The sequence below is a fragment of the Methylobacterium sp. WL9 genome, from assembly GCF_008040035.1.
Lineage (GTDB): Bacteria > Pseudomonadota > Alphaproteobacteria > Rhizobiales > Beijerinckiaceae > Methylobacterium > Methylobacterium thuringiense.
On the sequence record NZ_VRVE01000020.1, the window covers coordinates 1 to 49,205 of the forward strand.

39 protein-coding genes, 1 tRNA gene and 2 pseudogenes are annotated in these 49,205 nt (G+C 64.8%); 20 read left to right on the forward strand and 22 right to left on the reverse strand.

All coding sequences use genetic code 11. From position 1 onward, the window contains the following. Positions 1-155 precede the first annotated feature (155 nt). Positions 156-1,028, reverse strand: a pseudogene (locus tag FV217_RS08995) (IS110 family transposase); the annotation flags it as partial. Between the two features lie 591 nt (positions 1,029-1,619). Here FV217_RS08995 and FV217_RS09000 point away from each other — a divergent pair. After that, positions 1,620-2,324: a hypothetical protein gene (locus FV217_RS09000; RefSeq protein ID WP_147816857.1), complete on the forward strand. Its 705-nt coding sequence runs from the start codon at positions 1,620-1,622 to the stop codon at positions 2,322-2,324. Positions 2,325-2,714: 390 nt separating this feature from the next. Here the strand turns inward: FV217_RS09000 and FV217_RS09005 are convergent, their stop codons facing one another. The 3 genes from FV217_RS09005 to FV217_RS09015 form a co-directional block, all read right to left on the reverse strand. Continuing rightward, positions 2,715-4,328, reverse strand: a complete 1,614-nt coding sequence (locus tag FV217_RS09005) for a hypothetical protein (RefSeq protein WP_147816858.1) — start codon at positions 4,326-4,328, stop codon at positions 2,715-2,717. Positions 4,329-4,513: 185 nt separating this feature from the next. After that, the gene (locus tag FV217_RS09010) at positions 4,514-4,807 is read right to left on the reverse strand and encodes a hypothetical protein (RefSeq protein ID WP_147816859.1); all 294 of its coding nucleotides are present in this window, start codon (positions 4,805-4,807) and stop codon (positions 4,514-4,516) included. A 144-nt stretch (positions 4,808-4,951) separates the two neighbouring features. Continuing rightward, positions 4,952-5,284, reverse strand: a complete 333-nt coding sequence (locus FV217_RS09015; RefSeq protein ID WP_147816860.1) for a hypothetical protein — start codon at positions 5,282-5,284, stop codon at positions 4,952-4,954. Positions 5,285-5,723: 439 nt separating this feature from the next. Between FV217_RS09015 and FV217_RS09020 the strand changes: the two genes are divergently transcribed. From FV217_RS09020 to FV217_RS23755, 8 genes and pseudogenes are all read left to right on the forward strand, one after another. After that, positions 5,724-8,996, forward strand: a complete 3,273-nt coding sequence (locus tag FV217_RS09020; RefSeq protein WP_147816861.1) for an efflux RND transporter permease subunit — start codon at positions 5,724-5,726, stop codon at positions 8,994-8,996. Beyond that, complete coding sequence (locus tag FV217_RS09025; RefSeq protein WP_147816862.1) at positions 8,993-10,363, forward strand: efflux RND transporter periplasmic adaptor subunit; 1,371 nt, start codon at positions 8,993-8,995, stop codon at positions 10,361-10,363. Before FV217_RS09020 ends, FV217_RS09025 begins: the two co-directional genes overlap by 4 nt. Before the next feature lie 133 nt (positions 10,364-10,496). Next, the gene (locus tag FV217_RS09030; protein ID WP_147816863.1) at positions 10,497-11,177 is read left to right on the forward strand and encodes a response regulator transcription factor; all 681 of its coding nucleotides are present in this window, start codon (positions 10,497-10,499) and stop codon (positions 11,175-11,177) included. Next, positions 11,164-12,525 carry a HAMP domain-containing sensor histidine kinase gene (locus FV217_RS09035; RefSeq protein WP_147816864.1) on the forward strand — a complete coding sequence of 454 codons (1,362 nt, stop codon included), beginning with the start codon at positions 11,164-11,166 and terminating at the stop codon, positions 12,523-12,525. The genes FV217_RS09030 and FV217_RS09035 overlap by 14 nt, the downstream gene beginning before the upstream one ends. Before the next feature lie 773 nt (positions 12,526-13,298). Then, on the forward strand, positions 13,299-13,736 hold the full coding sequence (locus FV217_RS09040; protein ID WP_147816865.1) for a hypothetical protein: 438 nt from the start codon (positions 13,299-13,301) through the stop codon (positions 13,734-13,736). Positions 13,737-13,926: 190 nt separating this feature from the next. Next, positions 13,927-14,658: pseudogene (locus FV217_RS09045) on the forward strand (efflux RND transporter permease subunit); the annotation flags it as partial. A 316-nt stretch (positions 14,659-14,974) separates the two neighbouring features. Next, a complete protein-coding gene (locus FV217_RS09050; protein WP_147816866.1) occupies positions 14,975-15,448 on the forward strand; it encodes a hypothetical protein in 474 nt (157 codons plus the stop codon). A 165-nt stretch (positions 15,449-15,613) separates the two neighbouring features. Further along, positions 15,614-15,766: a hypothetical protein gene (locus FV217_RS23755; protein ID WP_348641957.1), complete on the forward strand. Its 153-nt coding sequence runs from the start codon at positions 15,614-15,616 to the stop codon at positions 15,764-15,766. A 483-nt stretch (positions 15,767-16,249) separates the two neighbouring features. On the opposite strand, the gene FV217_RS09060 is transcribed toward FV217_RS23755, so the two are convergent. The 11 genes from FV217_RS09060 to FV217_RS09110 all read right to left on the reverse strand — a co-directional run bounded on the left by FV217_RS09060 (position 16,250) and on the right by FV217_RS09110 (position 27,743). Continuing rightward, positions 16,250-16,747: a hypothetical protein gene (locus FV217_RS09060; protein ID WP_187272494.1), complete on the reverse strand. Its 498-nt coding sequence runs from the start codon at positions 16,745-16,747 to the stop codon at positions 16,250-16,252. Between the two features lie 256 nt (positions 16,748-17,003). Further along, positions 17,004-17,756 carry a hypothetical protein gene (locus FV217_RS09065; protein WP_147816868.1) on the reverse strand — a complete coding sequence of 251 codons (753 nt, stop codon included), beginning with the start codon at positions 17,754-17,756 and terminating at the stop codon, positions 17,004-17,006. Between the two features lie 110 nt (positions 17,757-17,866). Beyond that, positions 17,867-18,607, reverse strand: coding sequence for a helix-turn-helix domain-containing protein (locus FV217_RS09070; protein ID WP_187272495.1), 741 nt, complete (start codon positions 18,605-18,607; stop codon positions 17,867-17,869). 94 nt (positions 18,608-18,701) lie between these two features. After that, complete coding sequence (locus FV217_RS09075) at positions 18,702-19,256, reverse strand: metallophosphoesterase family protein (RefSeq protein ID WP_147816870.1); 555 nt, start codon at positions 19,254-19,256, stop codon at positions 18,702-18,704. A 111-nt stretch (positions 19,257-19,367) separates the two neighbouring features. Further along, a complete protein-coding gene (locus FV217_RS09080; RefSeq protein WP_187272496.1) occupies positions 19,368-20,138 on the reverse strand; it encodes a 3'-5' exonuclease in 771 nt (256 codons plus the stop codon). A gap of 140 nt (positions 20,139-20,278) precedes the next feature. Then, positions 20,279-20,596, reverse strand: a complete 318-nt coding sequence (locus FV217_RS09085) for a DUF6634 family protein (protein ID WP_147816872.1) — start codon at positions 20,594-20,596, stop codon at positions 20,279-20,281. A 72-nt stretch (positions 20,597-20,668) separates the two neighbouring features. Next, on the reverse strand, positions 20,669-22,357 hold the full coding sequence (locus FV217_RS09090) for an AAA family ATPase (RefSeq protein WP_187272497.1): 1,689 nt from the start codon (positions 22,355-22,357) through the stop codon (positions 20,669-20,671). Positions 22,358-22,842: 485 nt separating this feature from the next. Next, a complete protein-coding gene (locus FV217_RS09095) occupies positions 22,843-23,766 on the reverse strand; it encodes a metallophosphoesterase (protein ID WP_246682744.1) in 924 nt (307 codons plus the stop codon). Positions 23,767-23,877: 111 nt separating this feature from the next. After that, positions 23,878-24,978, reverse strand: a complete 1,101-nt coding sequence (locus tag FV217_RS09100; protein ID WP_147816874.1) for a hypothetical protein — start codon at positions 24,976-24,978, stop codon at positions 23,878-23,880. Positions 24,979-25,183: 205 nt separating this feature from the next. After that, positions 25,184-25,498: a hypothetical protein gene (locus FV217_RS09105; RefSeq protein WP_147816875.1), complete on the reverse strand. Its 315-nt coding sequence runs from the start codon at positions 25,496-25,498 to the stop codon at positions 25,184-25,186. A gap of 640 nt (positions 25,499-26,138) precedes the next feature. After that, positions 26,139-27,743 carry a DUF3987 domain-containing protein gene (locus FV217_RS09110; protein ID WP_187272498.1) on the reverse strand — a complete coding sequence of 535 codons (1,605 nt, stop codon included), beginning with the start codon at positions 27,741-27,743 and terminating at the stop codon, positions 26,139-26,141. A 639-nt stretch (positions 27,744-28,382) separates the two neighbouring features. Here FV217_RS09110 and FV217_RS09115 point away from each other — a divergent pair. Continuing rightward, positions 28,383-29,471 (forward strand): putative sulfate exporter family transporter, encoded by a 1,089-nt coding sequence (locus tag FV217_RS09115; protein ID WP_246682745.1) that lies wholly within the window; start codon positions 28,383-28,385, stop codon positions 29,469-29,471. Between the two features lie 25 nt (positions 29,472-29,496). On the opposite strand, the gene FV217_RS09120 is transcribed toward FV217_RS09115, so the two are convergent. Continuing rightward, positions 29,497-30,648: a TDT family transporter gene (locus tag FV217_RS09120; RefSeq protein WP_147816877.1), complete on the reverse strand. Its 1,152-nt coding sequence runs from the start codon at positions 30,646-30,648 to the stop codon at positions 29,497-29,499. A 214-nt stretch (positions 30,649-30,862) separates the two neighbouring features. On the opposite strand from FV217_RS09120, the gene FV217_RS09125 reads away from it, so the two are divergent. From FV217_RS09125 to FV217_RS09140, 5 genes are all read left to right on the forward strand, one after another. Next, positions 30,863-31,096, forward strand: coding sequence for a hypothetical protein (locus tag FV217_RS09125; RefSeq protein ID WP_147816878.1), 234 nt, complete (start codon positions 30,863-30,865; stop codon positions 31,094-31,096). 76 nt (positions 31,097-31,172) lie between these two features. Next, the gene (locus tag FV217_RS23660) at positions 31,173-31,307 is read left to right on the forward strand and encodes a hypothetical protein (protein WP_281407161.1); all 135 of its coding nucleotides are present in this window, start codon (positions 31,173-31,175) and stop codon (positions 31,305-31,307) included. Positions 31,308-31,581: 274 nt separating this feature from the next. Beyond that, the gene (locus tag FV217_RS09130) at positions 31,582-32,805 is read left to right on the forward strand and encodes a molybdopterin-dependent oxidoreductase (RefSeq protein WP_147816879.1); all 1,224 of its coding nucleotides are present in this window, start codon (positions 31,582-31,584) and stop codon (positions 32,803-32,805) included. Between the two features lie 11 nt (positions 32,806-32,816). Beyond that, positions 32,817-33,155 (forward strand): cytochrome c, encoded by a 339-nt coding sequence (locus FV217_RS09135; RefSeq protein ID WP_147816880.1) that lies wholly within the window; start codon positions 32,817-32,819, stop codon positions 33,153-33,155. A gap of 97 nt (positions 33,156-33,252) precedes the next feature. Continuing rightward, a complete protein-coding gene (locus FV217_RS09140) occupies positions 33,253-34,338 on the forward strand; it encodes a molybdopterin-dependent oxidoreductase (protein WP_147816881.1) in 1,086 nt (361 codons plus the stop codon). Between the two features lie 16 nt (positions 34,339-34,354). Here the strand turns inward: FV217_RS09140 and FV217_RS09145 are convergent, their stop codons facing one another. From FV217_RS09145 to FV217_RS09160, 4 genes are read right to left on the reverse strand one after another with little or no spacing between them, the layout of a single operon-like run. Beyond that, entirely contained in the window at positions 34,355-34,714 is a 360-nt protein-coding gene (locus FV217_RS09145) for a DUF202 domain-containing protein (protein ID WP_147816882.1), read from the reverse strand. Continuing rightward, entirely contained in the window at positions 34,711-35,598 is an 888-nt protein-coding gene (locus FV217_RS09150) for a LysR family transcriptional regulator (RefSeq protein ID WP_147816883.1), read from the reverse strand. Before FV217_RS09150 ends, FV217_RS09145 begins: the two co-directional genes overlap by 4 nt. Then, entirely contained in the window at positions 35,595-36,419 is an 825-nt protein-coding gene (locus FV217_RS09155) for an anti-sigma factor (protein ID WP_147816884.1), read from the reverse strand. Before FV217_RS09155 ends, FV217_RS09150 begins: the two co-directional genes overlap by 4 nt. Further along, entirely contained in the window at positions 36,416-36,925 is a 510-nt protein-coding gene (locus FV217_RS09160) for a sigma-70 family RNA polymerase sigma factor (protein ID WP_147816885.1), read from the reverse strand. Before FV217_RS09160 ends, FV217_RS09155 begins: the two co-directional genes overlap by 4 nt. A gap of 183 nt (positions 36,926-37,108) precedes the next feature. Between FV217_RS09160 and FV217_RS09165 the strand changes: the two genes are divergently transcribed. Both FV217_RS09165 and FV217_RS09170 read left to right on the forward strand, forming a co-directional pair. Next, entirely contained in the window at positions 37,109-37,519 is a 411-nt protein-coding gene (locus FV217_RS09165; protein ID WP_147816886.1) for a DUF305 domain-containing protein, read from the forward strand. 40 nt (positions 37,520-37,559) lie between these two features. Next, positions 37,560-38,999: a YncE family protein gene (locus FV217_RS09170; RefSeq protein WP_147816887.1), complete on the forward strand. Its 1,440-nt coding sequence runs from the start codon at positions 37,560-37,562 to the stop codon at positions 38,997-38,999. Positions 39,000-39,491: 492 nt separating this feature from the next. Here the strand turns inward: FV217_RS09170 and FV217_RS09175 are convergent, their stop codons facing one another. Then, on the reverse strand, positions 39,492-40,433 hold the full coding sequence (locus FV217_RS09175) for a hypothetical protein (RefSeq protein ID WP_147816888.1): 942 nt from the start codon (positions 40,431-40,433) through the stop codon (positions 39,492-39,494). Positions 40,434-40,968: 535 nt separating this feature from the next. On the opposite strand from FV217_RS09175, the gene FV217_RS09180 reads away from it, so the two are divergent. Further along, the gene (locus tag FV217_RS09180; protein ID WP_147816889.1) at positions 40,969-41,343 is read left to right on the forward strand and encodes a hypothetical protein; all 375 of its coding nucleotides are present in this window, start codon (positions 40,969-40,971) and stop codon (positions 41,341-41,343) included. A gap of 854 nt (positions 41,344-42,197) precedes the next feature. Then, positions 42,198-43,985, forward strand: coding sequence for a recombinase family protein (locus FV217_RS09190; protein ID WP_246682746.1), 1,788 nt, complete (start codon positions 42,198-42,200; stop codon positions 43,983-43,985). Here the strand turns inward: FV217_RS09190 and FV217_RS09195 are convergent. Further along, positions 43,956-44,032, reverse strand: a tRNA-Arg gene (locus tag FV217_RS09195). The two genes, FV217_RS09190 and FV217_RS09195, sit on opposite strands and share 30 nt — an antisense overlap. A gap of 151 nt (positions 44,033-44,183) precedes the next feature. Here FV217_RS09195 and FV217_RS09200 point away from each other — a divergent pair. Next, entirely contained in the window at positions 44,184-49,025 is a 4,842-nt protein-coding gene (locus FV217_RS09200) for an NAD-glutamate dehydrogenase (RefSeq protein WP_147816891.1), read from the forward strand. Positions 49,026-49,205: the final 180 nt, after the last annotated feature.

The following is a 49,205-nucleotide window of genomic DNA, read 5'->3' on the forward strand; positions in this document are numbered from 1 at the left end:
GCTTGACTATGCTGGATCGCTCGACGGACCGCCTCCGTCGTTGTGGCGCTGCCGTGAAGAACTTGGCCCATAGCGCGTCCCTCCACTCCGGCGTGAAGAGTGCCCCATCAAACCCTGGGATCAAACAGCAACCACGGTGAAGCTTTCCCGCCATTGCGCGCGTGACGCAGTACCGTCGTCGCGCCCAGGATCAGCAAGGTTCGCAAGGTCGGATTGCCCATCTTCGAGATCCGGCCCAGACGCTCTTTACCTCCGCTGGAATGAGCGCGCGGTGTCAGGCCAAGCCAGGCTGCGAAGTGCCGTCCGGAGATGAACCTACTCGGATCGGGGACGAGGGCTTTCAGCGACGCTGCCGAGATGGGTCCAATACCAGGGACCGCCGTCAGCCTCCGGAGGTCCGCGTCCTCCCGTGACCGGGCCACGATCTCGCGGTCCAAGCGGTGAAGGCGTTCGGTCAACGCTTCGATGTGATCGGACAGATCCACAAGGACTTGCCGCGCGATGACCGGAAGCCGCGCATCGTCAGGGTCTCGGACAATGCCGATCAGACCCGCCACTCGGCTGACCCCCGTGCCGCTCACGATGCCCAACTCCGATAGGTGAGCCCGCAACGCGTTAATCGCTTGGTTCCGCTGGCGTACGAGCAGGTCGCGTGTCTTCAACACCATGGCGGCGGCCTGCTGCTCGGCTGTCTTGACTGGCACGAAGCGCATCGTTGGACGGCTCACCGCCTCACAGATCGCTTCTGCATCGCCCGCATCTGTCTTGCCGCGCTTCACGTAAGGCTTGACGTAGTTCGGCGGCATAAGGCGCACCTGATGGCCAAGCCTCGCAATCTCACGCGCCCAGAAGTGAGCACCGCCGCATGCCTCCATCCCGACGAGGCAGGATGGCAACTTGGAGAAGAATGTCAGCACCTGCGAGCGGCGCAATTGCCGTCTCACCACCACGGCGCCCTCCGAGGTGATCGCGTGCACCTGAAAGATCTGCTTAGCTAGATCGAGGCCGACAACGTGAATCTCAGACATTTCGGTTCCTCCGCGTTCGAGAACTGATCCGGATTTAAAAAACCAGATCAGCACTGCCGCAAGCAGGGCCGTTCCACACCATCATACCAAAGGGCAGACCACTTCAATGGGGGAGGGCCACAGGCGGAGAAGGCCAAGATGATAACTCCGAACGGTCGAAGCGCATGTCTTCAAGCGATTTAGTGAAATCAAGACTGAATGCCTAGTGGCATGAATTTCAAAAATTTAAATTTTTTAATATTTCAATTTTTATTATATAAAAATAATGTTGATTAGCCGAATTTATGGTAGTAATTTGAGATCGTAAAAATTCACGATTGCACATTCCTGCTTCTAAAGGATGCAACTTTGGCGAAATTCGTTCTCTTGGTTGTCTTCCTTGCCGCCAGCACCTTCAGCTCAGTCGCGTTTGCCAGCGGCGAAGGCGACTCTGGCTTACGGGCAGAGCTGCAAAACCCTTCTCTGATACAGCCGGGATACGACGCATCGAGGATAGAGCGCCCCTACGGTCCTAGAGGGCCTGGACGGTACACCGTCTATGTGCATCCTAGCACGCACTGGCGCCGCGGTTATTCCCGACGGTAAGCACCTATGAATGGCCTCTCGATGTTCTTAAAAAATACATGCCTGTTTTTTTGTCTCACATACAGTCAGTCTGTGTTTTCTCAAAATATCGACTGTCAGACTCTAAAAAAAGGCCTCGATCCTTTCGAGGTCAATCAAGAATTCGTACGTAGATCTGTGAAGGCTCCAGGAGAAAGTTTGGGCGAACCTACGAGGGATTTGGCGAAGCGCCAAATTTTTCGGGAGAAAGATGGGATTGTAAAATCATATGAAGATCGCGCAGGTACATTAACGAAGCAGATTTTCGCGTACGGCAAGCCTCAATCCATGCAAGTCTATGGCAGGATCGATAAACCATTTCAGGTTACCTACAAGCAGGATTTGCCACTAGATTTCGATTATATGGGCAATCGAAAAAATCACCAATTTAAAGTATCAATGCAAATGACGACGTCACCGGGGAATTCGTCGTTGTCTGAGTCTAGCTTCAAGTACATACGCGAAGACCAGATGATGATATCGGGCTGCCTGTTCGGCGTCGCGCTTTTCGATGTCACATCCCAGGCTCATAATTCACCTCTCCAAACAAAGGGGCAAGTATACTATTCGCCGGATCTTCAGCTTGCATTACAAACAGAATTCAAAACTCAGAGAGATGGGCGAGATGTAATGGAAATTTTACTCAGAACCACGGATATCAAGCCAATCTCTCAAAAGATCCCCGAACCATAACGCGGCCAAAGAAGGTATACCAATCAATCATGGGTATTATATGAGTTGTTTTTCATAATTCTCCATCGTGGGCAATATTAAATGATGGACTAGAACTGAGTTCATGAATAATACTTTTAAATCAATAGATGTGTTTTTAACGGAAGAATAAACGTGGGGTTTAAAAGGGCCCATCCAATAAATTGATGCGCCTCCGATTTGTGAAATAATCCAGCTGCGCACTGATTTAGCTTCTTGAAAATCGCCTCTATACTATGGAAATCTGCGCGATCTACGTCTGGTAGACAACCGGAAATTACGGCATCCTGTTTTGCCGGACCTACTCCAACGGCGGAGAACCAGTGACCGCCATCTGTTTGTCCATGGACTGTGGGCGTCAGTGCCTGCGATCTAGAATGGATAGTACCGCAGCGAGGCCAACCCAACGACCATATGCGTGGATGGTGCAACGCCCGCCGCGCCGCGGAATGCGTCCCGGGTGGTGTACGACGCCTGCGCACCTGCGACGAGGCGGCCATAGCTTCCTTTGTAGAGGTCGTGCCAGAAGCCGCCGGTGACTTGGCGAATGTCGCGGCTCTCGGCCTGGCAGAGTGCGGCTGCCGAGCCCTCCACGTCGCAACCCGTCACAACGAGATTGGGCGAACCATAACCGGCGAGGCTGAGCGAACCAGTGCGTTCGGCATGTTCCCAGCCAGCATAGGCGTAGACGTCGGTTCCCGGTTGGACGTGACCGACGAGGCCGGCAAGCAGCTGGAACATCGGCACCGCTGCTACTGAGCCGTCGGCCCGGAGCGCGAAGTCCGGAAGCTGGGCGGAGCCGTAACGGCCAATGCCACGCCCGGCGAGGCCGGAGAGTTGTAGGTCGGCGTAGTCCTTGACGATCGGCAGTGTTGCCGCACCGCCGATTCCGTATCCGGCCTCGGTGTCGGTTTTGCCGACCAGCCTGTCGCTGAACAGACGTCCCACGCCCTTCAACTCGTAATGGCCCCAGCCCGGCTCCCAAGCGAGTTTTGCGAGGATGTCGGGCGCCTCGCTGTTGCTGTAGGTCGTCGTCGAGTTGTTGAGGCCACCTGCGTCGCCACTGTTGTTGAGGTTGATCCCGGCGGGAACCGTGAAGGGGCTCGGCGGCAAAACGGATTGCGGACTTTCGAGCGAGGCCGCCGCCCAGAGGCCCTGGCCGAGGTCCTTGCTGACACGGATCTGTGGCGTGCGGGCCCAGTTGAAGCCCGGCACATACTGCGCGTCGATGGTCAACGGAATCTGCTCCTTCAGCGGCGTGATCCCGCTGAGGTTGGTCGTCGCGAGACTGAAGGCCTGGCCCGCGAGGACGTGCACGCCCCACTCCGATTGGTCGAGGGCGGCCCAGACCTGCCGGATGCGTGGAACGTAACTGTTGCTCTCGCGGCTGTTGGAGGTGACCCCGGCGCCCAGGAAGTCGAATTCGGCATAGCCGGAAGCTTTCAAGCTCGGGTCGATCATCGCGGTGACGAGGCCGGAGAGCCGGCTCTGGCGGGCGCTGAACCGAAACTCTCCCTCGCGCGCCTGGAAGGAATTGCGGAAGGGGATGCCGGCGAAATCGCTGGCGATGTCGGCCGCCTGGTTCGGCGTGCGGTAGAAGCCGGCGAGTTCGACGAAACCGCCGGGCGTGAAGCAGACATGGCCGAGGGGCATGGCGTTGCCCTCGCAGACCGTCTCGGCCTGGACGAAGGCCGGCGTCCGCGGCTCGGAGCCGGGGATGCCCTGCAGAGCCTGCGTGCGCCGGGTCAGGCGGCTGCCGCCGGGACCCGTGGCGGAGCGCGCCTCGGCAACGGCAGTCGGGGCGGGGCGTCGCCGGAGGGTCTGCAACTCGCGCTGCATCGCCGCCATCTGCTTCTGCAGCGCCGCGAGACGCGCTTCCGTCGCCGCCTCGTCCATCGCGGAGGCAGGATTTGGAAAGGCGGCGAGCAATGTCAGAACCAGTGCCGTTGCGACACGTTCTTTCAGCCTCGAGGAGAGACGATCCATGGCTATGGCCGACTAAGTTGGAGATCACGATGCGGCCGCCGCTCGGCAGCGCGCAACGTCTACTGCCAAGATAGCCGTGTAAGTTTGATGACGCGGAAATTGAACAATCTTTTTGTTTTTGAAATCTTGATAAATCTTGCTTCGGCCAGAGGAATGTCGACCCAGGCGGTTGTCGGACGCATGCCTCAGCGTGATCCGTGCCGCATGTGTCGCAGCCATGCGCCACGACGGGCGGCACAAGCCGGGTCGAAGATCGAACAGGCCGGCGGATAGCCGGGGGGCTCGGCGAGCATGATCTGCCCACCGATATCGCCGGTGGAGTGCTGCTGGGACCAGGCCGATTTCGGATCGAAATACGGGTCCGAGGTGTAGCTGTTCATGAAGGCGCCCCCGGCCGGGATCCGGCTCTCTGCGCATGCCGTTCCGGCGCAGGTTAGGAGCGCCGCCGCGCCGAGTGCGACCGGCAGTGCGAAGCGCATCACTGAAGATCCCGGATCGAGAGAGGTGTGATTGCCGTCGAGACCAGCTCGGGGCCGCTGGCTCGACAGCTGGTTGCCCATCTAACGACGACGGCCTCGCCCACGCGCGGCGCGGACGAGGCCGTGAATGATCGAGAGTGGCGATTACTCGCCGATTTCCATCCGGTCTGGACCGCCGGTCTCCTGGCCGCGGCCGCGGGCGTACCAGGGGAGAGCGGGGTTCTTGGCATTCGCGCTGTCGTCGTCGCGCGGGGCGTGGATCCAGGACCGGCGCGATGCCTCCGCCATCATCGGGGCCGGCTCGGCAAAGCCGGTGCTAATGTACTGGCCGGACTGTGCTTCGCGGGTGGCCTGGGCATGATGGGCGACGTGGTGGGCCGCATGGTGCAGCGGATGAGCCTCGGCAGCGGCCGAAAGGGCGCCGAGAGCGCCGAATGCAGCAAGGGCCGTCAGGGCGGAGCGCATGGACGTCGACATACAGATAGTCTCCGATATTTGAGCAGTACTCGTTCCGGCGGTTGCTTCGGCTTGTGCCGCTGCCGTCCGCTTGGCCATACAATGCGGCTGTCTTTCCTTTGGATCAAATGAACATCGCTTTATTTTATTCAAACAATTTTGAACCTTGAAATCGGTTTTAGTTTTGCGATTGTATTCAAAATGCGGTGCATGCAGAGCGCCTTGCATCGCAACGGCAAGCAGAACGAAGATCTTTGGCAAATCCCGTCCGGACGCCAAAACCAAAATGAAATTTCAAGATTGAAATCGAATTCATTGGTGGCCGCCGAGCCTTCGACTTACCCGGACGTTGTGGCCAGGATCGATCAGCAGGCGGGCGAAGGCCTCTGCTGCCGGCCGGTCGCCCCCGGCGGGAGGCCTCGTTCCCCGCATTCCTCCGCAGCAAGGTCCGCGTATCGCGATGGGTGTCGTTCGGTTTGCCCTGAAGTTCCGCAACAGCTTCTTCGTGCTGGCCGTGCTGATGATGCTCGCGGGTGCGGGCTCGATCATCGTCGCCCCCAAGGACGTGCTCCCGGCGGTCGACATCCCCGTGGTGGTGGTGGTCTGGACCTATAACGGCCTCGACACGACCGACATCGTCCAGCGCATCACGAATTACAGCGAGTTCTCGCTGTCCTCGAACGTCAACAACATCAAGCGCATCGACTCGACCTCGATCCAGGGCACGGTGACGGAGCGGATCTACTTCGATCCGAGCGTCAGCATCGATCTCGCGATCACGCAGGTAGATTCCGCCATGAACGCCGTGCGCTCGCGCATGCCGCCCGGCGTGCAGCCGCCTGTGATCATGCGCTTCTCAGCCTCCTCCGTGCCAGTGATCCAGCTCGCGCTGTCCTCGACGAAGGACACGCTCACCAAGGTATTCGACTACGCGCAGTACCGCACCCGCCAGCGCCTCGCCGAGGTGCCGGGCTCGACGCTGCCCTCGCCCTATGGCGGAGCCCCGCGCCAGGTCATGGTCGATCTCGACCTGGCGGCCCTGCGTGCCGTCGGCATGACGCCCCTCGACGTCACCAATGCCGTGCTGAAGCAGAACCTCGCGGTTCCCTCGGGCCTCGCCAAGATCGGCGAGCAGCAATACGCGATCCGCCTCAACGCCTCGCCGGAACTCGTTGACCAGCTCAACCGCATCCCGGTCAAGGTCGTCGACGGACAGCCGGTGCTGCTGCGGGACGTCGCGCATGTCCGCGACGGGGCGCCGCCGCAGCTCAACATCGTGCGCGCCGACGGGCACCATTCGGTGCTGCTGCAGATCCTCAAGAACGGTGCCGCCTCGACCCTCGACGTCGTCAACAATGTCAAGAAATCGCTGCCGGACATTCGCGCCGCAGCCCCGGCGGGCATGACGATCACGCCACTCTTCGACCAGTCGGTCTTCGTGTCGGACGCGATCCGGGACGTGGTGCGCGAAGCGGTGATCGCGGCGGGCCTCACCGGGCTCACCATCCTGCTCTTCCTCGGTTCGTGGCGCTCAACCGTCGTCGTGCTGATCACGATCCCGCTGGCGATCCTGACCTCGCTCAGCGTGCTCACCGCTATGGGCGAGACCATCAACATCATGACCCTCGGCGGCCTTGCGCTCTCGGTGGGCATCCTCGTCGACCACGCGACGGTGGCCATCGAGAACACCTACCGAATGTTCGAGGAGGGCCAGCCCTTCCGTAAATCCGTGGTGATGGGCGTGTCGGGGATCGCCAAGCCGGCGCTGATCTCGACGCTGGCGATCTGCGCCGCCTTCGTCGCGGTGTTCTTCCTCACCGATGCGCCGAAGTACCTGTTCACGCCGCAGGCCGAGGCGGTCGTGTTCGCGATGCTGGCCTCCTACGTGCTGTCGCTGACGCTGGTGCCGATCCTGATCGACGTGTTCGTGGCGCGCGAATACGCGCAAAACCACGCGCCGAAACAGGCCGGTGCGGACCCGGAGCCGATCGCGCTCCGGCGCTCCGTTCTCGGCCGCACGATGTCGCTGGTCGGGCGCGGCCTCGCGATGCCGTTCCGGCCGATCGGGCGGGCAGCAACGGCGTTCCGCGCCGCCTTCGAGCGCGGCTTCACGCGCTTCCATCGTGGCTATGTCGGCCTGCTGCGGGTGGTGATCGGCCACCGCATCGCGACGGTCGCCGGCGTGCTGCTCATCTTCGCTGTCGCCGGCACGCTCTTCCCCTTCGTCGGGCAGGATTACTTCCCACAGATCGAATCGAGCCAGATGACGCTCCACATCCGCACCCGCCCGGGCATGCGGATCGAAACGACGGAGACGGTCTTCGCCAAGGTCGAGGATGCGGTGCGGCGCACTGTGCCGAAGGACGAACTCGGGCTGATCCTCGACAACATCGGCCTGCCGGCTTCGAACTACAACTTCGCCTTCATCGACGCGTCCTTCGTCGCCTACAACGACGGCCAGATGCTCATCAGCCTGAAGGGCGAGCACAAGCCGATCTCGTTCTACGAGAAGCAGCTCCGGAAATCCCTGCGCAAGGACTTTCCGGACGTGGTCTTCTACTTCCAACCCTCCGACATCATCACCCAAATCCTGAACTTCGGCACGATCGCGCAGATCGACGTCCAGGTGACGGGCCGGCACGATGTGAAAGACCTCGCTACGGCGCAGGACCTCGTGCGGCGGATCTCCAAGGTGCGCGGGGCGGTGGACGTCCACCTGCACCAGATCGTCGACGCGCCGCAGTTCTACGTGAACGTCGACCGCAAGCTCGCCTCCGAGATGGGCCTGTCCGAGCAGGAGATCGCGCAGAACCTGAACGTCTCGCTGTCCGGCTCCTTCCAGGTCAGCCCGAACTTCTGGGCCGATCCGAAAACCGGAACGCCCTACCAGCTCTGGGTGCAGACGCCGGAATACCGCAACGCCAGCATGACCAGCCTGATGAACACGCCGCTAGCCGTGCGTGATGCCGACCATGGCGACCCCGGCATCCCGATCCTGCTGTCGAGCGTCGCCTCGATGGAGCGCAAGCCCGAGCAGACGGTAGTCAGTCACGTCAACACGCAGCCGACCTACGACGTGCTGGCGAGCGTCCAGAACTCCGATCTCGGCTCCGTCCGCAACGCCATCGACCAGATCGTCGACGAGGAGCAGGCCGGCCTTCCGGCGCCCGACAAGATCCGCATCCGCGGCCAGATAGAGAGCATGGAGAGCGCCTTCTTCCACCTTGAGGTCGGCCTCGGCATCGCGCTGGTGGCGGTCTACCTGCTCCTCGTCCTGAACTACCAGACCTGGGGCGATCCCTTCGTGGTGCTGGCGGCCCTGCCGCTCGCGTTCTGCGGCATCGTCATGAGCCTGTTCATCACCGGGACCACGTTCTCGATCCCCGCCCTGTTCGGCGCGATCATGTCCGTGGGCGTGGCCTCGGCGAACTCGATCCTCCTTGTCACCTTCGCCAAAGAGCACCGCGAGGCGACCGGCTGCTCGGCAATCGAGGCCGCCATGGTCGCCGGCCAGACCCGCCTGCGCCCGGTGCTGATGACGGCCGCGGCTATGTTCCTCGGTCTGATCCCGATGGCGATCGGCTCGGGCGAGGGCTCTGAGCAGAACGCGGCACTCGCCCGCGCCGTGCTCGGCGGCATCGCCATGGGTACCTGCTCGACCCTGATCTTCGTCCCCTTCCTCTACACCCTGCTGCGCCGCGGCACGGTCAAGCCCCTCGAGGACTACGCATGAGCGCCGAGACCGTTGATCGACACCACGACGCGATCGAGATCGACCCGCTGGCCGCCGACCGTGCCGACACCGCTCTCGCCCATGAGGATGCCCCGCCACCACGCAAGCTGCCGTTCGTGATCGCACTGGTCGTCCTCTCCGGCGGGCTCGGCCTCGGAGGCTGGCATCACTGGGGAGAGGTCGCGGCAGCGCAGGAGACCCAGCAGGAGACCATCGACTATGTGCCGGAGGTCCGCACGATGCCGGCCGGCCGCGACGACAAGCCGATGCGGCTGACGCTGCCGGGCCAGACCGAAGCTTTCGACAAAGCCGACGTCTTCGCCCGCGCCACCGGCTACGTCGCCGAACGCAAGGTCGATATCGGCTCGCGGGTGAAGAAGGGCGATCTGCTCGTGCGCATCGCCGCCCCCGATCTCGACGAGCAACTCAGCCAAGCCCAGGCCCAGCTCGGCCAGATGCGGGCGCAGCTCGTCGAGGCCAAGGCGAACGTCGACCAGGCCAAGGCCGATGTCACCCTCGCCAACGTCACCGACGGCCGCACCGCGACGCTCGCCGGCCAGGGCTGGGCCTCCAAGCAGACCGCCGATACCAGCCGCGCCAAGGTGCAGACCGCCGCCGCGACCCTGAACGCCGCGGATGCGCGTGTGAAGGTTGCCGAGGCCAACCTCGCTGCGCAGCAGGCGACCGCCGACCGGCTTTCGGCGCTGACGGGCTTCGAGAACGTGACCGCGCCATTCGACGGCATCATCACCGACCGCAAAGTCGATGTCGGCGATCTCGTCCATGCCGATTCCGGGTCGGGCTCGCCGATGTTCTCGATTGAGAGCGACGACGTCCTCCGCGTCTCGGTGCAGATCCCGCAATATGCGGCCATCGACATCCACGACGGCGTCTCGGCCACGGTCTCGGTGCCCCAGATGCCACAAAAGGCGTTCTCCGGCAGTGTCTCCCGCAGCTCGATCGCGCTCCGCTCCTCCGCACGCACGCTGACGACCCAGGTAGACGTCGCCAATCTCGACGGCATCCTGAGGCCGGGCCTGTACGTCACCGTGACCTTCTCAGTGCCGCGTTCGCAGCCGAGCGTCGCGATACCGTCCGAGGCCCTGATCTTTGACGCCAAGGGAACGCAGGTCGCCGTGGTCGAGCCCAACGACACCGTGAAGCTCGCACCGGTCACGATCGCGCGCGATCTCGGGACGACCTTGGAGCTGCGCGACGGCCTGAACGGAGGCGAACGTGTCGTCCTCAGCCCGCCTGCCGACCTTCAGGATGGAGCCAAGGTCACAGTGGCCAAGACCGGCGACGACGCGGCTGCTCCCAAGACGGTCGCGGCTGCATCGCCCCCCATCCAGGTCAAGGCGGAATGAGTGTCCTGCCGACGACACCGGGCCGGGCTGCGCCCTGCACACGGCGGACCCGTATTTTCCCCTCATGGCTTCGTTAGGCGGCTGCCTATCTATGGCTATGCGTAACAAGCCTGACGGCACGAGGAAGCGTCCCATGGCACGCGTGTTGATCATCGAAGACGACAACCGCGTCGCGGCCGAGATCGGCTCGGCCCTGTCCGATCACGGATTCCGCGTCGATGACGCTTTCACCGGATCGACCGGGCTAAAGAAGGCGATGGAGGGCGATTTCGACGTGATCGTTCTCGACCGCATGTTGCCGGAGATCGACGGGCTCTCGCTGCTTGGGCAATTACGGGAGGCGAAGGTCTCGACGCCGGTACTGATCCTGAGCGCGCTCTCCGCTGTGAACGATCGGGTCGACGGCCTGCGGGCCGGCGGCGACGACTATCTCGCAAAACCCTTCGAGTTCATCGAGCTAACCGCGCGGGTCGATGCGCTGGCCCGCCGTCGCATCGCCGCCGAAGCCATCAGCGAGCTCGTCGTCGGGGACCTGCGCCTCGACCTGATCGACCGGGTCCTTTTCCGTGGAGAGAGGGAGGTCGACCTTCTGCCGAAGGAGTTCGCGATCGTCGAGTTCCTGATGCGCAACGCCAACACGCTCGTCAGCCGGAAGATGATCTTCGAATCCGTGTGGGGCTACAGCTTCAACCACCAGTCGAGCGTTATCGACGTGCATATCGGCAAGATCCGCAAGAAGATCGATCCGGACGGGTTGAACCCGTGCATCCATACGGTGCGTAACACGGGCTTCATTCTCCGTGCGTCTGCGTGACCTTCATCGCACCAGCGGGTTCAATGTCGCGCTGCTGTTCTTCGCCACCTTCGGGGCGGCCTCGCTCGCCCTGTTCGGGTTCCTCTATCTCGAGACGCGCAGCTACGGCCGCACGGCGGCCTACGAGTGGGTCCGATGGGAATCGTCGCGCCTGACCCGGCTCTCGACCGCACAGCTGCACGAGCGAACCGATGCCTGGGAGGATTTCGAGCAGGGCGGTCGACCGCTCGTGGTGTTCGACCCAAAGGGCCACCGGATCGCGGGCGCCGACCTGCCTTTCCCCAAATCGGCTCCGATCGATAGGCCATTCGAGCTGAAACAGACGGTCGGCGGTCGGCCACTCGCATTCTACAGCATGCTGAGCCGTCTGCCGGACGACAATCTGCTGCTCGTCAGCCGCTCGGCCAAGGTGCTGGAAGCCCTGGAGACCGCGCTCGTCGACACCTTCGCCTGGGGCATCGCTGCCACCATCGGCATCGGCTTCGTCGGCGCGATCGTGTTCGGCGTCGGCTCGCTACGCCAGATCGAGGCGATCACGTCGTCTGCCGAGAAGATCATGCGGGGCGATCTCTCGGGCCGGCTCCCGAGCCGCGGCCTCTCCGCCGATTTCGGTCACCTTACCAGCGTCGTGAACGACATGCTGGAGCAGCTCGAACGCCTGATGAGCGAGGTGAAGGGTGTCAACGAGAACATCGCCCACGACCTGCGCACACCGCTGACCCGGGTGATGGCGAGCCTCGAGCGTTCGCTACGCAACGCGCGGACCATGGATGACTTCCGCGCCGCGAACGAGGACGTTCTCACCGAACTACGCCAGATCGTCGTGCGCTTCTCGGCACTCCTGAGAATTTCGGAGCTCGAGGACCGGGTCCGGCGTGCAGGGTTCTTGCATGTCGATCTCGTCCGCATCCTCGACGACGCCTTCGAATATTACGAGCCCCTCGCCGCGGACAAGGGACTCGTGCTCATCTGGGAGAAGCCGGAGGCGGAGATCGTGATCGACGGGGATGCCAGCCTGTTGTTCGAGGCCGCAAGCAACCTCATCGACAACGCCATCAAGTTCACCCCGGAAGGTGGCCGGGTGCTGGTTGCGGCAACCGCGGAACCCGTCGGTTTCGTGGTCGCGGATTCGGGTTGCGGCATACCAGAAACGGAACTCGCACGCGTGAAACAGCGGTTCCACAGGAGCAGCGGAGCACGGGTCTATTCCGGGTTTGGGATCGGGTTAAGCCTGGTCGAGTCGATCGCCAGGTTGCACAACCTCGACTTTGTGCTCGTGAACGACCTACCGGGCTGTCGCGCCACGCTGCAGAGCCGGACCGGCCATCCTGCACTCTCCGCCAGCTGAGCAGGGCAAGCTAACGCACCAAAAGGTGCCGGTCGGGCGGGCCGACCGGCAAAGTCTTCAGGTCTCACTGGAGCGGAGGCTCCAGACTTCACCGCGAGCGCGCTGCATAGGCTACGCGCTCGCGGTGAGTGCGTGCCCCACAGTGTGGGGGATGGGGCATGCGCTTTGGTATGTGCCGGAGGGTGCGTATCAAGCAATAAAAATCTATTTTAATTTTTGAATAACTGCTACTAAAAGTCATGACTCAATGGATGTAAATATAACAAATAAAAAAAATTTCAGAATTAAATACCTATAAATAGTTGTGCACATTATATATGTTCCGAGATCGTAGATTTGCCTCTCGGTCTATAAGGATTGAGCAGATGAAAATATTTATAGCAATAAGTTGCTCGCTTGCGATGGTTGCCGGCATTCACGGCGCCAAAGCGACCAGTACGCGCTTTGACCGGAATCTTATCCAGCTTGTCAGCGGTGACGGTCTGGATCGGGATGCTGCCGCTACGGGCAATGACCGCACGGGGGGCATCTGGCCAAGTGGTGACGGAGCATCGCGCTGGCGCCGATCGAGTAGCCGCTGGTCCTATGGGCCACGCCGGTGGAGTCGTTACCACAATCGCGTTCGTCACGGCTGGTGGTGACGGTGAAGCCCTTTCGGGTCGCCCCGATCCTGCGGGCCATCTCGTTGAAGCCAAGACACCATAATTCTATCCGGCGAGCAATCGATTGCCGGCGGGCAAATGCACACACATCTCGCGAATGGAGCCGACAAGATGAGACGTTACCGGATTACCAAGGTAGTGTTGCTCGCCCTTAGCCTGACATCAGTCGCTGGAGCGCAGGCGCAAGATCTACAGCCCGGCATGCAAACGATGATGCAGCAGGGCGGTATCGAGGGTGTCGAACTCGGCTCGACCGTCTTCGACACCACGCAAGACGACAAACTGCAGCCTGGCATGAAGACGATGATGCAACAGGGCGGTGTCGAGGGCGTCACGCTCGGGTCCGCGATAGGCGGCGCCTACGGATACGATTTCTCCTCTCCACGGAGCGTCGACCGGAAGCGCTATCGGACGCGAAGGCACAACGTGGTGGGTACCTGCACAGCTGAGAAAAGAACGGTCCAATCGCGAGCATTTCCTCGCGTCGGCGGCTTCAAGACTCGAGAGCAATCGGCGCTCTCGCATGCGTTGCACCACCGAACAATGTAGACTTTCGACCGATGATCTGATGTCTTTTCATCATTCTGGAAAGACGGCTTTGATTAGATACAAGCCGGTGCCGTCCGCCTTGCTTCAATCCAGAAGAGTCATTCCGCTCATGGCGTCGACGGAGGACAGCATCAAGACTGGGCGTGATCCTGGCAGAACGGGTCGACGAGAACTGACTTTCCCGGCATACGGCTTCAACGGCTACCAGTCGGTGCGCTTCACCGGCGAGCCCGCCCCCGGCTACACCTCCGGCGACACCATCAAGGAGATGGAGCGGCTGATGACCTACCTGCCGAAGGGGTTCGGCTACGCCTGGACCGGCCAGTCGCTGCAGGAGAAGGAGGCCGGCAGCCAGGCCTCGCTGCTCCTCGCCCTCTCGGTGCTGATCGTCTTCCTCTGCCTCGCGGCGCTCTACGAGAGCTGGGCGATCCTGCTCTCGGTCCTGCTCGTGATCCCGCTCGGCGTCATCGGCTCGGTGGCCGCGGTCTACCTGCGCGGCATGCCGAACGACGTCTATTTCAAGATCGGGCTCATCACGATCATCGGCCTCTCGGCCAAGAACGCGATCCTGATCGTGGAATTCGCCAAGGACCTGTGGAAGCCCGGCACCTCGATCGTGGAGGCGACGATCACCGCCGCGCGCCTGCGTTTCCGCCCGATCGTGATGACCTCGCTCGCCTTCATCTTCGGCGTGGTGCCGCTGGCCATCGCCACCGGCGCCGCCTCGAAGAGCCAGCAGGCCATTGGCACCGGCGTGATGGGCGGCATGATCTCGGCCACCGTGCTCGCGGTGTTCTTCGTGCCGGTGTTCTTCGTGGTGGTGATGCGGCTGTTCAAGCGGCAGGAGGTTGAGGCGGGGGAGCGGGCTGCTGCGGAGCCAGGGGCCGTGCATGAGCCCGTGCCGCATTCCGTGCCGGGCTGAGTAGGCTGCCGGCATCGGGGCCGCCTAAGCCGCCGTGAGCGCCCCGAAGTCGGCGCCCGCGGTTCCATGATCCGACCCACCTGAACGCGCTCAAAGCCGTGAACCATCAGGTCGTTGCGCTCGATGCCGACGTGAAGAACTCGACCTACGCCAATGGCTTCGCCAAGGCGTGTCCGGAGTGCTTATTCTAGTGGTCAAAATCTGACGGATGGAACCCATGCCCTGGGCCCGCTGCCGACCGGTTGCGACCACTGGTAACGTTCGCTCACGGCCTAGCTCTGGGCAGGCTCAGATCCAGACGTGATCGAGCACGCTCATGCCGACCTCGACCCCGGGCACCAGCGCCATCAATGGCCGGCACGCGCAGACTGAACGCCCCGGAGCGGCAGGCGACGTTGGGAAAGATTCTCCTCCGCCCGCCGGAGAGTGGAGAACAACGCACCTCCCGGAACCGAATCCGAAGCTGTGCCGTTCCCTAGACCCGTTTCGCATCAACTCTGACGCCGCGCCGAAAAACAATGAAATGAGGACACCCATAAGGAAGTCTCTGTTCGCCGCCGCCATCCTGGCCACACTGAGTGCTGCCTCGATCGTTCCGGCCTCCGCCGCTCCCGGCATGATCGGTGCGGTCGACGCCCCGACCGCCGTAACCGAGGTCCGGATGGACGGCCATCGTGGGCACAGCCGCATGATGGGCCACCATCATATGCGCGGTCACATGATGCGCCACCATCACCACCGGGGCCATATGATGCGTCATGGCCACGGCCATCGCCATCACCGCATGTGATTTCCAGGGGCCCTTCGGGGCCCCTTTTCACGCTATTGCGGACGTTCGTGGAGGGTACCCAGCGTTAGATTTCGACCAAGTGGTACAAGTCAGACACTTGGTACCCACCGCGAGGGGCGATTCCGACCCTATGTAATCCTTGACAGCAGCGGCGCAATTGCGCCGATGGGGGTGATCGAGCCGCGCTTCAGTCTCGTGACCCTGGGGGTCACCGATCTTGTACGCGCCACGGCCTTCTACGAAGGGTCCGGATGGCCAAGGAAGATCATCGCGGCCGAAGGCGTCGCCTTCTTTCAACTCAACGGCATCGGCCTGTAGCTGTACCCCCACGCCGACTTGGCCGCCGATGCCGGCGTCCCCTTACAAGCCACGCCGTCTCAGGGCCTGACCCTAGCCTACAATACGCGCAGCCGGGACGAGGTGGACGCCGTGCTTGCCCAGGCGGAGGCGCTAGGGGGGACGTGTCACGCAGCCTGCACAGGAAGCGGTCTGGGGGGGGCTATCACGGCCACTTCGCAGATCCGGACGGCTTCATTTGGGAGGTCGCTTGGAACCCAGGCTTCGCCCTATCTGCCGATGGAGGTCTCAGCCTACCGGAGTAGCGGCCCAGATAAGGCGCTGCCGAAGCAGGCTCATCACCAAGCCGACCTCGCGAGCGGGAGCCAAGTGTCAGATTTTGTCCACTAGTCACGGTCGTCGACGCGTTCCACAGGCATGCGTCGAAGTCGACTTACACTCAAGCCATGTTGTAGCGCAGTCGGAGCAAAGATCGCAAAACCTAGCCGAGAGTTCTTTAGATTCTCACGATTCGGCTCGCAGCCAATCTACTCGCTGTGCGTTCGCCGTGGCGACGCTGAGCGCGCGACGCAGTAAGGTCTTGATAGTCTCGTTGTTGAGGATTTCCTCGCCGTTCGGGCCACAGAGCTCGGCAGGCGGCTCGTCCCGGGCCACGGCCCAATCGATGAAGTCTTGCGCGCCGGAAAACGGCCTCGTCTCCACTACGATCTCCGGCCCGGCGGCGGTGATTTCCTCGGCCCAGTCGTCGCAGACCTTCAAAATGGCGATCATGGCCGTGCTGAGGATGAGGGGTTCGAGCAGTGCGCAAAGCGTGCTGTCGAGGTTCTCGCAGCCATCTACTGCGGCTTCCTCCATTGCTGACTCGAAAGCCGCGAGCCGGTCGGGCTTGAAGGCAAGGGCGTCGAGGAGCGAGCCGTAGCTAATGATGATTGAGCCCGAGCCGGTGTTCCAGGACCGGATGAAGCTTTCGATGTCGAGGCGGGCGATGATGGCCTCGGCCAAGGCAGCTGAATAGTGTGTCGACATACTGTACTCTTTCAAAGAGAATAATTGAGGAGGGCGGGGGTTCGACTAGCTGTCAGCCTCAAAGCGTGATCTTAGAAAAAGATCTAGTGAATTATTTTTGTTGAGGGAGCCGCAATCGAGGCCGCAGGGATGATCGGAGCCGACCATCCCCGCCCGTAAATATTTTTTAGCTACATCAATATTCGGAGCTAGATTTGGGCGAGGTAGAATTTAGCTGATGATATTGACCCGATTACGGAGCATTCACGCCGGCAAGCAGGATTTTCCGCATGGAGCCGTCCAGAATATCAGATCGAAGCGCTTCCAAACTGATATTTAATAATGCAACATTACCAAATTTATCCTCTTCAACACGCAGGTGTTGCCGCCCGGACTTTTTAAGAAGGTAACAGGCCATTCGGTAGCCAATCTCGTCGCCTGACTCATCGCCGTCCAGCAGTACGGCCTTGGCGTAGTCCCGAAGACCAATGCACACATCGATCAGATCATGATCGCGAGCCAGTCCGATCTGGCCTGCATCATGCCGTACAGGCAGTTCCAAGACGTCGAGCTCGGCCAGTCGCACAATTACAAGACCGCAATCTAGATTCTCCGCTAAAGGCGCCAGCCCGGTCGCCTGAAGAGCTTGCTGACTGAACAGCCCGTTCGGACCAACCAGGAAGGGTACGGGTAGCGTCAGGGCGCGACGCGCACCGGCAACCACTGCCTGTCGCACGCTTTCGTTCAGGCACTCCAGCTTACCGGCAAGTTCTGCGCCATCGACCCCTTGGGCAGACAGCAGCTCGCTTCGAGCTGAGCGACTAGCCTTCCGTACGTGCTCAGGAACGGCTGAGGGCTGCGCCTCCGGCCGCTGTTCGAGAGCAAGGATGAGATACCCGGCTTCGCGAGGGGTCAAAGCCCCGCGTGCCTTCAGCTGGGCCTCGCTGGCCTGGTCGGTTGTCGGAGAACCAAGAATGACGCAGTTTTCGAAATCTTGGATGCACATGGAAGGACGTTCCTTGGGATATATGAGGATTTTGATATCCCATATCCCAAAGGTCGACGCAACGGCGATCGGGTCGAACGGTTAACGAAGAGGCCCATGCCCAGGCGCGTTCAGGCCGCGACGTCGTCGCCGGCCAGCACGATCCGATGGAGAGCGATCAGGTCCGTATACGGCACTAGGGAAGAAGACTGCCGTTCGCCCGCGGCGAGGTGGATGCCGATCTCGGTAAAGCCTCTGGCTCGCTGGAGTTCGAGACGTCCGCCCGCCGGTAACGTCCTTACCGCGACGATCCAGCGAGCCCCGATAAGCGAGCGTTCCGGTTGGGCGTAGATGAGTTCGCCCTTGAGGTATCGCGGTGAGAGATCATCATTTGGCACACGAACGGCATAGCTACCGCGGACATCAGCTAGTTGAGGCGGACGCCTGACACGGGCATGCGGCTGCTGAATAACGATAAGATTTTCGGATTTAACAAGCGCAGCAAATACCGGCAAGTACGCGTCATTCTCAAGGTAAGCGCCCCAGTCAGCCTCCTGATCGGCTGTGATAAATGGAGCGAGAAGCTTTACCGGGGGTGGCACTGAGGCAAGGTCGGCGTCGTCAAAGGGCATATCGGCTTCTGGGCCGGATCGCGGTAGACGACCGAGCCGAGATGCGACGGTCAGGTAACTCGGCTCGACTTCCAAGGCAGCGGCGATCCTGAAGAGCGGCTCTGAGCGGATCGATTTCTTCCGCTCTGTCATGATGTCCGTCACGAACGATGGAGAGACCCCAGCTCGCCGCGCGAGTTCCGACTGATTCAAGCCGAGCTTACTAAGGCGCTCTCCGATACGCTGCTTCAAGACGGACACGATTTTGCACCTCGGAGATGGGATATGAGTTCGTATAATTCCCAAGATCGGGCCTCAATGCAATCGGGTTCGCGCCGGAGGTGCAGCTGGCTCATCACACGCTGGTTGAAGCTGAGGCGCTCACCAGTTCGTCCTCGATCCTGGTGTTCACGGCCATCCGCGTGAGCAGGTCGGACAGGATCACCGGCGCGTAGTCCCAGGCGTCGACGCCGGCATCTTCGGAGTGGCGTGTGCCCGGGATGGTGCCGTGGGTGTGGCCGTAGAGATGTACGGCACCCTTATGAATCCGTCGCCACGAGCGCATCGCGTAGTGGCACAGCACCACTCGACGCCCCTCGACGATGATCTCGTGCATTTGCCGCGGCGGTGAGGACCACGGCAGGCGCAATACCGCCTTCGCGTCGTGGTTCCCGACAATCAGGTGCTTGCGCCCGTGCAGGCGCCGGAACACCCGAGCCAGGGCGGTCGCGTCGAGACCGAGCGCAAAGTCACCGAGATGCCAGATCTCATCGGAGTTTGCGACCCGCGCGTTCCAGGCGGCGATCAGCGCTTCATCGTGCGCCTGAATGTCGACAAATGGCCGGTTGCTATATTCGATAACATTGGCGTGACCGAAGTGTGTATCACTTGTGAACCAGGTCTGGGGCACGTGAACCTCGATAGCGTCGGCCCACGACAGCTTTGCCCGCGGTACGGGTATGAGGTCGGATTGCGGGCGATGTTGGGGGCTTGGGAAGAGAGACTTGCGATCTTGGACCAGTCAGGCTGGGCAGCCGATCGGCACAGATTTCGATCCGCTCACGGGATTTGTCGTGCGATCTCGGCACTCCGCGGTGGATGCGGCGATAAAGCGTTCGAGACTGGCACTGCTGCGGGCATGCCCGTCCGGATCGAGGGCTCCGCGCATCAGCTCGTAGGCGAGAAACAATCTGAAGGTCGCGCACACATCCGAGACGCAGTAAGCGGCCACCTCGGCCAAGCGTCCGGCTGCGACGAAACCGGCAACGCTGGCACCGTCAACGCCGATTTGCTTGCCTGGCAAATCGAGAGCGCGACACAGGGCGTCGAGGCCGATCTTACCACGGGCGTCGTAGTTGCCGAGGTGATCGCAGAGATCGAGCGCGGCTTCGTCGTAGCGGCGGAAATACGGCCGGCAAGTGAGGCCCGCTGCGGCGATGCCGTTGATCATGGCGCGGTAGCGTAGAACCGGCAAATCGAAACCGTGTCCGTTGAAGGACACGAGTTGCGGGCGCAAGCGGTCGAGCTTGCCGGCGAAGTCTTCGATGAGTCGGCCTTCCGACCGCTCGCCGACATGCGGAGCGCCCAGCGCCTGCACACGGTAGGCGCCATCTTCGCGCACGGCGATCAGCGCACCGATGGCAACGATGGAATGAAAAATCAGCTTCGGGAAGGCGGGGCCGAGCTTGTCACGAGCGGCGTCCGCATCGCCGGGGTCGAGATCATGCACCCTCGCGACTGCAGCCAGATCCGGTACGGTCTCCAAGTCAAATACCACGACGTGTGTGGACATGGATGCCTCCTTTATTGGCCTTGGAACGCGTTGCGGACTGCGCCGATCGGGATGGTCGGTCGCAGGGTCGGGCATGGGTGGAAGTGCAGCTGGGGAGCGGCAGAGCGGTCGGGCTGGCTGGGTCGCCGGGTCACCTCCGCTCAATCGGCCGGACGGCCGAGGCGGTAGATCCGGCTCAGCGTCCGAGCCCAGCCGCCGGTCTGATCGAGCAGCAGCAATCGCGAGGTCACCGCCGTCCGCTGACCGGCGAGTTGCGGGTGGTCGGTGACCCGGCCGATCAAAGCCGGCTCGATCACCGGGACCATCGTGCGCCGCCAATGGGTGAGCAGCGGTGCAGCGGCGAGTTCGTGTCGATCGGGCGCCTCGCCGGCGGTGAGGCGGTCGAAGCCGATCATCGCGCTTTCCAGCCGCACAGCGTCTTCCAATGTCAGGTAGAGTTCGAGGGTGGTTCTCGGCATGGCGGTCTTCCTCGTCGGGGCTACGGCGGGGGTACGACCGGCAGTGTCGGTCGCGGCGCGGTGGCGACGGGCTCAGTGCGGCCGGTCAGAATCTGGTGCCGACGACACGTGAGCCTTCGGCCTGATGCGGTGGTCGGCCCGGACCCGGATGCGGGGCTTGTGCGCGGCGGCAATCTCCGCGACCTCTTCGCCGGTCATCACCCGGCGTGTGAGTAGCGCCTCGACGAGCGCCAGCACCGCCACACGGTTGGCACGGACGAGGTCCTGGGCTGCAAGCTGAAGCCGGCTCAGATCCGCCTCGACCCGCGCGGCCATTGCCGGGTTTTCCCGTAGCAACCGGGCTGCATCCTGCTGCCCGACCACGACGCTTAGGGTCTCGCCGAGACCGAACGCTCCATGCACCTCCGCGAGGCGCCGGGTCGCGTCGCGCAGGTCCGAAGCGGCCCCGGCATCGATACCCTCGCCGAGGATGCCGTCGGCGGCACGCCCGGCGAGCAGGCCGACCACCTGCCGCTCGATCGCGTTCCGATCTGGCGAAGGGTCTCGGATGGCGACGATGGTGGAGCCGCCGTGGCCATCCCCGGCTTCGATCGAGACCTGGACGACCGGAAGACCCAGCCTGATGGCGACAAGGGCGTGACCGGACTCATGCAGAGCGACAGCGCGAAGCTGTGCGGCCGGCCGGGAATCGGCCGGGGCGATCTCGGCCAAGAGGTCGTCGCGGGTCATGGCGCGCCCGGCCATCTGAGCCTGGCGCCGGGCGGCCCGCACCGAGCCGGCCAACACCGCCCCGGTCATCCCGCGGCTGATGCGCAAGGCCGGCGTTAGATCGACGCCCACGAGATCCGCTCCGAGATGGACGCGTAGGATCCCGAGGCGGCCGGCCTCGTCCGGCGGGCCGATCAGGAACGACCGGTCGAACCGCCCCGGTCTGAGCAGGGCGGTATCGACGCGTGAGAGATCGTTGGTTGCTGCGACCAGCACCACGCCAGCCTTGCGCAGCTGCTCGAATCTGAGCAGACAAAAGGTAATGGCGGGCAGCCACCACGATGCCGCGCGATCATCCAATCGGGATCGATTCGGTAAAGCGTCGAGCTCGTCGACAAATCCGACAGCACATCCTTGTTGCCTGGCCGCGATCTCAAGCCGATCGCAGAAGGCGGAGATCTGCTTGATGACGCTGTCCAAGAAGCCGGGGCTGTTGGCGAACCATTGACCGACACTTGTTTCTACAAAAACGACCCCGGCCGCCTGGGCGAGGGAGCGGGCGAGCGTCGACTTGCCTGTCCCGGGCGGACCGTAGAGGATCGCCCCCTCCAGCGCTTCGGCCTTGATCTCGCCCCGGCGTACCCGGGCGATGTCGGCCGCGGCGCGCGTTGCCCAGACGTGAGCCTCGCCGTAGCCGGTCAAGCGATCGAGCGGCGTCACTGCCTCGCCGTCGGGCAGCCCGACGCGCGCATGGCTCGCCCGACGAATACGTGCCACACAGCCGGCCGGGGCTGCACCCGGGCGTAGGGCGGCGGCGACGTCGTGAAGGTCGAGCCCGGCGAGGTCTTCCGGCACGATGGCCCGGCGGGGGCGTCGTCCACACCACATCCCGATGGCTCGATTGACGAGGCTGGCATCGAGGGGCGGCACGTCGATGCGCTCGTCGGCCGCGGCGAGAAGTAGAGGAGCGATCCACGCGCTGTCCGGCGTGATCGCCACGGCCGGGCGGCCTTCAGCGATCTGCTCTGCGGCCTCGATGTCGGGGTCGGGCACGGCGGAGGCACGCGGCCGGTTCGCCTTGGCGATGCAGGCGGCCTTGTATCCGCTCATCCGACCGACCACCGCCTCGACCGGCCCGACCCAGGAGCTGCTCGGTACCGTGATCACAACCACCAGGGGCTTCGCATCGCGCAGAGACCGGAGGACGCGCCGCGGTAGAACGCTGGTGACGGCCACCTGAGCCAGAAGGCTGGTCGGGTCGACGAGACCGTCGAACTTGCGGACGCCGCGCCAGCCCCGGCGGCGATTGTCCGCGCCGGAGTCGTTTGTGCCGGATCCGCCGGATTCAGCACTGGTGTCCTCGGCTTCGACGTCAGGCATGTCCAGTCGTTCGTCGACGAGCCTATCAATGCTCGTCCTGGCGAGATCACCGCCGGCCGTTGTCGGAGTTCGAGGTCCGGGCTTGGCCTCACCCACACCAGCCGTCTCCGGAATCGTCGCCCCTGCACCCGCGCGCGCAACCATGTCGTAATGCGTGCTCATGCCTGCTCTCCTTCACGACGAGCAGTTGGGATCTCGAAGATGCGGAGGGGGTCGAAGGATTGGCACTCGCCGCCATACCCGTGTGGGTTCGAGACAAGGCGCGTCCGCCCGAGCTTGAGGTCGACCGCGTGGTGTGTATGTCCACTCAGCCAGAGGTCGGGTGCGCTCGCCGCGATCAGGTCGTCGAGATCGCTGGCAAAGGCGGCGCTGAGCGGATCGCGCCCGTAGCGTGGTGCGACACAAATCGGATGCGGAGCGTGGTGGGTCACGACAACGCTCGGGCCGTCATGTGGCACGGCCAGGGTGTCGGCGATGAAGCGCACCGACGCTTCGTGTAGATCGGCGGCGTCAACGGGCAGGAAGGACTGCCATGCCGGTAGGTGGGAGACGGCGATCCGGCGATGGTCGTTCATCGCCCGGCGCGCAGCCGCCATGGCGACCGGGCGGTGCGCCGGACCGAAGAGCTGATAATCCGTCCAGAGGGTGCATCCGAGGAAGCGAACGCCGCCGATCACGACGGTGTCGTTCTCCAAGAGGGTAATGCCGAAGCTCGGTGCGGCGGCCCGCGCCCGGGTGAGTTCGGCGGCCTGGATCGCGCCGTAGTACTCATGGTTGCCCATAACCATGAGGATCGGCGTCGGCGTCGGAATATGCTGGCGCAGGTAGGCGAATGCCGAAACGCCCCCCTGGCAGGTGTCGCCTGCCACGACCACGAGATCTGCGCCGGGTGCCAGACGCAAGCGTGCAGTGTCGACGAGATCAGCATGCAGGTCCGAAACGATTTGTAGCCGCATGATGGGCACCGCGGTGATCGACGCCGAAGGCTTTGGTCCATCGGCCGCGACGCGGTTGGCCTCTGCAAGCTGCGATGGGCGATGAACCAGTTCGTGGGGTGGGGATGTCGAAAAGGAACGGTTCACGGCGCACTCCGGCGGCCACCGACGCGAAGGCGCGGTGCCGAAAAGGGGGCTGATCGAGAAGAAGAGGGAGGAAGACCGCGTGCCGCGAGGCCTTGGTCTTGGGTCAGCCCGCTACCGCGCGGACCACAGGCGGCCCGGAAGGTTGGTGGCGGTGACGAGACGACCGCCATTGGTCAGCGAGGGGATCACCACCGGCACCCTGAGATGCAGATGACCGTCGTCACCGAGGTAGGCCGCCCCCTCTGCCACGAGCTGCCGGCGCTTGTTGGCCACCCCCGGCTGGATGCTGGATTTGTCCTTGGCGGCCAGCGTCGACCCCGCCTCCAGGATCGTGCAGCCCGCCACGCTCACTGCAGTTGCCCGAAGGTCACGCCACGCGAGCGCGTAACGTCGGGCTCCCTGCAGACCGAACACCGGCAGAGGGACATCGAGCCGGTAGCCGCGCTTCAGCCCGGGCAGCGGCGGCAACGCGATGGGAGTGTCGGGGTTAGGACCCGTACGCTCATTCAGAGGGATGTGGATCGCCGGCCGAAGCCATGTCCCGCGTGGTTCGAGCGCGAAGCAACCCGCGCCCACCAGCAGCTGGCGCGCATCCGCCAGCCAGCGGGCGCCAAGCCCTGGGTCGGTTCGTTCCAGCATCGCTTCCTGCGGGGCCGCTCCGACCACGCTGCAGTGCCCGGCCCGTTGGATCTGCCTGGTGATCAAGGCTTGTAGCGCCAGGATCCCGTCCTTGCCGATGCGGGCCTTGTGCGTCGATCCGATAATGAACAGCCGATCGATCCGCATCGGCGGCAGGCGCAGATGTTCCTGCCAGCGCCGGGGCACGTGGATGGTCTCCCCGACCTTCACCTTCGTCGACCCGCAATCACCGTGCCCTGAAACCACCTGATCCCCTTCGGCATCAGGTTCTTGGAACGCGACGTGGTAGCCATCCTGGGTCCGGGACAGGGCGAGATAGGAGGCATAGGAGGTCAGCGCCTGCTCCTGAAACAAGAGGGAGACCTCGTCGATTGGGGCGACGCCGACAACGAGGTCGGTGCCAAGCATCGTAACGAGGCGGGCGCCGTCAAAGCGCCGAGACAAGCTCTGAGAAAACGTGAAATCTGATCCGATTGGGCCCCGCTCGTTGCCTGCATGAGATCGATCGGCAAGGAAGCCCAAGCTGGATGCGGTGTCCGCGTCCAAGCTGGCGGTGGTTGTGAAGTCCATCATGAGTAAACTCCAACGGCATCGTTCTGCCGACGACTGAGCATGCGGCGACGATCGCGTGCTCACGGGGAGACGGCTGCCGCCCCCGGATCGGGGCGGCGTCGATGGCTGGCTCGGACGAGCGGCAGGTCGCGCAAAACCGCGCGGTCAACCGCGGTGAAGCGTGGCCGGACCGATGACGGTCAGGAGCTGTGAGCCGGCGCGGTAATCAGAGGCGGGGTGAGGACCGGCGCCATACGCGGCACGAGGCGTCGAAGGCGCTCACCATGTCGATCCCGAGGAGTCCGGCGTCGACCAGCGCAATCACTGCTGAAATTGGCTGCGGATGATCGGGGATGGCTGAGGCGAGATCGCCAAGCGCGGCGTCGCCGGTCTCTTCGACGGCAGCGAGCAACATGAGCTGCACATCGGGGGTGATGAGCGGATGATCGACGAGGTCGGGGTGGGCTTGCAAGCCGCCGGCGGGCATGTGCCGAACAAGGTTGCGCACAGGCATAGCTGCGCCGTAGATAATTTCAGCCATTGGGCTGTCTCCTGTTGTAGCAGGGTGACGCCGATTGGTCAGGTCGCTGGCGCGGCGGGAACCGCGCTGGCGACCGCCCTCGGGAAAGGGACAGCTGCCGGAACTAGACATCGACGCCGAGGGGCGATGTGCCCCTTCGATACAGCATCTAACTCGACTGTGCTGGACCGCAAGCCCCCATCATCGAAAAAACTACTTAATCCAGATAAAATTCGGCAGGGCCATCGTTAACCATAACATCCCAGCCGGACGATTAGTCGACGTAAGCTCTCGAGATCTTGCCATGATTGACCAAGTCGGACTAACGCACACCGTGTGGATCGGCTTCGGATCTTGGTTCCGAAAAATTTGGTCAACTCGCTTCCTGAATTGAGCAAATTGTGGTTTTGATGGAGTAACGACCGGCGTTGGCCCTAATCGCCCTCCTCTACCGAAAAACTGCTTCAACCTCTCTTTTAGTTCGAATCTAAGAAGGGTGGCGCTTTGGCATCGAAGAACATGCATTCGCTGCATACACCGCTCAGCTGGCTTGAGCCTTCGGATGCAAGCGCCGCGTCAGAACTGACCGCGCTCAAATTGATCAAAATGCCCGAAATGTCGGAGCGGTGCCGAGGCGGACGGGACGCCCCGGCACGCGTTCTCAAGCCAATGTGAGCGCGGCTGCAACAAAAGCCGCGTCCGCGATGAAGTCGCCACGCGGTCGCCCGGCTTTTCCGTTCCCCTGCAGCGTCGTGATGCACCGAGCTTGGAGCAGTCGATCGATGATCGGCTCCCAGATCGCCGCATCGCGTGTAGGGCTTCGTGGCAGCATCCGGAGCACGCGGACGTTGAATTGCCCACGCGCGTCGACGTTTTGCGCGATCCAGCGTGCGATCCGCCGTAGAAACGCATCGGTATCGCCAACGCCCCGCATGTGGGAAAGCGCGCGTTCTGCGCTGGGTAGGTAGAAGGTGTTTACCAGGTGGATGGCCACGCGCATGGTCTCTTCGGTGACGTAGCGGGGCAAGCCGCTTTTGCCTGCAAGACCGTGTTCGGCGATCTCGATCACCAGGGCGATCCGGAGCGCGTGGGAGCGGGCTCGCGCAAAGGCCGAGACCAGCGCGTCACCCGACAAGTCGGCAGCAAGCTTCGACCATGGCCGGTTAGCCGACTTCAGCTTGTGCCAGCCATGAACTTCGAGTTGGACGGCTTGACCGCCGAAGGTCGTCGCGCCGGCCGGCAATGCCGAGAGCCGACGCAGAAGGGGACCGAACCCGATAGGCTTCGCGTTCGGACGGTCTGGCAGATCCGCCCGGTACTGAATATCGGGATAGGCTAGAAGACAGCGTGACGCGAAGCCGTCCCCATCGCTGTCGAGAACTTCGACGACGCGGCTAGGTTGTGTCGCCCCGCACAAGGAAAACTGCAGCGCCGGAATGAGCGTCGGATGCTTATGCAAGCTACGACGGTAGGGACCACCATCATATCCCTGAAGAAGGATCGCGCGTCCTGCCGGTGAGCGCAGCATCGTTCCGCGCACCAGCGAACGCACTTCCTGATGCGTCAACAAGATGCCACGCGGTTGCTGCTCCAGTATATCGAGCAAGCCAGCATACGTCGCGTCATTCGTCGTATGCAGTCCGGCCGGCGCTGCGGGCGGCTCCTCCTCGAAGACGGCAAAGTCTGCCTCTCCCACCTTGATGCCTTGACGGATCGCCTGGCGCAGGCGCCGATCTCGTTCCTGTTCGACAACTTTTGCGATGCGTTGACGTCCTGCCGGGACCCGCGATTGGAGTGCAGTCTCCATGTCTAACCGTTCAAGTTCGCCAGCTGTGAAATCGTAAGCGACGGTCTTGCCGGTGTGGGTCGCGCCGATGTTGATTCCATAGATGCTGCAGGGCTCTTGCTCGGCCGGACTGACCTGCAGGTAGACGGCCGTTCCCAGGGCGCCGGCAATCGTGGCGAAGGCTGCGGTGGCGACGAAAGCCGGATCGGTCAGGCGGACCTTCAGTAGTTGGTCGATCGTTTTCCGCAGGCCCGGAGGCAGGGCGTCGAGCGGAAACGGCGGCACGGGCAGCAGCGACGGAAACAACAAAGTCAGATCGGGAGCGCCAGCGGGCCGCTCATCCGGTTCATCCGCAAGCGCTGCCGTTGTCGCGGCTTTGGCTTCGAGACCGCGCCTGCCTGGTTGATCGGCTGCGACCCGACCCGTTTTTAAAACGACTGGCTGCTGTTGAAGGTCGGCAGGTTCGTTCGTTTCGATCACGGCGTTCGCATCAGCCGCAGCCTCGATGATTTGAGGTTCTGTCCCACGGTGATCAAAGGACGGAACCGACGCCGTTGAACCGAGCAGACCGTCCCTCAACTCAGGGAGCGGAGTTGATTGTGTTGGTGGTGTTGTCTTAGTAGGATCATAGTTCATGGAAGCACCTGCGCGGAAAGAACCGCGGGTCGCGTCGTCACGCGAACCGCAACAAACTCGGCCGATGCATTGAAGATCGCCTATCCCCCGCTCATTGATAGCCATACGATGTGGGATATTCGATTTAGTCGCCCAGAATCTGAATTCGACCGACTCGCCTGTCCAAGCTGCTGCTTTCTGCCCCTCTCGGACGTTCGATCCGCGCACCTCCAAGCCACGCTGTTGACCCTTCTAGGACCCTCGGAACGTCCGGTTTCAGGCTCTGGATGCGATCGGCGTGTCTAGCGGCACCATGAGTGCGATCTGGATCGTTCTGGGCACCATCCTGGTCGCCGCGCTCGTCGCTCTCGCCCCCGCAATGCGCTGACGCCTGCCGAAGGCAGCTGCGTTTCATCGATATGATCGATGACAACATTCATATCGTTCTATTGGATCGAACTACGCCGATAGGAAAGAGTGGCTCCTGAGTTCTGGAGTCGACCGATGATCACCGCCCCGCCAACCCGCTTCGCAATGATCTCCGCGGGAGCTCGCGCCATTCTGCCGGGCCTTGCGCTCTGCATCGCGGTGACCGCCATAGCCCTGGCGCTGGAGGCGGCGGAAGAAGAAGCCTTCGGCCGTGCCTGGCTCGAAGCCCTGGTGCTGGCGATCCTGCTCGGGAGCGCGATCCGCACCGCCTGGACTCCGTCGCAGCGGTTCTTCCCCGGCATCGCCTTCGGGGCGAAGACCGTTCTGGAGATCGCTGTCGTGCTGTTGGGGACGTCGCTCAGCCTCGCGACGATCCTCGCCGCCGGTCCGGGCCTGCTCTTCGGCATCGCCGGCGTCGTCGTGGTCGCGATCCTGTCGAGCTACGGCATCGGCCGGGCGCTCGGGCTGCATCCGCGCATGGCGATCCTCGTCGCATGCGGCAACTCGATCTGCGGGAATTCGGCCATCGCGGCGACTGCGCCGGTGATCGGCGCCGATGGCGCGGACGTCGCTTCGTCCATCGCCTTCACGGCGGTGTTGGGCGTGCTCGTCGTTCTCGGTCTACCCCTGCTGGTTCCGCTGCTCGGTCTCTCGCCGATGCAGTACGGGGTGCTCGCCGGACTCACCGTCTATGCGGTTCCCCAGGTGCTTGCCGCCACCGCGCCGGTCGCGGCGCTCAGCGTCCAGGTCGGGACGCTGGTCAAGCTGGTACGCGTGCTGATGCTCGGCCCGGTGGTGCTGGCGCTCTCCCTCAGCGCGAGCCGGCTGCGCGAGGAGACGGACGCGGCCGCACCTCGCGTCACGGCTGGCGACCGGCCGGCCGCCGGCCGTCTCGCGATCCACCGGCTCGTGCCATGGTTCATCCTGGCCTTCCTGGCGGTCGCCGGCCTGCGCTCGGCCGGACTGATCCCGGCCGTCGCTCTCAAGCCGATCTCGCAGACGGCCAACCTCCTCACCATCGTCTCGATGGCCGCGCTCGGCCTGGGGGTCGACGTGCGCAGCGTCGCCAAGGCCGGTGCCCGTGTGACCCTGGCGGTGGTCGCCTCGCTCCTCGCCCTTGGCGCTGTCAGCCTCGGCCTGATCCGCGTGCTCGGCCTCGCCTGAACCTATCGGCTAGGGCGAAGCCGGATCAGGCCCCGGCAAGGCAGGGCGAGACGAAGAGCTCACCGCGATAGGCCCCGCGCAAGGTGCGCACGGACACGACCAGCCAGAGCAGGGTCAGCAAGCCGACGAGGCCCGCTCCGAGCCAGGCGAAGCCGCTCAACTCCGTCACTTCGCCGATCCGCAGGGTCGCCAGGGCATAGACCCCGAGGGGGAAAATGTAGCCCCACCAGCCGAGGTTGAACGGAACGCCGGCGCGTAGGTAGCGCACGGTGACGGCGAGCGAGAGCAGGAACCACCAGGCACCGTAGCCCCAGAGGATCAGCGCGCCGATCAGGCCCGTGATCCGGAGGATCTCGGGCGCACCGGCAAAACCGCCCGCCGCGAGGATCGGGCCACCGGCCTGCCCCAGCACGAGCAGGCCGAGCGCCCCGGTTCCGAGCGGACCGAGGGAGAGCCAGCTCGATGCGGCCATCTCTCGCGGCGGCAGGTTGTGGAGCGCCATGCGCAGCACCAGGATCGCCAGGATGCTCAGCGCGAGCGGCACCGAGACGCCCCAGAGCACGAAGCTCGTGACGATGACGGCGAGTTGCTGGCTCTCGCCGCTCAGGGCCGGCGCGAGCAGGCCACCGGAGACGGCCACGACCTCGGCGGTCACCACCGGCAGCAGCCAGACGGCCGTCATCTGGTCGATGCGGTGCTCCTGGCGAGTGAACATCAGGTAGGGGATCGCCACGGCACAGATCAGGGCGAGCGCCACGTCGAACCACCACAGCGGCAGGGCAATGCGGATGGTCTCGGCGCCGAGGTAGGGCGGCCCGAAGATCAGCAGTCCGTTCAGCAGCGTCGCCAGCGCCATCGGGATCGCCCCGAAGAACATCGACACCGTCGAGTGCCCGAAGATCCGCCGGGCGCCGTCGAAGAAGAAGATCCAGCGCGCGCCGTACAGCAGACAGAACGCGGCGAAGAGAACGACGGAGCCGAGCCAGAGACCGAGCGGGACCGGGGCCAACAGGGCATGCGTCGCGGGCAGACGGTCGAGGGCCAGGGCGACCACACCGGTGCCCATCACCACCGTGAACCAGTTCGGCGTGAACTGCCGGATCACGTCGCGCGGATGCTGAAGGCGCGAGAGCGGCTTCAGGCCGGTGCTGACTGCTAGCAGACTGGACTCGGACACGGGGCGCGCTTCCGGGCTTCGAGGAGAGGTAGGACGGGCTCTAGCACAACGCCGCATCGCGCGTCGTCGCGATGGACAGCGGCTCGAACGCCACGACAAAACATCGAAAGAAACGATTAGAATAAGCTAATCAAACTATTGGAATGAATGGTTGCCGGCCGCTACCTTCTCGTCATCACGAACTGACGTGACGACCCCACCAGAAGGATAGATCATGACCCGTACCATCGCTGCTCTCGCTCTTGCCGCTTCCGCCCTTGTCGGCATGACGGGCCTCTCCCAGGCCCAGGGTCTCCGCGCTCCGCAGGCCCGCTCCATCAGCAGCCCATCCGCACTGGTCTACGGCGACACCGATGGCGCCAACGCCAAGAACCCGGCGCTCCCGGCCTACGCCCGCGGCCGCGGCCAGGAAACCGGTGGCCCGGCGCGCCAGCTGATCGGCCGCTGAGAGCGCCACCCCAGCCGCCGGCCACATGTCCGGTGGCACGAGAGGCATGAACCACCCGCTCGACAGGAGATCGATCATGACCCGACCCACCATCGAGACCATCGACGAGGCCCGGCAGGGCGAGACCAGCGGCCATATGCGCTGGGTCCTGTTCTGGACGGTCGCGCTGACCATTGCCGCCATCGGCACCGCCTGGCTGGCGATCATTTGACCGGTCGCGGATCATCGATGGAGATCGAAAATCTCCCGATGATCTATATCGTAGATCGTTGTGATCTTCAGCTGTCGTTGGATGGAATAATCGTCTCACCGTAGTATCTCGTCCTGAGGAAGACGCCTCCTCGCCGTGATGTCCGGGACCGACGATTCGAATTTGCGATGGCGAAACCGAACCATCGTGCCTGACGCAAATTCATCCGCCGACGGCGAGGCCGAACCCCAACGACCGGCCGATGTGGCCCAACAGACGATTTTAGGGAGACACCATGCGCCACCTGCACGAACCGATGAACCGCCGCCTCGTCCTGGGTGGGCTCGGGCTCGGCAGCCTCGGCGCCGCGATGCCAGCCTGGGCCGCGGGCTCGGTGAAGCTTCCGCTGCCCGGCGGCCCGGACGAGCGGGCGCTGACCACCGCTTTTCCGGGCAAGGGCGAGATGATCCTCCAGCGCACCCATCCGCCGCTGCTGGAGACGCCGTTCTCGGTGTTCGACGAGGGCGTGTTCACCCCCAACGACCGCTTCTATGTGCGCTGGCACTGGGCCTCGATCCCGACCGAGGTCGATGCCGACGCCTTCCGTCTCAAGGTCCACGGGCATGTCGAGAAGGAGCTCTCGCTCTCGCTCGACGCCATCGCCAGCCTGCCGCGCTTCGAGATCGCTGCGGTGAACCAGTGCTCGGGGAATTCCCGTGGGTTGTTCGAGCCGCGGGTGCCCGGAGCGCAATGGGCCAACGGCTCGATGGGCAACGCCAGATGGACGGGCGTGCGCCTCAAGGACGTGCTCGCAAAAGCCGGCATCAAGGCCGGCGCCGTGCAGGTGCGCTTCGACGGCCTCGACGCGCCGGTAGTCGACGACGCACCCGACTTCAAGAAGTCGCTCGATCTCGACCACGCCAACAATGGTGAGGTGATGATCGCCTACGCCATGAACGGCGAGCAGCTGCCGCTGCTCAACGGCTTCCCGCTCCGCCTCGTGGTGCCGGGCTGGTACTCGACCTACTGGGTCAAGATGCTCTCCGACATCGAGGTGCTGGACAAGCCAGACGACCAATACTGGATGAAGACCGCCTACCGCATCCCGGACGTGCCGGGCGCCAACATCAAGCCAGGTCAGACCGGCTTCAAGACGGTGCCGATCAACAGGATGGTGCCGCGCTCCTTCGTCACCAACCTTCAGGACGGCGGCAAGGTGGCGGCCGGAACGCCGGTGGCGTTGCGCGGCATCGCCTTCGGCGGCGATTGCGGGGTGAAGGCGGTCGAGTTCTCCGGAGACGGCGGGGCGACGTGGTTCCCGGCGCAGCTCGGCACGGACGAGGGCCCCTACAGCTTCCGCCGCTTCGACGGCAGCCTGCCGGCGCTGGCCGCCGGCACCCACACGGTTAGGGTCCGCTGCACCAACACCAACGGCGTCGCGCAGGGCATGGACCGGGTCTGGAACGCGGCCGGCTTTATGCAGAACGGCATCGAGGCCGTGTCCTTCCAGGCCGCTTGAGGAGAACAGCCATGACCCTTATCCGCCCTGCGGCCCTGATCGCCACGCTCATTCTGTCTCCTCTGATGGCGCTCGCAGCGCCGGCTCCCGAGCCGATGCGCTTTACCTCGCAATCCATCGAGATGCCGACCTCCGACCGGATCTTCCCCGACGGGCCGGGGGTGGAGGCGGTCAACAACAACTGCCTCGCCTGTCACTCGGCCGGGATGGTTTTGACCCAGCCCAAGCTCTCGAAAACGCAATGGACCGAGACCGTGAACAAGATGGTCCACGTCTACAAGGCGCCGATCGATCAGGCCGACGTGCAGACCATCGTCGACTACCTCACGGCGTTGAAGCCCACGCCTTGAGGCCGGATCCTGTCGGGGGATCAACCGGGCCGGGTGCCTTCTCGGCTTCCGGTGCGTTCTCGATGTCGCTACGTCACAAACGCAGGACAAAGACCCCATGCTCGGCCTGTTCCAGCGCAAGGACCGCCTCATCGTCCACGGCGAGGCGCCCTACAACGCCGAGCCGCCGCTCGATCGCCTGCGGGCGGCCTTCCTCACCGACCAGGCCGACTTCTACGTCCGCAGCCACGGCAACATCCCGGACATCGACGCCGACGACTACCGGTTGACCGTCGACGGGATGGTCGCCACGCCGCTCGAACTCTCGCTGGCGGATCTCAAGGAACGCTTCGCGCCCGTCACCGTCACGGCGGTGATGCAATGCGCGGGCAACCGCCGGGCCGACATGCTGGCTGTGGCCCCGGTTTCCGGCGACCCGTGGGCGCCCGGCGCCATCGGCAATGCGGAATGGACCGGGGTGCGGCTCGCCGACGTGTTGCAGGCCGCCGGATGCGAGGCTGGCGAAGAGCGTCATGTCGCCTTCGAGAGCCACGACCGGATCGCGGAATCGGACACACGCTTCGGCGCCTCGATCCCGTTGGCCAAGGCGCTGGCACCCGAGACGCTGCTTGCCTTCGCGATGAACGGCGAGGCGCTCGCCCCCGAGCACGGTCACCCCTTGCGCGTGGTGGTGCCGGGCTTTGCCGGCATCCGCAGCCCGAAATGGCTCGCCCGCATCACGGTGCAGGACCGGCCCTCCGACAACCCGATGCAGGCCGACGACTACAAGCTGTTTCCGCCCGACGTGACGGCCGAGACCGCCGACCCGGCCGCTGGCCACACCATCGAGGCGATGCCGCTCAACAGCGCGATCTGCGAGCCCGCCCTCGGCGCAGCCCTGAAAGCCGGTCGGCACTCGATCCGCGGCTATGCCATCGCCAGCGACCGCGCCGTCGCCCGGGTCGACGTCTCGCCCGATGGCGGCCGCAGCTGGGCCCAGGCCCGGATCGAGCACGACAGGCGCGCCCCCTACGCCTGGACCTTCTGGGAGATCGACCTCGATCTCGGCGTGGGCGAGCAAGAACTCGCAGTACGCGCATGGGATTCCGCAGGCCAGACCCAGCCGGCCGCTCCCGACGATACCTGGAACTACAAAGGCTATCTCAGCGCGGCTTGGCACCGGGTGCGGGTCACCGTCGCCTGAGCCCCAGCCCCAGCCCTCAGGTCCAGAGCAGAGCGGTCGCGGCGAAGCCCGAGATCGCGATCAGCAGGATGGCGATGCCGACGGTCAGGACACGCGGCATCATCGGGATCTCGGCCTGGGCGAGGCGCGTGCGGATGGCCCGGTCGCGCCAGGCCGCCCCAGCGAACGAGGCCAGTGCGCAAACGATCAGCGTCAGCGAAAGTACCTTCAGCGGCCAGACCGCCAGCACCTCCCGCAGGAAGCGCTGCGCGGCGAGGCCGCCGCCGAGGAAGGCGAGCCCGGTCCTCAACCATGCCGCGAAGGTCCGCTCGGCGGCGAGCACCGTCCGGTCCTCGGCGAGCTTCACGCGCGGATCGTCGGGCGCGATGTCGCTCATCGGGGCGGCATCCCAATGAGATCGAGGAGCGCGTCGGCGACCCGGCTGCGATAGCGCTCCTTGTGACGTAGCACCCGGAACGGCCGCGTCGGCAGCGCGAATGCAGCCTCGACCAGGGTTCCCGCCCGCAGAGATGCGGCGACCACGGTCTGCGACAGCATGGCGGCACCACCTCCGGCCTCGACCGCCGCGCGGACGGCCTCGTTGGAGGGCAGTTCGAGCATCACCTTCAGCCGGGCCGGTGCGACTCCGACTGCGGCGAGTGCATCCTCGAAGACCGAGCGCGTTCCAGACCCCGCCTCTCGCAGAACCCACTCGGCCTCCGCCAGATCCTCGGGCGAGAGCGCCCCGGCGGCTGCGAAGGGATGATCCGGCGCGACCACGAGGACGAGCTGGTCCTTGGCGACAGTGGTGCTCGCCAGCGTGGGATCCTCGACGCCGCCCTCGACGAAGCCGAGTTCGGCGATGCCCTCGCGTACGGCATGGGCCGCCTCGGCGGTGTTGCCCACCGATAGACGAACCACGATCTCCGGATGGGCCCGGCGGAAGGCGACGAGGTGCCGGGGCAGCCAGTCGCTGGCGGTGGTCTGGCTAGCGAACAGCGACAGCGTCCCGCGGCGCAGGCCGCTCAGATCGGCCAGCACCAGTTCGGCGGCTTCGGCCCGCGCCAGCACGGCCCTAGCCTCGATCAGGAAGACGCGGCCGGCCTCGGTCAGCTCGATGCCGCGCCCGACCCGGTGGAACAGCTTCGTCGCGTGCCGCCCCTCGATGTTGCCGATCGCCGTGCTGACGGCGGACTGCACCAGGTTCAGTGCCTCGGCCGCCCGCGTGACGTGCTCGCGCTCGGCCACGGCGACGAAGATGCGGAGTTGGTCGAGGGTCATGGCGCCGCCGTTCCGGCGGGGCGGGCGGGCGCGAGCCCGCGCACTTGTGCATCCACAGCCTCGGCGACGCCGAGCAGGCGCGCCTCCGGCGTCCGCGCCGTGACGACATAGGCCATGCCCGCATCGATCCAGGAGAAGGCGGCGACGTCACCCTCACGGGCGAAGCGGAAAATCGTGCGGCCCGCGTCGGTGCCAGCACGACTGTAGAGCGTCAGCCGGGTGCCCTTGTCGTCGTCGTACATCAGCAGCGCCGCCGGCTCCGAGCCAGCCGGCAACAGGCGACCACCCATCAGGCGGAAGCCGAGCCTGCGCAGGTCCGGTGCCACGAGGGGGCGGCCGAGGCGCTGCGTGAGCCATTGCACCAGATGCGGCATCTCGTTGGCGCGAACCTCGACGGGATGGACGGTCTCCGAGACGAAGGTCCTGAAGGCCGCCACCGCATCCTGCGTCGCCGGCTCGGAGGCCAGCAGGGTCGTCACGGAGGGCTGGACGAGACCGCGCCCGATCCAGCCGGCGCCGGCTCCGAGGGTCAGAAAAACCAGCGCCGCCGCTGCGAACGGACGCCAGCGCGCGACAGGGAAGGCGTTCGGCCGCGTCAGGTTGGCAACGCGCAAGCGGGCCGGGATCGGCTCGTCGGCGACCGGCGCGAGCCGGGCGCGCAATTGCTCGCGCATCGCCCGGTCGGCGGCGATCCGGCCGGCAGCCTCGGGATGCTCGGCGAGCCAGGCCTCGACCATCGCACGGCGCGGCGTATCCAGCCGGCCGTCGACGAACGCATGCAGATCGTCCTCGCCCACCGGCCGCGGATCGGGCCCGCTCATTTTACCCTCCGCAGAAAGCCGGTCCGGCCGGTCTCGAGGAAGCCGCGCATCCGCTCCCGCGCCCGGCTCAGGCGCGACATGATCGTTCCAACTGGCACCCCGAGCACGCTGGCCGCCTCGGCATAGGACAGATCCTCCACCGCGACGAGAAGCAGGACAGAGCGCTGCTCCTCGGGCAGGGTGTCGAGCCCGGCCAGGATGTCGCGCAGCCCGAGGCCCGAAGCCGGATCGGCGCTCGTGTCCGGCACCTGGTCCAACAGGTCCGGCCCAGCCCGCGGCGCGGCGCGCTTGGTCCTGCGCAGGCCAGCGAGAAACAGGTTGCGCTGGATCGTGAACAGCCAGGCCCGTAGGTCGCCGTCGCGCCGACGTTGCGACCAGCCGGCGAGTGCCCGCTCCAGGGTGTCCTGAACCAGGTCGTCGGCGGCCTCGCGCTCGCGCAACAAGGCATGGGCGTAGCGCCGCAAGCCCGGAATCTGCGGCTCGATCAACGCGGCGATCTCGTCCAAGCGCTCTCCCTTCGCGACGGCTCCTGTGACGAGAGAGATGCCGGCGCCGCGCATCTATTCCCTCGCACGATCCAAATTCGCGATCACGGACGCGGGGCCGGATTTTTTTGCAAGCCCACGGAATGAAAGGTCGCGAGCGGCATCTCTCCTCTCGAAGACCATCACCCGAGGTTTGGAGCGATCATGCGTGGAGCACTGGCATCCCTGGCGACCATCGCCTTGATCGCGACGGGGCTCGTCGGCGGATCGATGATGCGCCCGAGCCGGGCCGAGCCGGCACCGATGGCCGACAAGGCCGGCTTTGACGCGCTGCTGCGCGAGTCCATGGAACGGATGCATGCCGAGATGGCGGTGCCGCCCTCCACCGATCCCGACCGCGACTTCGCGGCGATGATGATCCCGCACCACCAGGGCGCGGTCGACATGGCCAAGGCCGAACTCGCCTATGGCAACGACCCGGTCCTGCGCCGGCTCGCGCAGGGGATCATCGTCGAGCAGCAGCAGGAGATCGAGGTGATGCGCCGGGCGCTCGCCGAGAGGCCGCCCGCCACGCCCGGCGCCGCGCCGTCGGCCGCCCACAGCCATCACCACTGACCGGCGGCCTACCCGCCCATTCCACGAGGACGCAATTGTGATGAGACAGATCTTGCTGCCTACCCTGACGATGCTTCTGCTCGCAGGGACGGCGATCGCCGGCCAGGCTCCGGGACCGGCCTCGGCACCGGACGTCCCGGTCAGCGCGAAGGACCGGTTCTACACCTCCGACCAGTTCTCCAACACGGTCTCGGTGATCGACCCGGCCGCGAACTCCCTCCTCGGTGTGATCAAGCTCGGCGATCCGACGCCGATGAACCTGAGCCCGCTCTACAAGGGCCAGCTGCTCGTCCACGGCATGGGCTTCTCGCCCGACCGCAAGACCCTGGTCGCGGTCTCGATCGGCTCGAACTCGGTAAGCTTCATCGACACGGCGACGAACACCGTGCGCCACACCAGCTATGTCGGCCGCTCGCCACACGAGGCTTTCTTCACGCCGGACGGCAAGGAGGTCTGGGTCAGCGTGCGCGGCGAGGACTATCTCGCGGTGCTCGATGCCAGCACCGGCAAGGAGACCGGCCGCATCGCGGTTCCGAACGGGCCGGGCATGACGATCTTCTCGCCGGACGGACAATACGGCTACGTCTGCTCCAGCTTCAGCCCCGAGACGGTGGTGATCGATACCAAGACCCACGCCATCATCAGCCGCGTGAAGCAGGAGAGCCCGTTCTGCCCCGACATTGCCGCGACGCCGGATGGCGAGCAGGTCTGGTTCACCCTCAAGGATGTCGGCCGCACGCAGGTGTTCGAGGCTAAACCGCCGTTCAAGGCCCTGAAGACCATCGAGACCGGGCCGATCACCAACCATGTCAACATCGTGCGCACCAAGGCCGGCCAGTTCGCTTACGTCACCATCGGCGGCCTGAACCTGGTCAAGGTGTTCCGCACCGATGACTTCTCGCAGATGGCGACCATCCCGACCGGCGCCCTGCCTCACGGACTATGGCCCTCGGGCGATGGCAGCCGCGTCTATGTCGGCCTTGAGAATGCCGACAAGGCCGCAGTGATCGACACCGCTACCAACACTGTCGTCGCCGAGGTGCCGATTGGACAGGGGCCCCAGGGCGTTGCCTATGTGCCGAACGCCGTGCCGGAGGGCGACGGCCGGCAGAATCTCCAGCCTCTCGGCGCCGCGGGCAAGACCAGCGCGCTGACGCTGAGCGGCACCGACGGAAAGCCGGCGACGCAGATCACCCTGTTCGACCAGGGCGTTCTTCAGACCCTCCAGGCCGCCGTCACCGGTCTCCCGGCGAAAATGCCGTTCGTGCTCGCGCTGTCCGACGATCCGAAGGGTGCGGGCATGATCGAGCCGCTGGCCGCCTTCATGACCAATCCGGCCGGCGCTGCCATCGTCAACGCCATCGGCCCGATCCGTCAGGTGACCCGCACCGATGCCGGCACGGGCCGCCGCTACTTGGTGGTGGCCGCAGGCAAGCCCGGCGAACTCGGCGGCGTCGTGCAGGTGCAGACCAAGGACTAAGCGGGCGGCGGCGCCGGGCGGCAAGGTGAAAATCCAAAAATTGTCTTTGCGGCGCTTGCCCGACGTCCGCGTACCGGCAGACATGAAAAACGGCTGAACGGCGACGTCGGGTCGATGCCGGCCAAATGCCAATGTCCGGTTTGTAATACTTTCCACTCGAAAGCGGTCATTCCGCTTTCGGCCATCATCAGTCATACAATAGTTTTGCGCCCGACGTCTGCTTTCGGGCATTGCGCTGAGGACCCAAAATGACTGGGTCGGGTCGAATGCGGAACGTCCGCTTCCTGGCGGGCGCCCAACTTCCGCTATTGACGCAAAGCCGTCATTTAGCGTGCGGCTGCCGAAAGGCAGCTTTCCATTCGACCCGGACCTTTACACGAGCTGGTTGTTCGAGTTTCAGACATCAGCCTCGCCGGGTTGGCTCTGTCGATAGCTTTGGGACATGGTCTCAATCCACTCGACGCACGGCTAATCTCCCGTTCGCAACCATCCCTACCGGCTATAACCGCCGCTGGGTTCAAGATCGGGTTCGAGGCTCTGCACGACGTCGCGCAAACGTGCGCACTCGGCAAGAAGTGCTGCGATCCGCCGCTGATCCTGGTCATGGGCTTGCGCGATTGCTTGTGTCTGCTGTCTCGCCTCCGCCAACTCGGTCGCAAAGCGCTGCGTCAGCTCGGTCGCCATAGTGTGATACAAGTGCGCTTGGGCGGCTTCGTATTCCTGCTCCAACCGCGCCTGCCCTTGCTGGGCATCGCGCAGCACGAGATGTTCGGTTCTCGCCAGGCGCGCCCGCTTCGGTCCGACCCGGGCATGCCCGAACTTGGCGCCGACCGTAGTGTGGTAGTCATCCTGAGTGGCACGCATTGCGCCGAGATACGCCGCGCGCTGTGTTTTTTTGTCCGCGCCCGCGTCTTCCGCCTTCTTGAGTGCGGCCCGGCCCGGATGGATCGCCTCCAGCTGCAGCCGATCGCCGAGACCGAGGGCCGGGACAGCGTAGGCATGCAGATGCGGATAGTCTTCGTCCGCATGCTCGACCACACTGAGGAGCGCATCGCCAAACTGGGACTGGCACCAGGCCACCGCCTCGGCGCGCCAAGCGCTGTAGAGGTCGGAGGCATCGGGCGCATCGCGATCTTCCACGAGGTCGCGCCGGACTGGATAGGACAGCACCGCTGCGACAAGAACGGCGCCATCGCAGCGCAGTCGCCTGCCGCGGGTGTCGCGAGCCAGCCCGGCTCGTTCCAGGGCAATGCGACCGACCTCGATCGGCGTGACGCCATAAAGAATGGTCGGGGCCGCCGGATAAGGAACGTGGCGGGCAGCGCCAGGTGCACGCGCACCTTCTTGCACGATGCCGCCGATTGAGGCCCAGGCCGGCTCGCCCTTGCGGGGCTGGGGTCCGTATAAGCTGATGTGAAGAAACTGTGTCGACATGGGTCACCTCCACCACCCATTGTCGCCGGGGCGATGAAAGTATCCACGGCCAAGTTTGGATCCCCGTCCGGGTAAGCTGACACAAGCCGAAGTCCGCCAGTGCAGCGATCCCATGATCAAAGCGGTTGGGGCTTCCGAGCGATGCCAATCAGAAAGTCAGCGGCCTCTGCCGGCTGGACCGGTGACGGGCATCAAGCCGCTGGCCCACAGGCCCAAGCTATCTTCCGGCCGCCACGTCTACTTTGCCGTCATCCGCCACCTGCACTCGCGGTGCAGCTGAGGCAACGTTTTGATTCCCGGCAGACACGGCCGGGGCAGGTCCAAGATGTCCGCCCTCGACAAGAGCGGTTGTCACCCGTGCTGGAAACACGGGGCGGCCTGGCCACAGCAACCACCTGCATCAGAGGTGATCACCATGGTTCCCACGACCATTTGTCGACGCACGTCTTGCGTCAACCCGGCCGCAATTCCCCATGCCGTCCGTGTGGACCGTACTCCGGTCGCCAGGAGCCTGCCAGCTCTGAGGGAGGTTGCGATGAAGTTCGTCACGACCATCCTTGACGGGAGCGGCCAAATCCACATCAGCGCAACGAGGGCGCCCGATCTGCATCGATGGGAGATCTCGGCACGAACGGGCCGCGCCATGCTTATCGGCGTGGCGCTGGCGCCTCCAGGGCTCTGTCCCGAGGCGCTGATCGAGCAGGCTGATCGACGCCTGAGCAGCGCTCGCGTCGCGCCCGGCATCTACGCGGCCGTCCCTTCTGCCGCCGTTCGCGCCGTCACAGTGGCAGCTCTCGTCTTTCGCTTCCGCGCACTTCTCGTGAGCTTTACGGCTTGGACACGAAAAAGCTGGCGCCGGGTCACGGGTCGCCTCATGTTCGTTGCCCGATTGAAGCCGCGAGCCGTCTGATCCCCGGCAGCGTGGATGCGGCATGCGGTTTTGACCCGTCCGTCGTAGCCATACTGACGGCGGCGAGGCCTGCAGACAACGATCCGAGGTCCCCTCGATTGGCCGCATCGGATCGTTGGAGCGATATCTAAGATGACATCCTAGAGACCGACTGGGATGTCCGGTTGCCTTGGCAACATCGCCAGGATCCTGCACACGCCGCCGACGAAAATGGGCAATCCGTTTCTCACCATCGAGCGAGGTTACAGGCATTCTAGCCACCCTCACGTCTGTCTCGGCCGGCATCGCCGAGCTGGTTCAAGGTCATCCAAAGGCCTTGCGTCCACGTCGAGATGCGGTGATCCTCGTCTTGCACATCGGTTCGCAGGACATCGTCGAGGGCAGCTCGACATTCAGTCCGCCACACCGGCGTGTCGCGCCGGGGAAGGTGAGGCAAACCTTCCCGCGCTGGCCGGCGGCCAGCCCCGGATGCGTAGGCCGCCGGTCAACGCGGGACCTCACGTGATGCGTGGCGTACGAGACTTCAGCTCCACCGGCGGCTTGCGCTTCGTGCGCATCGAAGCCGGCAGGACGATCGGGCGCGGTAACCGGCGCCAAGCAGACCAAGCGTCCGCGTCCCGTCGCCAAGCTGGCCCGGGCGGAGGAGAGCTGCGCCCAACGTTTAACTGGGATATCGCTGCGTGCACCCCGCACAAGCACGATATCCCAGACGACCGGCGTTACGGATGTCGTCGACGACCTACCCCGACCCGTGCCGGTCGGCCGAGCCGAACTCGAGGTTCTGGAGACCTACCTCGGCTCCGCACTCGACGACCTTCTGCGCGCGATGACGTTATGATGCGGGTCAAAAGCCGATGCCTTCCACGCGTGAAGGATCACGCGTCGCGAACAGCGCGCCGATCGCTGCCGATGGCTTGCTCTCCTCGGCCTTCGCCGTCGCTGACGTCTCCTGCCAGGATCTGGAAAGGCGATCGATGAGCCGTCCCACCCGCAAGGTGCGCCCTCTAACGCCGACCGACGGTCCGATGCGCACGTGCGGATACCTCCGCGTCTCGACCGGTCGGCAGGCTGAAGGCGATCTGTCGATCCCCGATCAGCGCCGGCAGGTCCAGGCCTTCTGTGCGAGCAAGGGCTGGTCACTGGTCGGTGAGTTCGTCGAGCCGGGGGCCTCTGGCACAGACGATAACCGGCCCGAGTTCCAGAAGATGATCGAACGCGCGACCGACGACGATCACCCCTACGACGCCATCGCTGTTCACAGCTTCAGCCGGTTCTTCCGCGATAGCTTCGCGCTGGAACTCTACCTACGCAAACTCGGCAAAGCCGGGGTGCGGCTCATCTCAGTCACGCAGGAGATCGGTGACGACCCCGCCCAGGTGATGATGCGTCAAGTCATCGCTCTGTTCGACGAATATCAATCGAAGGAGAATGCCAAACACGTCCTGCGGGCGATGAAGGAGAACGCGCGTCAGGGCTTTTACAACGGCGCGCCGTTGCCGCTCGGCTACGGGCTCGATGAGGTTGAGAAGCGTGGCGTCCGTGTCAAGAAACGCCTCGCCGTCGATCCGGTCGAGGCCGAAACGGTGAAGCTCATCTTCCGCCTGTACCGGCACGGTGACGGCAAAACCGGCCCATTGGGCATCAAGTCGATCACCTGTCACCTGAACGAACGCGGCTTCCGCACCAGGCTGGGTGCGCGCTTCGGCGTGGCCACGATCCACGGCATCCTCACAAACCGCACCTACGTCGGGGAGTGGGGCTTCAACAAGCGCTGTTCGAAGACGCTGACCCAGAAACCGGTGACCGAACATATCCCGATCAGCGTGCCCGCGATCATCGAAACGACGGAATTCGAAGCGGTGCAGGCCACTCTCAAGGCCCATAACCCGCGAGCGATGCCGGCCCGGGTCGTCACGGGTCCGATCCTACTAACCGGTTTGGCGACTTGCACCGTCTGCAACGGTCCGATGACCCTGCGCACCGGCACGTCGAAATCCGGGCGCGTGCACAAATATTACAACTGTTCGACGAACGCTCGGATCGGGAAGACCGGTTGCACCGGTCGGACAATTCCCATGGACAAGCTCGACACGCTGGTGACGGATCATCTCGTCACCGAATTGCTGCAGCCCGACCGGCTAAGGGCGACACTGGCTTCGTTGTGGACGATGCGGCACGAGAAAACCGCACAGGTCGATGGACGTGTCGCCACACTGCGCGCGGAGGTCACGACGGCGGAAGCGAAGCTGAAGCGGTTGTACCAGATGGTCGAAGAGGGGATGACCGACCTCGACGAGATTCTGAAGGACCGGCTGGCTACCCTGAAACAGGAGCGCGATCAGGCGAAGGCCGCACTCGACCGCATCCAGGTCGCGGAACGTCCACCGGCGGAGATCGCGTCCGAGCTGATTGAGCGTTTTGGCCAACTGATGCGCGCAAACGTCACCGCGGGCGACATCCCGTTCCGCAAAGCGTGGCTTCAAGCGATCGTCGAACGCGTCGAGGTGGGCACCGACGTCATCCGTATCGTCGGCGACAAAGCTAGCCTGGAAACAGCGGTCATCAGCGCCGGATCATCGGCAGCGCCGGGTGTTCGCAGTTCTGTACGGAAGTGGCGCACCCGACACGATTCGAACGTGTGACCTTTGCCTTCGGAGGGCAACGCTCTATCCAGCTGAGCTACGGGTGCTGACCGTGTGCGTTGAGTAGCCCAAGCCGTCGGCGGGTGCAACGGCGTCGCGCGAAGCTCCTGCGGTACGCTGTCGTCGGGGCGTCGCATCCTGTTGATCGGGTGGCGGGACGCGCCGACGTTCGTGCGCGAGTCGGCGAGGACCTGCGAAATGACCCTGGACGCGGCAGCGGTGCTCACCTCCGCTGAGGATATCGCGGCGCGCGAGGCGCTGATCGCGAGCGCGGCAGCGCTCGCCGGTCGGGATCCGGAAGCCGGAGGCCTCGTGCGCGACCTGTTCGGGCGCGTGCCGGCCGAGGATCTCGTGCGCTACTCGGCCGAGGCGCTCGGTGCGCTGGCAGCCGCTGCCCACGAACATCTTGCCGCTCCTCGCCGGCCGGGCGCCGCGGCCGATGCGCGGCTCGTCGACGTGACGGTGGAGCGGGATGGCCGGGCGCGGGACCTCACCGTGCTCGAAGTCGTCAACGACAACCGCGCCTTCCTGCTCGATTCGACGCTGGCCGAGCTCAACGGCCAGGGATTCATGCCGCTGCTCGTGGCGCACCCGATCCTCGGGGTCGAGCGCGATGCCGGCGGCGCCCTCCTCCGGGTCGTCGGCGAGACGACGGCCGAGGCGCAGGGCGATGGGGCTCGCGAAAGCTTCATCCACATCCACCTCGATCGGCTCGACGATGCCGAGGCCCGAACGCGCCTCACCGCAGATCTCGACCGCGTCTACGCCGACGTGGCGGTGGTGACGGACGATCACGGCACCATGCTCGGCCTGCTCGACCGGCTGCTCGACGGATTTCGCGATGTGCAACCGCAGCTGCCCGAGGGCGAGGTGCGCGAGGCGGCCGCCTTTCTCGACTGGCTGCGCGACGGGCACTTCACGCCGCTCGGCATGCGCGCACATGTCCTCGACGGCGCAAGCGCGCCGGATTTCGCCGGCACCGCACTCGGCCTGCTGCGCGATCCGGAGGTGCAGGTCCTGCGCCTCGGGCGCAGCTTCGTCGATATGACGCCCGAGATTGCCGCCTTCCTCGACGAGCCGCAGGCGATCATCGTCACCAAGGCGAGCCGCCGCTCGCGGGTGCATCGGGCGGTCCATCTCGATTACATCGCGGTGAAGCTTTTCGCCGATCACGGCGAGCCTGTTGGTGAACTGCGCATCGTCGGCCTGTTTGCCGCCAGCGCCTACAGCAGCCCTGCCCGGACGATCCCCTATCTGCGCCGCAAGGTGGCGGAGGTCGCCGCCCGCGCCGGGCTCGATCCCACCAGCCATGCCGGCCGCACCCTGATCGACGTACTGGAGACCTATCCGCGCGACGACCTGTTCCAGATCGATGGAGAGCGGCTGCACCGCTTCGCCCTGGCGATCCTGAACCTCGCCGACCGGCCGCGTGTGCGCGTGCTGTCGCGGCCCGACCGGTTCGGGCGGTTCGTGTCGCTGCTCGTCTACGTGCCGAAGGACCGGTACGACGCCGGCGTGCGCGCCCGCATCGGCGCCTACCTCGCGGACAGCTTCGGCGGGCGGCTGTCGGCCTCCTATCCAGAATTTTCCGAGGGGCCGCTGGCGCGCATCCACGTCATCGTCGGCCTCGTCGAGAAGATTACGCAGGACCGAGAATCCGCGACCCTCGAAGAGGGCATCTCGGCCATCGTCCGGACCTGGGGCGACGGACTGCGCGAGGCCCTGGCGGAGGCGATGCCGGATCCCGGCGCCCGTTCGCTGGCCGGCCGCTACACCGAGGCCTTCTCCGTCGGCTACCGCGAAAACTTCGATCCGCGCGTCGCCGTCGCAGACGTCGCGGTGCTGGAGCGGCTCTCGGAGGCCGATCCCCGCGCGGCCGAACTCGGCCGGCGCGACACCGATCCGGCCTCCCAGGTCAGGTTGAAGGTGTTTTCGCGCGGAGCGGCGCTGCCGTTGTCCGACCGGGTGCCGGCGCTGGAACATCTCGGCTTCCGCGTGATCGACGAGCGCACCTATCGGGTGCTGCTGCCTGACGGGCAGATCCGGGTCTGGCTGCACGACATGCTGCTGGAGCGCGCCAGCGGCGCGGCGGTCGACCTCGAACGGCTGGAGAAGCCGCTGGAGGCCGCGCTGCTCGCCCTCTCGGAGCGCCGGGCGGAATCCGACGGCTACAATCGCCTCGTGCTCGAAGCGGGGCTCGATTGGCGCGAGGCCGCGCTGATGCGGGCGCTCGGGCACTACCTGCGCCAGCTCCGCATCCGCTACGGGCAGGACTATCTCGCCGCGACGCTGAGCCGGCACGCGGCCTTGTCCGCGAAGATCGTCGCGCTGTTCCGTGCCCGCTTCGACCCCGCCGTCGAAGGCGACCGCGAGGCGGCGCAAAGTACGATCCGCGAAGAGATCGAGGCGGGGCTGGCCGACGTCACCAGTCTCGACGACGACCGCATCCTGCGCCGGTTCGTCAACCTGATCGAGGCGGCCGTCCGCACCAACTTCTATCAGCGGACTGTTGCGGGCGGTCTGCGCGAGACGATTTCATTCAAGTTCGCCTGCGCCAAGGTCACGGCGATGCCGCTGCCGCGGCCGTTCTTCGAGATCTTCGTGTATTCGCCCCGCGTCGAGGGCGTGCATCTGCGCTTCGGCTACGTCGCCCGCGGCGGCCTGCGCTGGTCGGACCGGCCCGAGGACTTTCGGACGGAAATCCTCGGCCTGGTGAAGGCGCAGCAGGTCAAGAACGCGGTGATCGTGCCCGTCGGCGCCAAGGGCGGCTTCTTCCCGAAGCAGCTTCCGCCGGCCTCGGACCGTGCCGCCTGGCTCGTCGAGGGCACCGAGAGCTACCGCATCTTCATCCGCACGCTGCTCGAACTCACCGACAACATCGTCGAAGGCGGCATCGTGCCCCCGGCCGACACCGTGCGTCACGACGGCGACGACGCCTATCTCGTGGTGGCGGCCGACAAGGGCACCGCCACGTTCTCCGACATCGCCAACGCCCTGTCGCAGCAGCGCGGCCACTGGCTCGGCGACGCCTTCGCCTCGGGCGGCAGTCAGGGCTACGACCACAAGGTCATGGGCATCACCGCCCGTGGCGCCTGGGAGGCGGTGAAGCGCCACTTCCAGGAGATCGACGTCGACGTGCAACGCGACCCGGTGAGCGTCGTCGGCGTCGGCGACATGTCGGGTGACGTCTTCGGCAACGGCATGCTGCTCTCGACGAGCCTCAGACTCGTCGCCGCCTTCGATCACCGCGACATCTTCCTCGATCCGACCCCCGACGCCGCCCTGAGCCATGCCGAGCGCAAGCGCCTGTTCGCTCTGCCCCGCTCGTCCTGGGCGGATTACGACAAGTCTCTTATCTCGGCCGGCGGCGGCGTGTTTTCGCGATCCGCGAAAAGCATCGCGCTCTCGCCCGAGATCCGGGATGTCCTCGGCTTCGACAGGGTGGAAGCCGCCCCGGCCGAGGTGATCCAGGCGATCCTCAAGGCGCCCGTCGACCTCCTCTGGCTCGGCGGCATCGGTACCTATGTCCGCGCCGGGACCGAGACCGAGGAAGAGGCCGGCGACAAGGCCAACGATGCGGTGCGCATCGCCGGCACCATGCTGCGCGCCAAGGTGGTCGGCGAAGGCGCCAATCTCGGCCTGACCCAGCGCGGTCGCATCGAGGCGGCGCGGGCCGGCGTGCGGCTGAACACCGACGCCATCGACAACTCCGCCGGCGTCAACACCTCCGACGTCGAGGTGAACATCAAGATCGCGCTGATGACGCCCGAGCGCGACGGCCGCCTCGGGCCGGACGCACGCAATGCGTTGCTGGTCGCGATGACCGACGACGTCGCCGCGCTGGTGTTGCGCAACAATCAGCTCCAGACGCTCGCCCTTTCCCTGGCGCTGCGCAGGGGGGCCGGCGAGACCGGCTTCTCCATGCGGGTGATGCAGGCGCTGGAGGCTGACGGCCGGCTCGACCGGGCCGTGGAGTACTTGCCCGACGACGCCACGCTTAACGACCGCCTGCGCCGCGGCGAGGGTCTGACCCGGCCGGAATATGCGGTGCTGCTGGCCTACGCCAAGCTCGCGCTGCACGACGCGATCCTCGAGAGCGCGGTGCCCGACGACCCGTATTTCGACCGCGAACTGCAGCGCTACTTCCCCGCCGCGCTCAAGGCGCAGTTCCCCGACGCGGTGAGAGGCCACCGCCTGCGCCGCGAGATCGTCTCGACGGCGCTCGCCAACATCATCGTCAACCGCGGCGGCCCGGCCCTCGTCACCCGGCTGATCGACGAGACCGGCGCGGACGCCGCCACCATCGCCAAAGCCTACGCCGTCACCCGTGACGCCTTCGGACTGCTGGAGTTGAACCTCGCCATCGACCGGCTCTGCGGCGCCCTCCCCGGCCAGGACCAGCTCGGCCTCTACGCCGAGGTGCAGGATCTGCTCGCCAATCGCATCACCTGGTTCATCCGCAACCTCGATCTCTCGGGCGGCCTCTCGCCGATCGTCGCGCGCTACCGCGAGGGCGTCAGCGCCGTGCTGGAAGCCCTGCCCCGCGTGATCGATGCGGACGCCGCGCAGGAGATCGAGGCGAAGCGCGCCGACCTCGTCGCCCGCGGCATGGACGAGGAACCGGCGCGCCGGCTGGCCTCGCTCAAGGCGCTGATCTCGGCCCCCGACATCGTGCGGGTGGCCGAGACCGACGGCCATTCGGTGCCGGAGATCGCGGCCACGCATTTCGCCATCGAGCACGCCTTCCGCCTCGACGCCCTCGTCGCCGAGACCCGGCGGGTTCCTGTCGCCGACACCTTCGACCGTGTCGCCCTGGAGCGTGCCGTCGCCGGCATCTCCACAGCCCATCGCAGCCTGACGGCCGAGGTCATGGGCGGCATCGGCTCCGGCCCGGAGGCCCTGGACGCCTGGGTCGCCTCCCGTGGACCTGCGCTGACCCGGATCCGCGGCGCGATCGACGCCATCGCGTCGTCGGGCCTGACCGTGTCGAAGGCGGTGGTGGCCTCGAGCCTGCTCGCGGATCTCGCCCGCCGCCCGTGACGGTGGCTGCGCTACCGCACGATATCCGGGTCGGGATCCGGCTCGGGCGGGGGGCGGCGCGAACTGCGTGAGCCGGTCTCCGACTCGGCCTTCGGGGCGCGGGCCGGCGTTTTCGGCGGCGCGGTGGCACCGGCAGAGCCGGCAGGCCCGCGCGGCCCGGCAGGGCCGGCCTTGCCGGGC

Excerpts from the sequence above, each read along its gene's own strand:
- FV217_RS09000 (WP_147816857.1), top strand. The coding sequence starts at position 1,620 with ATGAATGGCCTCTCGATGTTCTTAAAAAATACATGCCTGTTTTTTTGT.
- FV217_RS09005 (WP_147816858.1), bottom strand. The coding sequence starts at position 4,328 with ATGGATCGTCTCTCCTCGAGGCTGAAAGAACGTGTCGCAACGGCACTG.
- FV217_RS09010 (WP_147816859.1), bottom strand. The coding sequence starts at position 4,807 with ATGCGCTTCGCACTGCCGGTCGCACTCGGCGCGGCGGCGCTCCTAACC.
- FV217_RS09015 (WP_147816860.1), bottom strand. The coding sequence starts at position 5,284 with ATGTCGACGTCCATGCGCTCCGCCCTGACGGCCCTTGCTGCATTCGGC.
- FV217_RS09020 (WP_147816861.1), top strand. The coding sequence starts at position 5,724 with ATGGGTGTCGTTCGGTTTGCCCTGAAGTTCCGCAACAGCTTCTTCGTG.
- FV217_RS09025 (WP_147816862.1), top strand. The coding sequence starts at position 8,993 with ATGAGCGCCGAGACCGTTGATCGACACCACGACGCGATCGAGATCGAC.
- FV217_RS09030 (WP_147816863.1), top strand. The coding sequence starts at position 10,497 with ATGGCACGCGTGTTGATCATCGAAGACGACAACCGCGTCGCGGCCGAG.
- FV217_RS09040 (WP_147816865.1), top strand. The coding sequence starts at position 13,299 with ATGAGACGTTACCGGATTACCAAGGTAGTGTTGCTCGCCCTTAGCCTG.
- FV217_RS09050 (WP_147816866.1), top strand. The coding sequence starts at position 14,975 with ATGCCGACCTCGACCCCGGGCACCAGCGCCATCAATGGCCGGCACGCG.
- FV217_RS23755 (WP_348641957.1), top strand. The coding sequence starts at position 15,614 with ATGGGGGTGATCGAGCCGCGCTTCAGTCTCGTGACCCTGGGGGTCACC.
- FV217_RS09065 (WP_147816868.1), bottom strand. The coding sequence starts at position 17,756 with ATGTGCATCCAAGATTTCGAAAACTGCGTCATTCTTGGTTCTCCGACA.
- FV217_RS09080 (WP_187272496.1), bottom strand. The coding sequence starts at position 20,138 with ATGTCCACACACGTCGTGGTATTTGACTTGGAGACCGTACCGGATCTG.
- FV217_RS09085 (WP_147816872.1), bottom strand. The coding sequence starts at position 20,596 with ATGCCGAGAACCACCCTCGAACTCTACCTGACATTGGAAGACGCTGTG.
- FV217_RS09100 (WP_147816874.1), bottom strand. The coding sequence starts at position 24,978 with ATGATGGACTTCACAACCACCGCCAGCTTGGACGCGGACACCGCATCC.
- FV217_RS09105 (WP_147816875.1), bottom strand. The coding sequence starts at position 25,498 with ATGGCTGAAATTATCTACGGCGCAGCTATGCCTGTGCGCAACCTTGTT.
- FV217_RS09115 (WP_246682745.1), top strand. The coding sequence starts at position 28,383 with ATGATCACCGCCCCGCCAACCCGCTTCGCAATGATCTCCGCGGGAGCT.
- FV217_RS09125 (WP_147816878.1), top strand. The coding sequence starts at position 30,863 with ATGACCCGTACCATCGCTGCTCTCGCTCTTGCCGCTTCCGCCCTTGTC.
- FV217_RS23660 (WP_281407161.1), top strand. The coding sequence starts at position 31,173 with ATGACCCGACCCACCATCGAGACCATCGACGAGGCCCGGCAGGGCGAG.
- FV217_RS09130 (WP_147816879.1), top strand. The coding sequence starts at position 31,582 with ATGCGCCACCTGCACGAACCGATGAACCGCCGCCTCGTCCTGGGTGGG.
- FV217_RS09135 (WP_147816880.1), top strand. The coding sequence starts at position 32,817 with ATGACCCTTATCCGCCCTGCGGCCCTGATCGCCACGCTCATTCTGTCT.
- FV217_RS09140 (WP_147816881.1), top strand. The coding sequence starts at position 33,253 with ATGCTCGGCCTGTTCCAGCGCAAGGACCGCCTCATCGTCCACGGCGAG.
- FV217_RS09145 (WP_147816882.1), bottom strand. The coding sequence starts at position 34,714 with ATGAGCGACATCGCGCCCGACGATCCGCGCGTGAAGCTCGCCGAGGAC.
- FV217_RS09150 (WP_147816883.1), bottom strand. The coding sequence starts at position 35,598 with ATGACCCTCGACCAACTCCGCATCTTCGTCGCCGTGGCCGAGCGCGAG.
- FV217_RS09155 (WP_147816884.1), bottom strand. The coding sequence starts at position 36,419 with ATGAGCGGGCCCGATCCGCGGCCGGTGGGCGAGGACGATCTGCATGCG.
- FV217_RS09165 (WP_147816886.1), top strand. The coding sequence starts at position 37,109 with ATGCGTGGAGCACTGGCATCCCTGGCGACCATCGCCTTGATCGCGACG.
- FV217_RS09170 (WP_147816887.1), top strand. The coding sequence starts at position 37,560 with ATGAGACAGATCTTGCTGCCTACCCTGACGATGCTTCTGCTCGCAGGG.
- FV217_RS09175 (WP_147816888.1), bottom strand. The coding sequence starts at position 40,433 with ATGTCGACACAGTTTCTTCACATCAGCTTATACGGACCCCAGCCCCGC.
- FV217_RS09180 (WP_147816889.1), top strand. The coding sequence starts at position 40,969 with ATGAAGTTCGTCACGACCATCCTTGACGGGAGCGGCCAAATCCACATC.
- FV217_RS09190 (WP_246682746.1), top strand. The coding sequence starts at position 42,198 with ATGCCTTCCACGCGTGAAGGATCACGCGTCGCGAACAGCGCGCCGATC.
- FV217_RS09200 (WP_147816891.1), top strand. The coding sequence starts at position 44,184 with ATGACCCTGGACGCGGCAGCGGTGCTCACCTCCGCTGAGGATATCGCG.